We start from the raw sequence: 55,652 nt of genomic DNA, 5'->3' as shown, positions 1-55,652 counted from the left end.
TGTGTATGGCCTGGAACACCTGGCGCACCGTCCGCGCTGCCCGCCAGCTGGAGGCGCAGACTGGCGCCCTGGCAACCGCCCATTGAGAAAACCGGAGCGCATACCATGTTGATCTCTGAAATAGTGGCACTGGCGACGCTGATCGGCTTTTTCATCGCCGTCAGCGCCAGCTTGGCAAATCACCCAGACGACGAACTGGAAGAGGCAGCCCAACTGCCGTTTCTGGAGGAGCCGGATCGGCTGGATGCCTGAGAGCGGCTGAGGTCAGCCACTTGTTCATAAGTGGCCTGCAAAACTGCGGCAAAGGGTTGCAACAGGGCTTTCCGGCGACGGAAAGCCCTTTTTTCTCGCCGAACAACCAGGTTTTCGGTTACGCGCTGCCGGCAGCGAGTTTGGTCCAGTTGCTATACAGCTTCAGCGCCGCAAATACGCACTGAAATCCACATCACTCGCCGACAAAATGGCCTGCACCCGGTTATGCACATTCAACTTGCGCAGAATCGCCGAGACATGCGCTTTCACCGTGGTTTCGGCGATTTCCAGGTGGTAGGCGATCTGTTTGTTGGACTCGCCCTTGGCCATGCGCTCCAGCACCAGCAGTTGCTTGCGGGTGAGGGCGTAGAGCAGTTCCGGGGAGATCGGGTATTCCTCGGGGTTGCGGCGGGTGATGGTGTGGTTGGCGCGGATGATGTCGGAGGGCAGGTAGACGTTGCCGGCGAGGATCTGCTCGATCGCTTCGGTCATCTGCGCGCGCGGTGACGATTTGGTGATAAAGCCGACCGCGCCGTAGGTGATGGCTTGCAGCACCACCTGTTTGTCTTCCTCGGCCGAGACGATGACCACCGGAATCGACGGCGACTCGTTACGCAGCGTGATCAGGCCATTGAGGCCGTGCATGCCGGGCATATTGAGGTCCAGCAGAATCAGATCCAGGTCGTCCTGTTCCCGGGCTATGGCCAGAGCACTATCCAGGTCGCAGGTTTCCAGCAGCTCGCTGCCGGGAAATCCGCTACTGATGACGTTGCAGATGGCCTCGCGAAACAACGGATGATCATCAGCTATCAGTATCTTGTACATGGCTTGGGCAACCTGTTTTTGTTGTATTCGGTTATGCCGGGCAACGCTGGCCCGGTGGTATCAGGTAGGTATTACACCCCCGGTGGGGCGTCTTGCAAATGATACATTCGCACAACGAAGCGGTACTAAAGTAGTAGTTTCGTGCTGGCTACGCCGGCCGTGTGCCGTTTAACCACGAATTGCCGCGCGCTGCGGGTTGAAGGTCAGCACCGCCGCCAGACTGAACAGCAGCCACAGGCCCAGGCAGACCAGCAGCGCGGTCAGGTTGAACTGCTGATACAGCGCAAAGCGCACCAGTTCCACCGCGTGGGTGAAGGGGTTGAGTGCGCACAGCCAATACAGCCACTCACTGGATTCGCGCATCTTCCACAGCGGATACAACGCCGACGACAGGAAGAACAGCGGGAAGATGACGAAGTTCATCACCCCGGCGAAGTTCTCCAGCTGACGAATCCCGTTGGACAGCAGCAGCCCCAGTGAACTCAGCAGCAGCGCCGCCAGAAGCAGGGCGGGCGCGGCGGCGAGCAGGCCCCAGAGTGGCGGGCGAATGTCAAAGCACCAGGCAATCGCGAGAAAGGCATAAACCTGAATCAGTGACACCAGCGCGGTGGCCAGCAACTTGCACAGCAGCAGAAACGGCCGCGGCAGCGGACTCATCAGCAGCACGCGCATGCTGCCCATTTCCCGGTCGTAGACCATCGACAGCGAGCCCTGCATGCCGTTGAACAGCAGGATCATGCAGCACAGTCCAGGCAGGATGTAGGTCTCGTAGGTGATGTAGGTGCTGTACGGCGGGATGATCGACACCCCGAGCGCGGCGCGAAAGCCGGCGGCAAATACCAAGAGCCACAGCAGCGGCCGCACCAGCGCACTGAGAAAGCGTGAGCGCTGCTGGAAGAAGCGCAGCCACTCGCGCTGCATCACGCCCTGCAGGCAGTTGAGGTATTGGGCTGCGGTCATAGCGCGGGCTCCTCGCTGGCGCGGCTGAGCCGCTCGAAGGCGTCGCTGAGACTCTCCTGAGTCGCGCCGTTGCTCAGGGCGTCGGCTTGCCCCTGGGCGACTACGCGGCCGCGGTTGAGCATCACCACCGGGTCGCTTGGCAGAATCTCGTCGAGCAGGTGGGTGGTCCAGATCACCGTCAGCTGCTGTTCATCGCACAGCGCGCGCACGTGCTGATTGAGTGCCCGGCGGCTGGCCTGATCCAGCCCCACGCTGGCCTCATCCAGCAGCAGAATGCGCGGCTGATGCAGCAGGGCGCGGGCGATCTCAACTCTCCGGCGGTGGCCGCCGTTGAGCGCGCGTACCCGTTCGTGCTGACGCTCGCCGAGCTGCTGGCGGGCCAGTTCGGCATCGATCCGCAGCCCGGCCTCGCGCCGCGACAAGCCGTGCAGCGCGGCGTGGTAGGCCAGGTTCTGGCGCACGCTGAGGTCCAGATCCAGCGTGCTTTGCTGAAACACCACGCCGAGCTGGCGCAGCGCCGCGCGTGGATGCTGGCGGATCGACAGACCGTCGAGCAGGATGTCGCCCTGCTGCAGGTCGTACAGACGGCTGAGCAGCGCCACCAGTGTGGACTTGCCCGCGCCGTTGGGGCCGAGCAGGGCGTTCAGGCAACCCGGCTGGCAGCTGAAATCAACCTGCTTGAGCGCCTGACGCTCGCCATAGGCGAAGCTGACCTGCTGCACGGCGATGGTCATCAGGGCGTGACCACCACACCCCAGGGGAAGCGGCCGACTCTGATCGACTTCACTACCTCCAGGTCGTGGACGTTGACCACAGACACGTCGCCGCTGATGCCGTTGGTGGTCAGCAGCAGGCTTTCATCGCCGTTGAACGCCATGTGCCAGACGCGGCGGCCAACCAGCAGGTAATCGAGTACTTCAAAGGTGTTGGCGTCGACCACTGCTACATGGTTGGCCGGGCCAAGGGCGATAAAGGCGTATTTGCCGTCGCGGGTCAGGCGCACGCCAACCGGCTGGATGCGGTCCGGGTGAATGCCCTTGATCTCGAAGGTCAGCACTTTTTTCACTTCGCGCGAGTCCACGTCCAATACCGTCACGGTGCCGCCGATCTCGGCCGAGGCCCACAGCGTCTTGCTGTCGTGGGTGAATTCGACGTGACGCGGGCGCTGGTCAACCAGGGTGTTGTCGACCAGTTCGTTCGTGGTGGTGTCGATCCAGTGCAGCATGTTGGTGGTTTCACTGGTATTCACCGCCCACTTGCCGTCCGGGCTGACCGCCATGCCTTCGGGCTCGACGCCCACGTCGATCTGCGCCAGTACCTCGGCGGTCGGCACGTCGACCACGGTTACCAGCGCGTCGTCTTCGTTGGAGATGTACAGGGTGCGGTCGTTCGGATGCAGGGCAAACTGCTCCGGGTCAGCGCCGGAGGGCAGCTCCTGAATGATGCGGCGGGTCGCCAGATCCATGATCTGTACGGTGTCTGAGTCGCTGGCGCAGATGAACAGCTTGCTGTTGTCGCTCGACAGCAGAATGCCGCGCGGGCGCATGCCGACCTCCAGCGTGTCGGTGACCTCCAGGGTGTTCATGTCGATCACCGAGATGGTGTTGTCCTTCTCGTTCGAGACGTAGGCAGTCTCGGCCAGAGCAGGGGCGCTCGCAGCGGTAATCAGCGCAGCCAGCAGGGCGTTGCGAAAGGGCAGGGTAGTCATGGGCAGCTCCATCAGCTCTTGTTCAGGTGTTCGGCGATGCGGCACTGGCTTTCGGGCTCGTCGTAGCCGAGGGTGTCCAGGTCGGTGCCGGGGTGCAGGAAGCCGTCCTGCGGTGAGGTAGTAACCAGTGCGCGTGGCTGCACCAGCGCAATTGGCTGGCGCAACTGGCCGCTCCAGGTGCGGTAGCTCAGCTTGCGGCCCTTGAAGCCGTCCATCGGCAGGCGGTCGCTGACGCTGAGCGCGCCAATCGCCTCGGCGTCGGTGCTGTTGAGGGTGGTGACCGCCGCGCCAATCGAGCGCACGGCCAGCCAGGAAGCAAAGTCCAGACTGTTCATCCAGCGCCCGGCGTGTTCCTCAAAGCGCTTCTGCAATTGCGCCGCGCCGTAGGTTTCGATGGTCTTGTGCCAGCCGACCGGGGTCAGGCCCTGGGTGCCGGCCACCGGGCGCGGATACCAGGTGTTGTAGGGAATGTATTCGCCAAAGTCGCCGCGCTCGTCGGCCACCAGTACCACGTCGTACTCATCGGTCTGGGTGAATAGCGGCACCTCGGCCTGGGCGGCGCGGCGCAGGTCGGTATCAAAGCTCCATTCCTTCTCTGCGACGATGCGCATGCCGTAGCGCTGGGCGGCGCGCTTGAGTGCGTTGGCGTAGGCCTGATCCTCGGCGGTCGGGCCGCTGATCAGCAGCCAGCGCTTGAGTTTGCGGCTGAGCAGAAACTGGCCCATTGCATCGGCCAGCATGGCGCGGCTGGGCAGGGTGTGCAGCACGTTGGGCAGGCACTGGGTGGTGCGCAGGGCGTCGTCGTAGCTGCCGGCGTTGAACAGCAGGCTGTCGCCAAACTCGGCCGACAGGGTGCTCAGCGCGCTGGCCGGCAGGTTGCCGATGAACAGCCGCACGCCGTCGGCATGCAGGGCGCGGGCGGCGTCGAGGGTAGCGTCCAGCTCGGCCTCGCTGGCGGTCAGCAGCTGGTAGTCGTGCTTGAGGAAGCGGCCGGTGGTGTTGTTGTCGACGATGGCGAGTTCCGCCCCGCGCAGGCCAGCGTCGGTCGGTTCGAGAATCACGTTCGACAGCACCGGGCCGGGGTCGGGCGTCCAGGTCACGTAGCCAATGCGCACCGCCAGCGGCTCGGCATGGCTGCGTTCGGCGACCAATGTGGCCGCGCACAGGGCGAGCATGAAGAATGCGGTTTGGGTGAGCAGCGGGCGCATCGGGGCCTCCTTTTTGTTGTGGCCCCAGCATAGGAACCGCCCGCCGGCGGGGAAATATGCAGAAAGTACCAATAGCCCGGTACCAAGGTAGTATTTCGGCTCGCGGCAGGGTCTTTAGCATTGCGGCAAGACAATAAGAAAAGGATTGCCCCCATGTCGCACACCCGCACCCTGCTGCACGTCAGCCTCATGCTGATCTGTCTGATTGGCACCGACCGCCTGTTCGCCGCCGGTGACCTGACCCGCCGTACCACGCCCTTGCCCGACCTGATTCTTGGTAACGAAGAAAGCGACTTCGCCATGAGCCAGAGCGAATACGAGCTGGAAACCGGCAAGGCCTATCAGCTGATGATCGTTTCCTCCGGCCAGAAGGAATACGCCTTCCAGGCGCCCGACTTCTTCAAGACCGTGCACCTGCGCAAGGTCGAGGCCGGTGATGTGGAAATCAAACCCGCCGTGCTGCACGAACTGGAATTCGAAGAGGCCGGTGAGGCCGAAATTTTCTTTACCCCGCTGATCCCCGGCCGCTACGCCTTCTATCTCAAGGGCTACGAAAGCAAGGGTATGCAGGGCACCTTCGTCGTTCGCTGATCAGCCCGATGAAAACCCTGCCGCTGGCGGCGCGCCTTTATACGGGTGTGCTGCTGGCTTTCGCTGCGATGTTGCTCAGCCTGCTGCTGGTGCTGCTGCAGCAGGCCGAGAAAGATCTGGTGCGCGAGCTGCACGCCAGCCGCGCGCTGGCCTTGCAGCTGTTTGACGGCCTGTCGCGCAGCGCCGGTTCACCCGACCCGCAGCAGTTCGACGGCCTGCGTCACCTGCGCATCAGCCGCGTGGGCGAGGCGCTGCCCGCAACCACGGCTGAAGACGTGCCGCGTTGGCTGGTCAACTGGCTGCAACCTGCGGTGGATGAACGCTTCCCGCCGCTGACGCTGTCGTTCAACGACGGCTCCCAGTGGCACATCACCCCCGACCCCCACGACGAACTCGGCGAAATCTGGGAATCGGTGCAGCTCCTGCTGCTGGTATTTGCCGCCGCGCTGGCGGTGTCACTGCTTGCCATTCACTGGGCGCTTGGCCGTGGTCAGCGCGCCTATCAGCAACTGCTCGGCGGCCTGCATGAGGTTGCTGCAGGGCGCTTCAATACGCGGCTGGCCGCCAGCCAGCAACCGGAACTGAACCAGCTGGCCGAGCGCTTCAACAGCATGGCCGGCGCGCTGCAGCAGGCCGAACAGCGTAACCAGAACCTGACCGAGCGGCTGCTCAGCGTGCAGGAAGATGAGCGCACGCAGCTGGCCCACGCGCTGCACGACGATCTGGGCCAGTACCTCACCGGCATCCGCGCCCAGACCTTCATGCTGCAGCACAGCCGCAGCGCCTCGCCCGAGCAGATCGAGCAGCTCAGCCAGCAGTTGATCGGTAGCTGCGACGGCCTGCAGCAGGGCTTTCGCGCCCTGGTGCGCGACCTGCACCCGGTGGTGCTGCAGCGCCTTGGGCTGGAGCAGGCACTGGCCCAGCTGAGCGAACAATGGCAGGTGCAGCACGGCATCGACTGCCGCCTGCTGCTGACCACCGACCTGCCCGAACTCACGCCCGACGCCCGCGCGCATCTCTATCGGCTGGTGCAGGAAGCCCTGAACAACGTCGCCCGCCACGCCCGCGCCACGCTGGTGCAGCTCTGGCTGGGCTGCGTTGGCGATCAACTGGTGGTGCGCATCGAAGACAACGGCCGCGGCCTGGCGCAGAACAGCAACTGGGGCATCGGCATGCACTCGATGCACGAACGGGCCCGCTGCCTGGGCGCCGCGCTGCAGCTGCGCGGCGCCGAGCAGGGCGGGCTGATACTGGAACTGAGCATTCCCTGGAGGCAGGCAGCATGAACATCTTGCTGGTGGACGATCACGCGGTAGTGCGCCAGGGCTATACCAGCCTGCTGGCGATGATGCTCGGGCAGGCCGAAGTGCGCGGTGTGGAAAGCGGCGAAGACGCCATCGCCGCCGCCCAGCAGCGAGTGCCCGATCTGGTGGTAATGGACATCGGCCTGCCCGGCATCAGCGGCATCGAAACCGCGCGCCGGCTGATCCAGCGCTGGCCGCTGCTGCGTGTGCTGTTCTTCAGCATGCACGACGAACTGCCGCTGGTGCGTCAGGCGCTGGCGACCGGCGCGCTCGGCTATATCACCAAGAACGCCCCGCCCGAGGTGCTGCTCGACGCGGTTGGCCGCTGCCTCAAGGGCCAGCGCTACATCGAACAGGAGCTGGCCACCCAGCTGGCCTGCGCCGGCAGCGATGAACGGCTCGACCCGCGCCTGCGCGACGTGACCCAGCGCGAGTTTGAAATCTTCGTCATGCTCGCCCGCGGCGTGCCGCCAAGGCAGATCGCCGAGAACCTGTGCATCAGCAGCAAAACCGTTTCCAACAACCTCACCGTGCTCAAGCAAAAGCTCAACGTCAGCTCACTGACCGAACTGGTGCATCTGGCGATTGATACCGGCGTGCTGCGGGTGCAGCGCGCCTGACCGCTGGTCGGCTGCAACACGGCTGAGCCGCCCGGCAGCTAGCCTGAGAGGGCGCCATGGGTCGGGCAATCTACTACTAAATAACGACGTCAACCCTGCCAACGGCGCATACCAGACACCCCGGCGCCGTTACTAAGATCGAACCATGACTTGACCCGTGCGGGGTCAGGCTTCGCTCAGAGGAAAACAACAATGATCTATGCACAACCTGGAGCCGAAGGCTCAGTCGTTTCCTTCAAGTCTCGCTATGGCAACTACATCAACGGCGAGTTTGTCGCACCGGTCAAAGGCCAGTACTTCACCAACCTGACCCCTGTCACCGGCAACGCCGTGTGTGAAATCCCGCGCTCTACCGCAGAAGATATCGAGAAGGCGCTGGACGCCGCTCACGCTGCCAAGGATGCCTGGGGCAAGACCTCCGTGCAGGCGCGCAGCAACATCCTGCTGAAAATCGCCGACCGCATCGAGCAGAACCTCGAACTGCTGGCCGTCACCGAAACCTGGGACAACGGCAAAGCCGTGCGTGAAACACTGAACGCCGACATCCCGCTGGCCGCTGACCACTTCCGCTACTTCGCCGGCTGCCTGCGCTCGCAGGAAGGCACCGCTGCCGAGCTGGACGAGCACACCGCCGCGTACCACTTCCACGAGCCGCTGGGCGTCGTTGGTCAGATCATTCCGTGGAACTTCCCGCTGCTGATGGCTGCGTGGAAACTGGCCCCGGCGCTGGCTGCCGGTAACTGCATCGTGCTCAAGCCGGCCGAGCAGACCCCGCTGAGCATTCTGGTGCTGATGGAAGTCATCGGCGACCTGCTGCCGCCGGGCGTGCTGAACGTGGTTAACGGCTACGGCCGCGAAGCCGGTGAAGCACTGGCCACCAGCACCCGCATCGCCAAGCTGGCGTTCACCGGTTCCACCCCGGTTGGCCGTCACATCCTCAAGTGCGCTGCGGAAAACATCATCCCGTCTACCGTCGAGCTGGGCGGCAAGTCGCCGAACATCTACTTCTCCGACATCATGCAGGCGGAAGAGTCCTTCATCAGCAAGGCCGTCGAAGGCATGGTGCTGGCGTTCTTCAACCAGGGCGAAGTGTGCACCTGCCCGTCCCGCGCGCTGATCCAGGAAGACATGTACGACGACTTCATCGGCATGGTGCTGGAGCGTACCCGCAGCATCAAGCGCGGCAACCCGCTGGATACCGAAACCCAAGTCGGCGCACAGGCTTCCGAGCAGCAGTTCGACAAGATCCTGTCCTACATGGAAATCGCCCGCGAAGAGGGTGCCGAGTTCCTCATCGGTGGCGGCGCAGAGCGCCTGAACGCCGAGTTCGGCAACGGCTACTACATCCAGCCGACCCTGCTCAAAGGCCACAACAAGATGCGCATCTTCCAGGAAGAAATCTTCGGCCCGGTGGTCAGCGTCACCACCTTCAAGACCGAAGCCGAAGCCCTGGCAATCGCCAACGACACCGAGTTCGGCCTGGGCGCCGGCCTCTGGACCCGCGACATCAACCGTGCCTACCGCATGGGTCGTGGCATCCAGGCTGGCCGCGTCTGGACCAACTGCTACCACATGTACCCGGCCCACGCCGCGTTCGGTGGTTACAAGAAGTCCGGTGTCGGTCGCGAGACCCACAAGATGATGCTCGACCATTACCAGCAGACCAAGAACCTGCTGATCAGCTACGACGTCAATCCGCTGGGCTTTTTCTAAGCCCAGCCAGAGCAACCCTTGGGCAGGTAGCTCCACCTGCCGGGGAGAGCGTAGTACCCCGAGGGAACATGCCCCTCGTTCTGCAAGTCTGTTCGTGAAACTTTGGCGTGACTTCGGTCACGCCCTTTTTTTGTCTGGGATTTGGTGGGGCGTTCTCTATAGCACCGCTGCTGACCCGATCTCCCGTAGGGGCACGGCATGCCGTGCCCGTGGTGACGCCTGCACGAACGTGAATGGTTTGGTTCGACGAAGTGTGCGTTGCTCACCTCTGCTTTTCGCCTTCACGGCGAGCAGGGGGAAATGCATGGCCATTTCCCCCTGCACCCCCTAGGCCACCCCGACTACGCGGCCCTTCGGGTTCGCTGCGTTGCTCGTTCTGACGGGGGCCGGCAGAACTCGGCTCTGCGAGCCTCAGACATGCTGCCGTCCTATTTCCCGCCAGCCCTGCGCTACTCGCCCGCGTAAACGGGGACCCGGGGTCCGTGCAAGCAATACGGTTTTCGCCCTAACCAAAAAATCAGCTTGCCGTGTGTTCTTCTTTCGCTAAAGTAGGATGTAGTTCACAAAGCTTCGCCGCAGCGCGAGTACGTCAGAATCACCAAGGAGGGTGGAAGCCGCATGATTTTATTAAGAAATTTTCTTTATGTTCTTTCCGTGTTATACCGAGCGCAATAATTATGTATTAGTGCTGCGCTATCTAATCACTGTTATGGCTAAATTGATGAGGAGATCGGATTGAGCCTGAAGGACAGCTTCCAGAATCTTTACAAAAAAATGGATGCCACCGCAAAAACGAGATTCTATGCGTCTCGCAGGCTGAGGTCACATACAAAATTCTCGACTTATACCGTCGTGATCATCTCCATGGCGATAATTCTCATCGCCTTGATGCAGACTTATGGCATTGGTGAAAATATCCATACTAAGTATGCGAGCGTAATTCAGATTTTCTCCGCCATAGCTGTCTTGGTGTACTCACTTCTGATTGATAAAAATGAATATGCGGCAACGGCTGAAAAAATGTTTGCGTGCGCTTCAAAGGTTTCAGAACTCAAGCAGAGGATGCATCCACTCAAAGAAATGGAAAATCCGCCAGAGGACCGCTACTCGGCATTTCAAAAGGAATATTGGCAGATTTTGGATTTATATGAGACACACGCGAATAACGATTTCGCCGGTGACAATATTCGCGCACGCCTGGATATGACAGAGTTCTACAGTTTTTCGAAACCAGAGCGAGTAATGAAACGCATAAAAGTATTTCGACTTTATGTCTTTGATTTCGCCTCCTATGCTTTGGTATTGGGAGCTCTGTTCTGGGTTATAAAATGGCTTTGGCTGGGGTGATAAGTCTTAAAAATTTGGTCAACAGGACGCCAGCTAAGTGCGCTCCGTTGTCGCCCATTACCACTGGCGTTATGTATCTTGGAGGTAGTCATACATGGACCCTAAAGACCTTATGTCAGGTTTCGCAATTCCACCTGAAGTACGTCTTTCTGCGATTCCTACAGATCCAAACCTAGCAAGCGAATTTCACCATCGACTCATAAACTGGATTAATGATTTCCATAAATCATTAGACGATGAGCATGAGGTAGGAGCTAGGCTCGTAAGCTTTGGCCAATCGATTACATTTCATGTTGAAGATATAAGTTGGTGGAATCCATCATTAATTTCTTTCATTGGTAAAACGGAAAATGGAGAGCCTGTTGAGCTAATTCAGCACGTTTCTCAAATCAGTATCTTGCTTGTCAAAATGAAGCGCTCGGAACCCCAAGTACCCAAAAGGCCAATCGGCTTTGCAAGTTGGGAAGAGTACGAGAGCCAAAAAAAATAGCTAGTGGTTAAAATCGCTCGCTCCGTTCTCTGGTACGGGCTAGAGCCCACCCCTTAACCAAATATTTTGGGTCTAAGCCCCGCGGGCTTGTGTAAATGGAAAATTTAATAGACTCTTTTATCAACTATCAAAGTCGATCAGAGCTTGAACTTTCTGTGCGCGCTGAGCGAATGAAACCTACGAAGGAATATTTAAAACTGGATCCTAAAGAAAAATCGATCCAATTTCTTCGGGGCGTAGACTCTAGGGCTGGGTTTGCGCTGGCTGGTTATTATATTTTCATTGCTTCTGGCTCGGAGGAAATGAATACAACGTCTATTGAAGGATATCCAGGCGCTGTGCTCCAGTCCTACTTAAATCGTAGCTCGCTAAATAATATATCTTTGGCCTGCAGAAAGGTCTTCGATCATGGAATCAAGGGCTCATTAACAGGAGCTTTCTTCGCAAAAACGAAAGATATTGTTCTGGAACAGCATGCGGATTACTGGTCAAAATCCTCGGGGAAATCGTTTGACGAGGCTCTTCAGGCGCTGAGATTTCTGCGATCATTCTTTGGCGTATGTTCTAAAAGTAGCTCGAATTTATTGCTGGAAGAAAGTCCTTTGTGTAAGCGCATTGGCTTCCTTAAACAATATGCGGATAGGGCTGCATCTCATTTGTCGTTAGATAGTTATGAAGTGGATGTAGTTGATGTGTTCCATGTGGTCGCATCGCTAACACTGGTTGCAGAAATAATTCGAAGCTTTGATAGGTCGTGTGTGGAATCATCTTTCTATAATGATTTGGATGAAGCTTCTCATAGTTCCGCTAAGGCGATTTTTCCAAATATTATTGAGCATAGACTGTTCGAAAATATAAGTGTCGAGCGTCAGGCGAGGCTTTGCTGGTCGAGAGGTGAAGAGTACGGGCTACATGTTTTGTTAAGGCAGGTCCCATATGCAACAGGTTTTGTATGATGGCCATTGCATCTAATAAAGCCAGTCCGTACGCATTGCTCCTCGATCGGTAGCTGCACTCCGTCGCATCGCGCCCGCCTAGAGCTGCCTGTTTGCAGTATTAGTCTCGCGAATTAGAGATCGAATGTCGAGGAAACTTGGCGTATTAGGATTGTTAGAGTATGTGATCGTCACCATTAGGCGGGAACTTTAAGGTGGTCTCTAGGGTGTTCAGTGGTCTAAGAGTTGAGTGTGCTTTAAGGTAAAGCAAGAGTGAAATCATAGCAGAGTTTTCAAGTGATTTGTTTTGCTCGCTCAGGGCTCGCTAAAGCTAGATGTTAACCAGGTGTTAGGTGCCTTATGAGATTGATGGAAGAGTTTATAAATGAAATGAAGCGTAATGATTCGCGCGGGCGATGCCTGCATTTTGAGAGTGGAGAGCGTTGCAATGAAATAATTAGTGCTCACTCAATTCAGAAAAGTAATCAATTAGGTGCGATAGTAGAATTTGGTCATGTGTACCGTATGGTCGCTGATGTTTCCAGCTTTGGGAGTGGTGATTGGCGACCCGTGCCAAAAAAGATTGGATGGAAAAAAGCGTCTACGTTTTCCGGGTTTTGTAAGTATCACGATAACGGGCTTTTTGCGCCTATTGATAATTTTCCTTTAGAACCAACTTCTGAGCAAGTCGCGCTTTATGCCTATCGCTGTGTGTGTCGAGAGTATTTTGTAAAAGAAAATGCTGTGGATACATTAAAAAAATTTATAAGTAATCCTGCGCTGCATAGTGGGCAGAGAAGAATGATTGAGAACTCTTTTGCCGGGCATTTGCTTGGGTTTCAGCGCTTGCAGTATCACAAGAAATATTTCGATGCAGCGTTGTTTTCCAAGGAGTATGACGAGTTTGAATTTCTAACGCTGACGTCAAGTTCGCCGTGGCATCTGCAATTGTCAGGCGTGCTATATCCTGACTACGATTTTCTCGGAGAGAACCTTCAAGATCTTAGTGACTTTAAGTTCCCCCTGAATTTGATTACATTTTTTACTGCTCCTTTAGCTAAAGGGTGGTCATTTACCTTGTGCTGGCACGCAAGTAGTAATAATTCATGTGTTGCACTCGCAAGGTCTTTGGCCAGAGTAATAAGTCGTGGAACACGCCCGCAAGACGTGTTACTCAGGTTTTCATTTTCTTGCTGTGAAAATCACGCTTTCCGTATCACTTGGTGGGATGCTTTGCCTGCTTTGGCGAAAGAAGCTATTTTGAATCGAGTAGCCTTAATGGCAGACCCAGAGACTCCTGTGCCGTCAGATTACCTAGCAAAAGGTTTGGAAGGCATAGCGGATTGGGAAATGGAAAATGTATTCACTACGCTTAATGTTGCCCCATAAATCGTAGCTAGGAAGCGTTTTACAATGCACGCTCCGCTCACTGCCGCTGGTTGACTCCTGCCTCTCGGTTGAGGCTTTCCGTGCCTGCGTTGCGAGGTGTATTGGTTTTGTTGGTTTCACCTACTGCGTTCTTGGCATCAAAAATAGCCTTAGCGCTGCGCAAAGCAACCACCCCCACACCAACCAAATCACGACCAAATCTACTCCCAAAGTATCATTCGTACCCCCCGATCCCGGTGTTTAACTGAGTCCGTCGGTTCCTGCCGACGCTGTAAACCCACGCAATAACAAGAGGATCGACCCATGTGGACTAAACCCAGCTACACCGACCTGCGCATTGGCTTTGAAGTCACCATGTACTTTGCCAACCGCTGAGTACCGGGCGCCCCGGTTTCCGGGGCGTTTAGGCACGCTGGCCGAGGACAGATCCCATGCATGTACAGATACTTGGTTCAGCTGCTGGCGGCGGTTTTCCGCAGTGGAACTGTAACTGCCGCAATTGCGACGGCTTGCGCCGTGGCACGCTGAACGCGAAAGCGCGTACCCAATCTTCCATTGCCTTGTCGGATGACGGGGTGAACTGGATTCTCTGCAACGCTTCCCCTGACATTCGCACCCAGCTGGAGCAGACGCCTGTGCTGCAACCGGCGCGGGCGGTGCGTGATACGGCGATTCGGGCGATTGTGCTGATGGACAGCCAGATTGATCACGTGACCGGGCTGCTGACCCTGCGTGAGGGCTGCCCGCATGAGGTCTGGTGTACCGATATGGTCCATGAGGACCTGCAGACCGGCTTCCCGCTGTTCCCGATGCTGAGCCATTGGAACGGTGGCCTGCAGCGCCGCCGGATCGGGTTGGGCGAGCCGTTCCGTATTCCGGCTTGCCCGGCGCTGGAGTTTTTGCCGATTCCGCTGCGCAGCGCGGCGCCGCCGTATTCGCCGCACCGCAACGACCCGCACCCCGGCGACAACATCGGCCTGCTGGTGCGCGACACCAATACCGGCGGGGTGCTGTTTTACGCACCGGGCCTGGGCCAGCCGGATGACGGGTTGCTGGCGACCATGCGCGATGCCGATTGCCTGCTGGTGGACGGCACCCTGTGGCGCGACGACGAGATGGCCTTTGCTGGCGTGGGCGACAAGCTCGGCAGCGAGATGGGCCACCTGCAGCAGAGTGGGCCGGGCGGGATGATCGAGCTGCTGGATGCGCAGCCGGCCAGCCGCAAGGTGCTCATTCATATCAACAACACCAATCCGATCCTGGACGAGGACTCTGCCGAGCGCGCCGAACTGGTGGCGCATGGCATCGAGGTCGCCCATGACGGTATGCAGATCGTTCTGTAAGGAGGCCGCCATGCAGCGCGAGCCGATGAGTATTGCCGAATTCGAGCAGGCCCTGCGCGACAAGGGCCGCTACTACCACATTCATCACCCGTTCCACGTTGCCATGTACGACGGCAGCGCCACCCGCGAGCAGATTCAGGGTTGGGTGGCGAACCGTTTTTACTATCAGGTCTGCATTCCGGTGAAGGACGCGGCGATTCTGGCCAACTGCCCGGACCGTGACACCCGCCGCGAGTGGATTCAGCGCATCATCGACCACGACGGCGAGCCGGGCAGCGAGGGCGGTATCGAGGCCTGGCTGCGCTTGGGCGAGGCTGTGGGGCTGGACCGCGAGGTGCTGCTGTCGCAGGAGCTGGTGCTGCCGGGCGTGCGCTTTGCGGTGGATGCTTACGTCAACTTCGCCCGCCGGGCCAGCTGGCAGGAGGCGGCCAGTTCGTCGCTGACCGAGCTGTTTGCCCCGCACATTCATCAGTCGCGGCTGGACAGCTGGCCGCAGCATTACCCGTGGATTGATCCGGCCGGGTACGACTATTTCCGCAAGCGCCTGAAAGAGGCCCGCCGCGACGTCGAGCACGGCCTGCGCATTACCCTGCATCACTACACCACCTGGGAGGCGCAACAGCGCATGCTGGAGATTCTGCAGTTCAAGCTGGACGTGCTCTGGAGCATGCTCGACGCCATGACCATGGCCTACGAGCTGGAGCGCCCGCCGTATCACACGGTCACGGCCGACAAGGCCTGGCACCGGGGGATTGCGCTATGAATCCGGTGGTGCGCGATAACACGCCGGTGCTGCGCCCCGGCTTTCGTCTGCAATGGGAACCGGTGCAGAACAGCCACGTGCTGCTCTACCCGGAGGGCATGGTCAAGCTGAACGAGAGCGCCGCCGAGGTGCTGTTGCTGGTGGATGGCAAGCGGCCGGTCGCTGACATCATCGACACGCTGACAGACAAGTTTCCCAATGTGCCGGGACTGGACGAAGACGTTCTGGCCTTTATCGAGGTGGCTCATGCTCAACACTGGCTCCACATCCGCTGAACAGGGGCCACCGCTGTGGCTGCTGGCCGAGCTGACCTACCGCTGCCCGCTGCAGTGCCCGTACTGCTCGAACCCGCTGGAGTTTGCCAACCACAAGGGTGAGTTGAGCACCGCCCAGTGGATCGACGTGTTCACCCAGGCGCGGGCGCTGGGCGCTGCGCAGCTGGGCTTTTCCGGTGGCGAGCCGCTGGTGCGCGAAGACCTCGCCGAGCTGATCGGCGCGGCGCGTGAGCTGGGTTTTTACACCAACCTGATTACCTCCGGCATGGGGCTGACCGAGGCCAAGATCGAGGCCTTCCGCGAGGCTGGGCTGGATCATATCCAGATCAGCTTTCAGGCTTCCGACGCCGAGATCAACAATATGCTGGCCGGCTCGCGCAAGGCGTTCGAGCAGAAGCTGGCGATGGCGCGTGCGGTCAAGGCGGCGGGTTACCCGATGGTGCTCAACTTCGTGACCCACCGGCACAACATCGACCAGATCGACCGCATCATCGAGCTGTGCGTGGCGCTGGAGGCGGATTTTGTCGAGCTGGCGACCTGTCAGTATTACGGCTGGGCGCACCTGAACCGCGCCGGGCTGTTGCCGACCAAGGCGCAGCTGGATCACGCCGAGCAGGTCACCAATGCGTGGCGCCAGAAGCTGGCCGAGCAGGGCAACCCGTGCAAGCTGATTCTGGTCACCCCCGATTACTACGAGGAGCGCCCCAAGGGCTGCATGAACGGTTGGGGCAATATCTTCCTGACCATCACCCCGGACGGCACCGCGCTGCCGTGCCACAGCGCGCGGCAGCTGCCGGTCAGCTTCCCCAGCGTGACCGAGCACAGCCTGTCACACATCTGGTATGACTCCTTCGGTTTCAACCGCTTTCGCGGCTATGATTGGATGAGCGAGCCGTGCCGGTCCTGCGACGAAAAGGAGAAGGACTTTGGCGGCTGTCGTTGTCAGGCGTACCTGTTGACCGGCGATGCCACCCAGGCAGACCCGGTGTGCAGCAAATCGCCCCACCATCACAAGATTCTGCAGGCCAGAGCCGAAGCAGAGCAGCCCCAGCCGGGGATAGAGGAGTTGACCTTCCGTAATGAACGTACCTCGAGGATCATCTGCAAGGTCTGATAGCCACCAACCCGGGCGCTGGGCCAGCGAGTTCAGCGCCGCCGATGCGGTCGCCGCCACTGCCGATTACAGCGACCTGTGCTGCGCCGATGGCGCGCTCTGGTGGCTTGAGTTCAGGCCCAGCCAGGGCCGTAGTCTGGTCATGCGCTGGCGTGACGGGCAGACCGAAACCATCACGCCGCAAGGCTATGCTGCGCGTAGCCGCGTCTATGAATACGGCGGCGGCAGTTTTTGCGTAATACCGGGCGAGTACGAACCCGATTGCCAGGTGGCCTTCGTCAACGAGGCTGACCAGCAGATTTATCTGCAGTCCGTGGTAGCACGGCAGTTGCACAAAATTACCCGCCATCCGGAGTATCGTTACGGAGGCCTCTGCGCCGACCTGCCGCGGCGCCGTGTGCTTGCAGTGGAAGAGGCGCATTTGCCGGGACGCGTAGAGCACCGCTTGGTGGCCATTGGCGTGGACGCCAGCCGCCAAGTTCTGGCCGAGGGCGCTGATTTTTACCACTCGCCGGTCTTGAGTGATGACGGCAGTCTACTCGCCTGGATTGAATGGGATCGGCCACACCTGAGCTGGACCCGCACCCGCCTGATGCGCGCCGAGCTGGATGCACAGGGCAGGATCAGCCGCGTTATCGCAGTGCCCGGTGGTGAGGAGGCTTTTCAGCAGCCGCAGTTCAGTGCCAGCAATACCCTGTGCTGCCTGACCGACCGCAGCGGCTACTGGGTGCCCTGGGCGTTTTCCGCCAATGGCGACGCCGTGCGTTTACCCGGTCACGCCGCCGATCACGCGCCAGCACCCTGGCAACAGGGCACCAACACCTGGCTAATGCTGGGTAATGACTGGTTGGCGCTGAGTTGGACCGACGGCGGTTATGGGCATTTGGCCCTGCGTCACGCACGCACCAGTGAGGAGCGCTTGCTGGCGCACGACTACAGCCGCTTTCGCAGCCTGTGCAGCGATGGCAGAGCGCTCTACTGCATTGCGGCCTCGGCCAGTTGCAGCGCTGCGATCCTGCGCATTGATCTGACTAGCGGTGCGCTCAGCCGGCTGCGGGGTGACGACAGCAGTTTGCCCGCCAGCGAGCTGGCCAGGCCGGAACGGCTGTTGTACCTGAGCGCCGGTGGTGAAACCGCCCATGGCTTTTTCTACGCACCGCGCAACAGCCAGCAAACCTCGACTCAGCCGCCGCCGCTGCTGATATTTACCCACGGCGGGCCAACCTCGGCCTGCTACCCGGTATTGGACAACCGCATCCAGTTCTGGACCCAGCGCGGCTTCGCCGTGGTTGATCTCAATTACCGTGGCAGTACCGGTTATGGCCGCGCCTACCGCCAACGGCTGCAGGGTGGCTGGGGCGTAGTGGACGTGGAAGATGTACTGGCAGCGGTTGAGCACCTTGCCGGCAAGCAACGTATTGACCCCCGCCAGGTGTTCATCCGTGGCTCCAGCGCTGGCGGCTACACCACGCTCTGCGCGCTGGTGGCGGGTGGCAATCGCTTCCGCGCTGCGGCCAGTCTGTATGGCGTGAGCGATCCGCTGCAGCTGCGTGCCGTCACCCACAAGTTCGAGGCCGACTACATCGACTGGCTGATCGGCGACCCCGATACCCAGCCAGAGCGCTACGTCGAGCGCTCCCCCCTGGCCCAGGCCGAACGCATCCGTACCCCGGTGATCTTCTTCCAGGGCCTGCGCGACGCAGTCGTACTGCCCAGCCAGACCGAGCAGATGGTCGCCGCGCTGGACGACAATGGCGTACCGGTGCACAGCGTCACCTTCGCCGACGAACGCCACGGCTTCCGCAAGGCCGCGCATCTGGCGCAGGTGCTGGAAGAGGAGTTGGCGTTTTATCGGTCGTGGTTGTAGCGGCCAAGGGCTCTACCGGGAGGACCGCGTTCGTGCCGTCCTGCACTTCGGTGATTCAGGCTCAACGCTGCCCAGGGAAGGCTGTGTGCCACCTCGGCCACCGGCCACGGGTGCAACGCCCGAGGCGGAGTTGAAACTCGCTCTTCCGGTTGTCGGCGCTGCAGAGTCTCTCTATTAACCAGAGGCCGTCTGCTGGCGCTGGTTGGCCTCGTGCAAGGCGGCAAACTCGGTCATGCCCAACGCCGCGATCACGTTGTGCTGATCATCCAGAATCTCGTACATCACGCCGTTGGTGCCGCGAATGCTGAACAGCACTACAGTGCCGCCATCGCCGCCGCATTCGCGGTGGGGCGTGGTGTCGGCGGCGCTCACGGTGTAGCTGCCGGTGGGCCGTATTTCCTTGAGGTCGCCGTTGGCGTGATAGAGATGGTGCTCGCCGCTGACCACGAAGGTGTGGTTCAAGGCGCAGTGGCGGTGCAGGACGATCGGGTCGTGCGCGCGGAAATGAAAGATTACATCTACCAACTGATGGGCTTGGTCGATGTTCAGAATGCTGTAAGAGAAATTGTCGAAGCCGGGCAACTGGTTCCAGTGGATCTGGCTGTCGTCAAAGCTGTGCATGGTGTTGCTCCTGTTGTGGTTTCCCAGCTGGCTGGTGGCTCAACGGCTGGGTGCCCAGTCGCTGACAATAATCTGGCCAGCGGCTGCCTTTTGCGCTTTGGCCGCCTGTTTGCTGGCACTGATGCTGGCGACGCACTGGTCTTCGTTGTTCAGGATCACGATGCACTCCAGGCACTGAATGCATTCGTCGTAGTCGATCTCGCCGCTGCGCTTGATGGCTCTGATCTCGCACTGGTTGTGGCAGTGCTGGCAGGGCTTGCCGCAGGCATCGACGCGGGTCAGCCAGGAGAACAGCCGCAGTCGGCCGAGCACCGCCAGGCCGGCGCCCAGCGGGCACAGGTAGCGGCAATAGAACTTGTGCACGAACAGGCCGATACCCAGCAGCAATACGGCATAGAGTACAAAGGGCCAACTGCGCACGAAGACCAGGGTGATCGAGGTCTTGAATGGCTCTATCTCGGCCAGGCGCTCGGCCAGCGTCAACGAGTAGAAGGCGCTCGGCACTAGGGTTATCAGGATCAGATACTTGAGCCATTGCAGGCGTTGATGCGCGCGTTCGCTGATTTTCCATTGCCGCAACTTGAGCCGCTTGGCCAGCCAGCCGACCATTTCCTGCAGGGCGCCGAACGGGCAAAGCCAGCCGCAGAACAACCCACGGCCCCAGATGAACAGGCTGGCAAAGGTAAACACCCACAGACAGAAGATCACCGGATCCATCAGAAATACCGTCAGATCGAAGCCATGCCACAGTGCGAGCAGCAGGGTGAAGATATTCACCACCGACAGCTGGCCCTGGGCGTAGAAGCCGATAAAAAACAGGGTGAACAGCAAAAAGCCGCCGCGAAACAGGTGAAAGGCGCGGCTGTGCTCGCTGACTTGACGCTGTTTGACGAACACCACGCAAAGCATGATCAGGCTGACCACCAGCAAGACGACTTGCCAGGCCCGATCCTGCCACATGCGCAGCCACACCGGAGTGGGTTTGGCTGCAGCAACCGGTGTCTGCAGCGCAAACAGCTTGGCATCCAGGGTCAATGGGGTAGTGAACGCTGTTTGCTGCTCAATCAGCGGATTGCGTCGCAGGCTGACATTCAACTGCAGTTCGGCTGGCTCCAGCGGGTTAAAGGCGGCGTGGGTCTTGATGCGGAAGATGGTCGCCTGCAAGTCGGCTTCGGGGGTGTTGATCTGCTCTAGTACGGCACCGTTATTGAAGTTCATGTCATGCAGCTCAATCGCTTTGTTGTGCTGCAGCAGATTGATGCGGCTGGCGGTGGTGGCGGGGATGAAGTCTGCGGGTATGTGCGTATAGCTGCCGCGTGACATCACCAGCAGCGCCTGCTCGTTGCTCGCCAGTTCCTCTTGCAGTTGCGCAAAACCGGCATCTCCCAGCAGGTTGCGGCCGATGCTGGGGGCGTTCAGGTAGGCAAAGTACAACTCGCTGAAGGTATCTGCGTCAGGGTCCTGCAGGCCGGGGTAGAGTGCCAGCGAATGCCCCAGCTGTTGTTCTACGGCGGCGGCTGACAGGGTCCAGTGCTGTACGTAGCCACGGTCCAGCAGTTGTTGCCAGTCCAGCGGTTGATAAAGATCCGGCTTGGCGACGGCTTGCGGGCCCTGGGCAAAGTCGGCCAGCAGCGCCCGGGCGACGGTCATTGCCGACTGCAGGACGCTTTCATTGAGGATGACCACCGACACCGTAGCCTTGCTGACGCCATCGATGTAGCTGAGGGTATCGCCGTCCACCGGGTTGCCATGGGTGCTGCCCACCACGATGGGGGTGGCCAGGTTCAGGCCGGCGTACTGGTCGGTGAAATCGAACAGCGATTGCTCGCCCAAACCGTGCAGGAAAACCGGCTCGTGGTGTTCCAGCACTTTTACACCGGTCAGCTTGCCGGCGGGTGTCATGCCGATCAGCAGGCGTATCGGCTTGCCGGAGAAACCCTGCAGACTGGAATAATCGGTTGAAAGAAAGGCGTAGCCCAGCAACTGGTCGAGCTGGAATGCTTGATACACCGGAGGCTCGCCCTGCTTGGGCAGAATGCGGGTAGCACTGGGGAAGAGTTGTTGCACCCTCTGTTCCACGGACTGGTCCATGGATTGCTCGGGCGCTGCGCTGTTGGCCATGCCGACGCTGGGTAGCAGCCAGAGCGTCAGCATCAGCAGCGCGGACAGCGCCGGAGAAAGGCAAGCAGGCATGGGGTGGGTCCCGGATTATTGTGATTTTCCCCATGCTAGTGCGCCACTCTGGCTGAGCCATGCCACTTAGGGCCTGTTGTGCCGCTACTTCAGTCGTAGGACTGGCTGTTTCAGCTTAAAAAGGTGCAGGCTTTAGGTTAGGCTGCAAACACGCTCACGCACTGCCCAGAGCCCCCATTACAAAAACAACGCGGTACCACTCCATGTCTTACGATATCAGCCAGCTGCGCAAATTCGTCACGCCGGAAATTATCTTCGGTGCTGGCGCGCGCAAGACCGTTGCCAACTACGCCACCACCTTTGGCGCCAAGAAAGTCCTGCTGGTGTCCGATCCGGGCGTGCAGGCGGTCGGTTGGGTAGTGGATGTGGAAGAAAGCCTGCAGGAGCAGGGGATCGACTACGTATTGTTTACCCAGGTGTCGGCCAATCCGCGTACCGAAGAGGTGATGCACGGTGCTGAGGTATACCGTGCGGCGGGCTGCAACGTGATAGTGGCGATTGGCGGCGGCAGCCCGATTGACTGCGCCAAGGCCATTGGCATTGCAGTGGCGCATGATCGTCACATTCTGGAGTTCGAGGGCGTGGACACCATTCGCGCACCAATTCCGCCGCTGATCTGCATTCCCACTACCGCCGGCACCTCGGCTGACGTGTCGCAATTCGTGATCATTTCCGATCAGCAGGAGAAGGTGAAGTTCTCCATCATCAGCAAGGCGGTAGTGCCGGATGTATCGCTGATCGACCCGGAAACCACCTCGACCATGGACCCCTTCCTGTCGGCCTGTACCGGGGTGGATGCCATGGTGCACGCCATTGAAGCCTTCGTCTCCACTGGTAGCGGTCCCATGACCGATGCCCACGCGCTGGAAGCCATGCGTCTGCTCAACGGCAACCTGGTAAAGATGATTCAAAGCCCGCAGGACATCGCCCTGCGCGAGCAGGTGATGCTCGGCAGCCTGCAGGCTGGTCTGGCGTTTTCCAACGCGATTCTTGGCGCGGTGCATGCCATGTCGCACAGCCTGGGCGGCTTTCTCGACCTGCCGCACGGCCTGTGCAATGCGATTCTGGTGGAGCATGTGGTGGCTTTCAATTTCGACTCGGCACCGGATCGCTTCAAGGTGATTGCGCAAACGCTGGGTATCGATATTCGCGGGTTGAGCACGCCGCAGGTGAAGCAGCGCCTGGTTCAGCACCTGATCGACCTCAAGCAGGCGGTGGGCTTCAATCAATCGTTGGCAATGCATGGCGTGAGTAATAGCGACCTGCGCATGCTGTCGCTGCACGCCATGGATGATCCGTGCATCCTAACCAACCCGCGTGAATCCAGCCTGGCCGACGTTGAGGTGGTCTATGCCGAAGCCCTCTGATCCGCGCCGTGAGGTGCTGACAGGGCTACTGGGGCTGGGCTCGCAGTCGTCGCGCAAGAGTTACTACCCTGAACTGCTGGCGCGGCTGGAGGAGCTGGAAGCTGAACGCAACCGCTACAAGTGGCTGTTTGAAAACGCGGTGCACGGTATCTTTCAGGCCAGCCTGGGCAAGGGGCTGCTGACCGCCAACCAGTCGCTGGCGCGCATGCTCGGTTATGGCTCGGTGACGGCACTGGTCGCCGCCCGGCAATCGCTGGAACAGGGCTTTTTCATCAGCGCTGACGAGTTTCAGCGTATCCGCCGGCACCTGCTGTTGCAGGGTGAGTTGACGGGGTATGAAACCCGCCTGGCCCGCGCCGACGGCAGCCTGCTGGATGTGCGTATGAACATTCTGCTGCGCCCGGATGCGGGCGATCATGTGATTGAGGCCTTCGTGGCCGATGTGACCGAACGCAAGCAGGCGCAGCTGGCCATGCAGCAGCTCAACGACGAACTGGAGCAGCGCGTTCAGGAACGCACCCGCGAGCTGGAAACCCTGAATGAAAGCCTGCGCTTCGAGATCATCGAACGCGAGCGCACCCAGTGCGAGTTGCGTGAAGCGCGTGACGTGGCCGAGCAGGCCAATCGCAGCAAGGATCGCTATCTGGCTGCCGCCAGTCATGACCTGTTGCAGCCACTGAATGCCGCCCGCCTGCTGATGGCGACGCTGCGCGACAGCGCACTGCCGGCCAGCGCTGCGCAGATGGTCGAGCGCTCGCACACGGCGATGGAAAGCGCCGAGGACATGCTCAGCGATCTGCTGGATATCTCCCGTCTGGATCAGCCAAATCTGCAGGCTGAATTCAATGATTACGCCATCGCCGATGTGATCGAACCGCTGCTCAGCGAGTTTTATAGCGTGGCGCAGGCTGGCGGCGTGACGCTGCGCGGGCGCCTGCCAAATCGTACGGTGCATACCGATTACCGTTTGCTGAGTCGCATCTTGCGCAATTTCATCAGTAACGCCATCCGCTACACCGAGCGTGGTGGAGTGCTGGTGGGATGCCGGGTGCGCGGCGAGCAGCTGTGCATTCAGGTTTGGGACACCGGTCGCGGCATCGAGCGGCAGGACTTTCGCCGCATCTTTCAGGAATTCAATCAGCTGGAGGTGGGCAAGGCGGGGCAACGCAAGGGCGTGGGCCTGGGGCTGGCGATTGTGGAGCGCATCGCGCGGCTGCTGCGGGTGCGCATTGAGGTGCAGTCGCAGGTGGGCCGGGGTTCGGTATTTTCCGTCAGTGTGCCGCTGGCGCCGGATTTGCCTGTGCGCGCCGCCAGCAACAGCCTGCTGGATAGCCTCGCCGTGCCATTGCAGGGACGCCGCCTGCTGGTGATTGATAACGAGGAAATCATTCTGCAGAGCATGCAGAGTCTGCTGCAGCAGTGGGGCGCAGAGGTGGTGCTCGCACTGGATGCCGATGCCGCGCTTGATGCACTGAGCGGCGTACCGCCGGATGCCATTCTGGTTGACTACCATCTGGATAACGGGCTGACCGGCTGCGACGCGGTAAGTCGGCTGCGCACGCACTTTGCCCAGTCATTGCCCGCCATCATGATTACCGCCGACCGCACTGAGCATTGCCAACGGGTATTGCGTGACATGGGCATGCCGATACTCAACAAGCCGTTGAAGGCCGGCAAGCTGCGCGCGATGCTGGGCAAATTGCTGCAGCCCTGACGCCGGTCGGGCAAACCGCTTTGCGCTGCATTGGGGCAAGCGCGCCCACGCGGTGCACGGCGGCTGCGGTGATGGCCTGCTCGCGCCGCGCAGGCTGCTCTGGACCAGCCTGCAGCGCCCGGTTATCGGAGTCTGCCGCCAGGGGGCGGACCAGAGTCGACCACCTGCGCTGAACGGTACGCACCTTGCTTCCCCTTGCTCACCCGTAATCCTCTGCCTTGAGCGGTCGAGGGCCGTTTGCGGGTGTTCTGCCGGTGTCTGCCGGCAAGGACTCATTCAAGCCAAGGAGCAGCATGTCATGAGCAAGCCACTTATCCGATGGGATCTCAAACCAGCCCGCACGGCCATTATTGTGGTGGATATGCAGAAGGTCTTCTGCGAACCCAGCGGTGCGCTGTACGTGAAGAACACGGCGAAGATCATTGCGCCCATCCTGCAACTGACCACGGCTGCGCGCGCGGCGAAGGTGCCGGTGGTCTATCTGCGGCATATCGTTCGGGGTGATGGTTCGGATACTGGCCGCATGCGTGATCTGTACCCTAACGTCGATCAGATACTGGCGCGCAGTGAGCCGGATGTAGAGGTGATTGATGAATTGGCGCCGCAACCTGGCGACATCGTGATCGACAAGCTGTTTTACAGCGGCTTTCATAATACCGATCTGGACACAGTGCTACGCGCGCGGGATGTCGACACCATTATCGTCTGCGGTACGGTAACCAATGTCTGCTGCGAGACCACCATCCGCGATGGCGTGCACCGTGAGTACAAGGTGGTGGCGCTGAGTGACGCCAACGCGGCCATGGACTATCCCGATCTGGGCTTTGGGCCGACGGCCGCCGAGGAAATTCAGCGCGTGTCGCTGAGCACCATTGCCTATGAGTTTGGCGAGGTGACCACCACGGCGGATGTCATCGAGCGATTGGGCATGGCTTAGCGCTGCCGCCAGACGGTGAATGCCTGGGCATCGGCACCGTCTGGCAGCCGTTACCGGTGTCAGGAGGCGAAGGCGTCCAGCAGGGTTTTGATCGTGCTTTCCAGCCCGGAGACCGGGTCTGTGTCTGCATCTTCCAGCACCACTAGGGTGCTGTTGCTGGCGGCGATGGCGGCGAGTATGTCGTCACTCGGCTGATTGGGGGAGAGTACCAGCGCGACCTCGTAGTCGTTCAGGGTCTGGGTCAGCTGCGCCAGTTGCTCCGCACTCCAGCGGCGCGTGGCGGGCAGCTCGAACGGCACCGGCTCCAGATTGAGGCCGCTGATCAGGTAGTCAAAGTGCGTGCTGAGGCTGACCACACTGAGGTTGTCGATGTCCGCCAGTTTGGTTTCACTGCTGGCGCTCAGTTGCAGCAGGCGATGTTTCAGGCTGGCGAGATTCTCTTCGACCTGTGGCTTGGCCTCAGGCGCCAGGCGCACCAGATCGGCGGCGATGATATCGGCCATACGACCCATATTGGTCGGCTCCAGCCAGGGCTGGGTGTCGAGCCCGTTGCCGCTCAGCGCTGGCTGGGTGGCAATGCCGGGCAGGGCACCGTCCACCGGCCGTGCGGCGTCTATCTCGATCACTCTGATATTGCTGCGCCTTGCCAGCGGGTAAAGGCTGTCTTCCGGCCAGCTGGAACGCAGGCTGATGACCGCGTCGGCGTCCTTGGCCAGCGCTTCCAGTTTGGCGGCGCCGCGGCCGGCAAAGTAGGACGGCTGGCGGCTGCCGGGCAGGTTGGCCGGAGCGGCGCGCACCAGTTGCACATCGCTGCCATCAATCAGCATGGCGGTCAGCCCATAGGTGATGGGCAGCGCCGCCAGCAGCTGTACCGGGCCCGGCTGCGGGCGCTTGTTTGTCGCCTGTTGGGCCAGGGCGGTGGTGCTGCTGCCGACCAGCAGTGCTGTCAACAGTGCTGTCAGCAGGCAAGGGCGAAGGGAGTAGCTCATCCGATATTTCCTTTCAACTGCGGGAGTGTGCCGCGCGCGATAGCGGCGAGTGCGAAGAACATACCAGCGACCAGAATGATCGCTGCGCCGGAGGGAATGGGCAGATCAATCATGATCGGCAGCAGAATACCGGTCAGGGTGCTTAGCGTGGTAATGATTACCGAATACCAGAAAAAGCCGCGCAGCGTTTGGCCCACCAGCCGCGCCGCCGCGGCCGGAATGACCAGCAGCGCGCCAACCAGAATGGCGCCAATGACCTTCACCGCAGCGACGGTGATCAGGGTTACCAGCACCACAAACAGGTAGTCCATGGTTTTTACCGCCACGCCGCGCACCGCCGCCAGCTGTGGGTTGAAACTGGCCAGCATGATGCGGTTGTAGAGCGGAATGGCGAGGCAGACGACCAGCGATCCCACCCCGGCCAGTACGGCCAGGTCAGTGCCATTGACGGTGAGTACCGAGCCAAAGAGCACGTTCTCCAGAATGTGAATATTGATCCGCCCGGCCAAGATCAGCAGCAGACTGGCGCCCAGCGCCAGGGAGACCGAGAGGAATACCCCGATCAATGTATCCGGCGCAAGACCCGTGCGGTTGCGCAGATAATTGAGCAGCAGACCAAACAGCAGGCAGTAGGCAAACAGGCTGCCGTAGGGGCTGGTGTAGGGCTCGCCCAGCAGAATGCCGATGGCGACGCCGGTCAACGCGGCGTGACCTACCGCCTCGGAGAAGAAGGCGAAGCGCTTGACCACCACCAGCGTGCCGAGACCGCCGAGCACTGGGCCGATCATCAGACCGGCCAGCAGGGCATTGACGACAAAACCGTAGGTCAGCATTTCCGGCAGGTAACCAGCGCTGGCCCAGGCTTGAATACCCAGGCGCAGATGTTCGTAATCCAGGCTCATGCGGGCTGTCCCTGCGGCGTGTGGTTTTTGCTGCGCGGATGGGTAGAGAACAATTCGAGCAGGCGTTCGGGCGTCAGGGCCTCGTGCGGAGTCGAACTGAACAGGATCTCCCGATTGAGGCCACTGACCTGATCGGCCATGCGCCCCACTGCGGCCAGGTCGTGTTCGATCCAGAGTACGGTCACGCCGGCGGCGCGCCAGTGCTGCAGCAGCCGTTCGAAAACCTGGATGCCAGCTTCGTCCAGTGCCGACATGGGCTCATCCAGCACCAGCAGCTGCGGGGCAGGGATCAAGCCCTGGGCGAGCAGCACACGCTGGCGCTCGCCACCGGACAGCGCGCCCATGCGGCGTTTGCGTTTGCCCTGCATGCCGACCAACTCGAGCGCCTCATCGATCGCCGCGCGAAAGCGCTTGGAAATGCCGAAAAAGGCCGGACGGCGCTGGCACATGGCGGCCATGAAATCTTCGACGCTGAGCGGCAAGCCGCGATCAAACTCCAGCGCCTGGGGTACATAACCGATGACGCCGGGGGCGCCTGGCCAATTCAGACGCAGCTCGCCCTGATGCGGCATTTGCCCCAGCAGGGTCTTGATCAGCGAGCTTTTGCCGCCGCCGTTGGGGCCCACCAACGCGTGTATGTCGCCAGCCGCCACCTGCAAGTCGATACGGCGCAGAATCTCGGTTCTACCCAGCGTCAGGGCTACGCCGACAAACTCGATCGCCGGGCCGCTTATTTGTCGTTGCAGCGCGCCCAGTGGCACGGCACCGGCACTGTTCATTGAGCTGACTCCTGAATAGCGCGCACGACGGTATCCAGGTTCTGCTGCATGCCCTGTTGATAGAGTTCGGGGCTGTATTCGCCGTAGGAGATATGCGTCAGGGCATACAGCTTCACACCCGATTCACGCTGGATGGTATCGACATACGCCGAGGGAAAGTCGATCTCGGAGAAGATCACTTGCACATCCAGCTCCTTGAGCTGATCAATGGTCTTCTTCAACTGGCTGGGGCTGGGCTCGATACCGTGCGCCGGCTCGACCACGGCAGTGACTTCCAGCCCAAACTCGCGCAGGAGATAGTCGTAGGCGCCGTGGATGGTGGCCACACGTAGCTCGGCGCTCGGCGCGTCAGCCAGCTTGGCCAGCGCATCGGCGCGCATCTTGCGTAGCGTGCGGCCGTAGCTGCGCGCGTTGCGGATGTAGGTGCTGGCGTTGTCGGGATCAAGCTTGCCGAGTTCACGGGCGATGTTGTTGACCTGCGCGATACTGGCGCTGATCGACAGGAAGGTATGCGGGTTGACCACCTTGCCAGCGCCCCGCGCGGCGTTACCGGTGGCAGCCAGCAGTGGCACGTTCTCGTTGGCTTCGATGGTCGCGATATTGGGTTTTTCGCTGGCGGCGATCATGCGGTCGGCAAAGTCGTCATGACCGATGCCGTTGAGCACGATGACGTCCAGAGTGCCGATGCGCTTGATGTCTTCGGAATGCGGCTCGTAGGCGTGGGGGTTGAAGCCGGCGGGGATCAGGGGCACGACTTCGGCCTTGTCGCCGACGATGTTGCTCACATAGCTGTAGTAAGGATGCAGAGTAATGCCGATGCGCAATGGCTTGGCGCTGTCGGCGTAAGTGGCCTGGCAGGTGAAGAGGGCGATCAGGCTGAGCAGGGCCAGGCGCAGGAAGGTGCGTCGAGAGGTGGCGGCGTTGCGTGTCATGGTCATCCAGAAACAGGTTTTCAGGTAAGTAGGTCGAACCTTTGAGGGCAGGTTGCGTTCTTCAATGTTCGCGATGGCGGGTAACCCCAGCGTTAAACTGGATCGCCAGTTGCTTCCAGCCGGCGGCAATCAGCGCCTGGTCGCTCAGGCCATCGGGGGTTGCGACCGGGGCATCTGCGTGTAGCCACACCGCCTCATTGATCTGCTCGGGAGAACTCAGGCGCATGAGAAAGCTGCCGGCCACGCTGGCGTTGCTCGTTTGGCCCAGGTAGGCGCTGTCGGCACCCCGTTGAATCAATGCCCATTGATGCGCGCCGCGCTGTTCCGCGCTCATGTCTTGCATGAATGGCGGAAAGCCTTCCTCGCTCATTTGTTGCGGGCTGGGCAGCGCACCCAGTTCTTCGCTGATGAAGGGGATTTCTTCTGCCACCACACGCAGATCGGCGTAAATGCCTTGTTCTGCGGCGCTCAGGTCTCGGCGGGCATCCAGTTGGTAGTCGGCGATACTTTGCTCGATTGGCGCCTCGTGGTGCCAGAAAATGACGCCTGCCGCCAGCGCGAGAATCAGTGCGCAAACCAGAGCTACATACAGTGACTCATGGCCGGCACCGGCCGGGCGCACAACTTGTACCGTCACGGCGCGGGTACTTCGGTGTGGTCGACTTCAACCACGTGGCCGGGGCCGGCGTCGAACAGAATATAGAACTCGTCGTCCGGCCGCGCGAAGGTCATGCTGGAGTCGTCACCTAGCTTGCCGGGCACCAGAATCTCTTCGTTGTAGCTGATCACATCCAGGGTAACGCCGGGCGCGCCGCTACCGTCGGAAAAGCCGCCGGTGCAGCGGATTTCTTCCTCGCCGAGGGGCTCGCAGGTACACAAGGGGTTGTGGGCAAAGGCTTGGCCCGCGGCCATAAGCAGGCCAGCGGTCAGGGCGCTCAAGCCGAAACGCGATAGTGTGTTCATTCGGTGTCTCCTCGTTGTTGCAGCCAGGCAACGGTCGCTGGTGAGGCCTGGGCCAAGGGTATGGAGCCTTGGTGCATGCTGCCGTCCCAGCCCTCCATGGTGACCCACAGATGGTCATCGGGCTTGGCTCGGCCGGGTACCGGCAGGCTGACGCCCATGCGGTACGGGCTGCCAAAGAATAGGGCACCGGCAGCGCGCAGGCTGCGCGGCTTGCCGATACGCAGATAGGTTGCCTTGACCTCGTCAATGCAGCTGTCGCATAGCGCGGCGTTGAAGGCCTTGAAGTAGCCCGCTGGACCGGAAGATACCGGACCATCCTCACGCAGCTCAGCCAGGGTCAAGCTCCAGGGGCCGACCTCGATGACACCTGCTTCGCGCTGCCCCAGCCCGACGTCACCGCGAAACAGTGCGGCATCCTGAAAGTAGCGCGGCATGAAGCCCAGGGGAATCAGCACCAGCAGAATGTTCAAATGAAAGCGCCAGCGCTGCCACAGGCGGCCCAGGGCGCGTTGCGTGGGCGGGTTGGTTGCGGTCTTCATGCGCGACCCTCTGCGGATTGGCCCAGGGCGTGCTGTGGCGCTGGTTGTTCTTTATTGACCTGATTGCTTTTTTTAAGGGCCTTTGCGGTGGCAATGGCGGTGCGCTTGCTCCAGATCAGCAGGCCGCTGAGCACCATCATGCTGAGTACCAAGCCAAAGAAAAACCAGATCAGCTTGATCCACAGGCCGCCGAAGTCACCAGTGTGCAGCGGGCGCATGGATTCGGTAACGAACTCAAGCCCGCTGCGGTCGCTCAGCAGACGGGTGTATTCCACGTCGCCGTCGTAGGGGTTGATGCCGGCCGTCTGGTTCATCAAGGGATACCAGCCACGACCGCTGACAAACAACAAACTGTAAGCGTTGCCGGGCAGAAATACCGAGCTGGCCTCCAGTGTGGGGATTTCATCAATGGCGCGGGCAATGGCTTCGTCGGTACTCAATTGGGGCGGTGCGAAAAGGTCATCGCTCTGCGGCACATCCTCACGCGCGATGACTGGCGGCACGCCCTCGGTCGAGATGGAGATGTGGTTGTCAAACAGCAGTGCCTGAATCAGAAACCAGGTACCGGTAATGGAAATAACAGCAATGAACCAGATCGACCAGATACCGCTGAGACGGTGAAAGTCACCCCAGAAGATGCGTGCGCCCTGGCGTACGCGCAGGCGTGGCGAGAAAAACCCTTTCCAGAATTTCTTGTAGACCACTAGTCCGGTGATCAGCGAGACCAGCATTGGCAATCCCAGAAAGGACACCAGGTACCAGCCCCAGCTGAAGCCATTGGTGAAGGGCACCAGCCACCAGCCGTGCAGGGCGCGGGTGAATTGGCGGAAGTCGAACGTTGGGCTCACGCCCTGAATGTCGCCGGTGTAGGGATTGACGTAGAGCGTTGGTGAGCTGCCATCTGGGTAACTGACTCGCGCGCGAATGGCAAAGTGCGATTCGTGTGGCTGGCTCAGGGACTGCACCTTGATGTCCGGTTCTGCTTCGTTGATCTTCTGCAGCACGGCGCCAAAGCTCAAACGCTCGGCGTCCTCTGCGGGCTTGGGTGCCCGGACTGACGGATCTGCCAGCCAGATGATTTCTTGGCTGACGGTAGCCAGAGTGCCGGTGACACAGACAATGAGTACAAAAAACCAGACCGGCAATGCCAGCCAGCTGTGCACCAGAAACCAGATTTTCGAGCGGGACTTCTTGGACATGAGCTCAACTTCTTCAATGATTCGCTAGCGTCAGCTGTCTCGATGGGCACTTGGCAGCGGAATAGCAGTTCCTGTGCCACAGCAGCGTGCCAATAAGCGGAAGATGACGGCCAGATGTAGAACGTGATGTTAATGCGAACTGTTAGCATTTTCGTATTTTCTCGGGTCGCTTGTCCATCGGAAAATCGCCCAATTTCGCAGCTTGCGCTGCGTGGTGCGCATATCCGTAGTGCGGCAGCAGGCGATATCGCGGTGTTCTGGCTGTCTTTCAGGGCGAATCTGTTTAACACTGGCAGGCGAATCGCGAGGGGGCTTGGCCTTCTGCGTTAAATCATGAATGCAGGATCAGCTGTATGAAGTTTGCCTTGTTGGAATGGTGTTTACAGGCGCCGCTGGCCACGTCGGCGATGGAGACGGGCGATGCGTGGTTGCAGTGCTGGCAGCAGCTACCGTTTGCTGAAGCCTGTGCTCTGCAACTGGCAATACAGGGTGGTTTTCAAGCGGATCGCGCCGCCTGGGCTTTCGCCAGTGGTTATCAGGCGGCATTGCGTGACCAGTTCCCCGCAGCTGATGGCGCAGGCCTCTACGCGTTCTGCCTGAGCGAGCCGGGCGTTCGCGGGTCGCGCAACCTGCAGACCCGCTGGCGAGAAACTGAGAGCGGCATACAGCTGCAGGGCAGCAAGAGCTGGACGCCATTGTTTGAGCAATGCAGCAGTTTTTTCGTTGCCTGCCGGAGCGAAACCGAAGACAGCTCGGAAGGGACAGTTACAGGCGGCTTTCGTGTTCTTTGCGTGCCGGCCAAGGCAACTGGCGTCACCTTCAGCCCGCGTGAGCCCGGCAGCTTCATGCCGGAGCTGCCAACCGCCTGTATGCAGCTTGATGCGGTGGCGCTCAATGCAGACGCGTTGCTGCCTGGCGATGGGTGGCAAGCGTACGCTAATCCCTTTGCAATCAAGGAGGAGCTCTACGTCAGCGCGGCGTTGCTGGCCTACCTGTTGCGTGAAGGACGCAGCAACGCTTGGCCTGTGAGCTATCTGCAACAGTTGCTGGCGGCACTGGCGCTGCTCGCCGAGTTGGCAAGCAGTGCTGGCAAGTCCCCGGTTTCGCAGGTGGCGTTGAGTGGTGTTACCGCCTGGGCACGTCGCTTGTTTGCCGAAGCCGACACGCTGTGGGCCGCCTCGCCAGCCGATTCGCGCGCCCAGCGCTGGCTGCGCGACAGGCCAATTCAGACGCTTTGGGCTCCCACCAGCGAGCAGCGTGGTGTCAAAGCCTGGCAGGCGGTCTGTGCGCAGGCCGTCTTGTGAGTGCTACAGGCAGAGAGGCCGCGGTGACGGCACGTGAGGTCTATCAAGCCTTGAAGGATGTTGCGCTTGAGCAGCGCCGGGTGCTCAGCAAAACGCCTCATTCCTGGCAGGCAGTTGTCTCTGGCGAGGTTCTGGTGGCGATCGATGGTTACCAGTTGCGTTTGCGCAAGGAGGCAGGGAGCCTGGATTACTGCATTGGCTGTGAGGCGGCGGACGGGCGCCGTGCAGATATGCATTGCTGGTCAGGGGCGGGTACCGATCCGCTTGAGTTGCTCAGTGTCTGGGAGCGGGTGCGGCTCCTCGCCTTGTTGGGCGCGCAATAGCTATTCTCGCAAGCGCTTTTCTGGCGGGTTGTCTGCGCAGTGTAACCCGGTCGCGTTAGACTGCGGCTAACCAGCAGGCTGTGCTGGGCAAGGAACTTGTGCATAGGCCTCCGGTCAACCGGGCAACTTGTCGCCCGCCGGCTTTTTTCTGTGCCGACTAGCACGCCGTGAACGTCATGCTTAGTGCTGTTGGCAGCCCCAACCGGGCGATAGCTGCTATATGTATCATTCAAGGGTTATTCGACTCTTTAATCCGCAGGAGTATTGATGTCTCAGGCACTGATGGCTTTTTCCTCATTGTATTTTGCGACGCTGCTGATGCTACTCGGCAGCGGCTTGCTGGGTACCTATCTGGGCTTGTATCTGGCCGCGAAGGAGGTGAGCGAAATCTGGATCGGTGTGCTGATGACGGGCTACTACGTAGGCCTGGTAATGGGCGCGTCGACAGGCCACAGGATGATTGCGCGCGTGGGCCACATCCGCGCCTTTGTTGCGAGCGCGGGTGTAGTGACGGCGTCGGTGCTGGGGCACGCGTTGACCGACAACGTCTCTGTCTGGCTGGCGCTGCGGGTACTGACCGGCATGGCCATGATGTGTCAGTACATGGTGCTGGAAAGCTGGCTGAATGAGCGCGCCGAGTCGCATCAGCGCGGTATGGTGTTTGCCAGTTACATGGTGGTGACCTTCCTTGGGTTGGTGCTCGGCCAGGTGGTCTTTACCGTGATGCCAACCTTGCAGATAGAACACCTGCTGTTTGTTGCCATGTGCTTTTCACTGTGCCTTGTTCCGGTTGCTGTAACCAAGCAGATCCACCCGGCACCGCTGCATCCGGCACCGCTGAAGGTCAAGTTGTTTGTAGAGCGCATTCCCCAGGCGTTGACCACCATTGCGGTGGCCGGCCTGATGCTGGGCGCTTTCTACGGTATGGCACCGGTCTTCGGCAAGACGGCCGGCCTGACTACGTCGCAGATCGGTGTTTTCATGGCGGTGACCATCTGCGCTGGGCTGATGGCCCAGTGGCCTGCGGGCTGGCTGTCGGATCGGGTTGATCGCAGTCATCTGATTCAGCTCAATGCGATTGTCCTGACCGGGGTGTCGGTACTGATTGCGCTGGACCTGCTGCCCGGTATGGCGCTGATGGTACTGACTTCACTTTTCGGTCTGCTGGTATTCACCCTTTACCCGCTGGCGGTAGCGCTGGCCAACGACCACGTCGAGCCCGATGACCGGGTGCCTCTGTCGGCCATGCTGCTGGTCACCTTTGGTCTGGGCGCCAGTGTTGGGCCCTTGGCCAGTTCGGCGATGATGAAGCTCTGGGGCGCCGACATGCTCTATATCTTCATGGCCTGCTGCTCGCTGGTACTGGTGTTCCGCGTACGTGCGGACGCGGTGACCGGCGAGCATTTGGTGGAGGAGGCGCCGCTGCACTTCATGCCGGCAGCCGGTAACCTGGCCAGTTCACCGCTGGCTGCTGCGATTGACCCGCGGGTGGACGAGCAGGCGGTGGCTGACCAGATGCAGGATGATGTGATAGAGGAGGTTGAGTCGCTGTCGGAGGCTGAGGTGGCCGCTGCAGATGCTGACCAGGATGATCATCGTCCGGGGTAGCGGCCGAACAGTCGGCGGCAAGGCCGACGGGGCATTAGACCTGGGAATGAAGGCATAAATGCGACGCTGGCGGCTCCATGCTGCCGCCAGTAGCCACAGTCAAAACAGGTCTTCTTTCTCCAGGCGACGCGCCTCGCGCTGAAGATAGTTGACGAAGCGGTCGATCTGCCGCTGCGCCAAGGGCGAGGGCTGCCGGAAATGCGCGCCAACGTGGGTCTCGTTGGCGGTTTCCACGAAGTTTGCGTGCCGGATTTCCATGCCCAGTTCAAGGCGACCGGTCTCGGGCAGATGCAGATAGCAGGGCTCGAACAGTTCACCCGGCTGCAGTGATTTGCTTAGATCGCCGTCGAGACGAATCTTGCAGCCAGTGGCGGAAATGTCCATCAGAAAGGCTTTCAGGCTGCGCTGGCGCTCGGGGTGGTTCAATTCCAGTGCCACGTCGGCAGTGCGGCGTACGCTGGCACGGAAGGCGCCGCGCTTCTGATGATAGATGAGCTCGTCCGGCATTTTTGCCGCGTAGGCGGGGGCGTCGTCGAGCATGACCTGGGTCGCGCCCGGGCAAGACCAGCGGATATGTATGCCCTCATGCCAGGCATCGACCTTGTAGGCTTCACCCTGACTGGCGTAGCGGTCGCCTTCCCGCGGGATCATTTCGTCAATCCACACATCGCCGCGGTCGCTATCGAGGTTGACGATAAAGCTCTGAAATTTCTGGGTACGATCTTCAAAGGTGATGATCAAGGGATCACGAGACTGCATCAGTGTCTTGAGGAGCGCGGTAATCTCAATCGGGGAACGAACTTCGCGCGGGGGCTGTGGACCAGCTTCTTGTGAGAATAGGGTAGACACTTAGGGCTCTCGGTATTATTGGTTTTGGCTAGCGGCCTACTATACATCAAGCTGGCTGATTGGCATCACCTCAGACCTTGGTTAGGTCACGTGATACGCCTGAACGGCTTCGGTTACCCAGTTGGTCGTAAATGTTCTGGCTGGATTCGCCCTGGTTGCGCAACAGGTCAAGCAGATTGGAGGTACTGTTCTGGCTGTGACGAACCAGGCGCGCATTGCGGTCGTTGGCCGTCTTGCACGCTTCCAGATGGTCAAGAAATTGCTGGTAGGCGGCGCTGAGTGCCTCATCGTTCAAGTCGCTGACGTGGCTCTGCAGACTTTGTGCACTGATTTGATGTTGGGTGCAATAGTGCTTGATGGTTTGATCGTGGCGGGCGAGCGCTTCCAGCAGCGGGCGTTTTTCCTGCAGCAACAGCTCAAGCTCATCCATGTTTTGCTCGATGATGGCCTGCCGTTCGCGCTCGGTTAAAGCGAGGTAATGTTCACAATCCTGGTCAGCTTGTTGAAAAATTGTTTTCAACGCGTGCATGGGTGCCTCCGCAAGCTAAGGCCAGGATCAGGCAGCTGGTCAGCTTTCGAAGCTGAGCAGCTTGTCTGCGATCCTGCTGCTGTCAGTCTGGTAACTGCCGTCAGCAATGGCCTGTTTGATCTGATTGACACGCTCGCTATCGACTTCCGGCAGCTCGCGCAGACGTTCTTCAATGGCCTGCAGCTGCTGTGCCTGCTGGCTGAGGCTAACCGATGAACGCTCGCTAGCAGCTTCCTGAGCGGCGCCGGCAGGGGCTTTATCGGTGTTGTCGAGCGTAGCTTCACGCTTGCCAGACGTACTGCCGGTCTGGTTGCTGCGGCCGGCCCCGTTAGGACCATTCGGCGAGTTGAAGTCGATGACCATGATGAATTCCTCAAACTGTAAAATCTTCTCTAACCGCTTTAACGGCCGCGAGGCTGAAAACTTTAGGGAAAATAAGTGTGAAAAGCATCACAGTACGGCGTGCTCGGTTTCGTCGGCAGTATATCCCATAATTTACCGCTCATCACATGTCTACCCTGACCTGACCCGGGCCACTGACGCGGGCCTTCAGTTCGCGATTGGAGTGAGTATTGCGCACCCGTATCTGAGCGCCCAAGGCGCCGCTCTCCAGTGCTTCGCCGGGCATTTTGACCGACACGTTGCCGTTGCTGGCGCTGATAACCACCTTGTCACCGCGCTTAACCACCTCGTTTTGTTCAATCACGGCGAAGGTGATGATGGTGTCTGGTGGTACCGGCCGGGTCAAGCGCATGCCAATCGCCTGCTGAGGGTCTATCAGATACTTGTCGCGCAGGAGGCTGGTATCGCGCTCCTTGAGCGTCAGGTCGGCGGCACTGAGCAGGCTATTGCGGGCCAGGGGGCGAGCACTGACCAGAACCTGCTGGTACAGGCTGACTTGGCCTGGCACAAAAAGGCGCCAGGGCGAGCTGCTGTCGCAGGTCAATCTGACGGTGACCCTGCCCACCGGAATGTCGGGGCTTTCCAGTTCTGCGCTGAGCTGATCTGCGGGGCAAACAGGCAGGCGTAGCCTGGCATCAAGCCTGTTCAATTTGATCTCGTAGCGGGCGGGTAGACCGCTGCGCGCGATATGTTCCTCGACTTCTTGCTCAAGAAACGTGTTGGTCGCGCCGATAAGCTGATCAATGAGCGGATTGGCGAGCGCTGACGTGGAAAAAAATATCGCCAATGCCGCGCACCCGGTGATAAAACGCATACAATTACCTTTATAACAAATGGTCGGTGCGTGTCATTTTACTGTCAGTCTAATAGCCTTAAGGCGAATACTGCAGGAAACATGCCGCATTGAGCTCAATACGATAAGGAGCTGCCCATGGCTGGTGTAATGGATTCAGTCAATCAGCGTACCCAGCTGGTTGGCCAGAATCGGTTGGAACTGCTGCTGTTCAGGCTGTCAGGCAATCAGCTATACGGGATCAATGTGTTCAAGGTGAAAGAGGTGCTGCAGTGCCCACGCCTGACCATGATGCCGAAACTGCATCCGGTGGTTCGCGGCGTGGCGCACATTCGTGGCGGCACCCTGCCGATTCTTGATCTCAACCGCGCAACGGGTGGTCCGGGGCTGGATAACCTGGATACCGCGTTCGTTATCATCACCGAGTACAACTACAAGGTGCAGGGCTTTCTGGTCCGTTCGGTTGAGCGCATCGTCAACATGAACTGGTCCGAGATTCATCCACCGCCAAAGGGTACTGGTCGCGATCACTACCTCACCGCCGTAACGCGGGTCGACAATCAGATGGTTGAGATTATCGACGTCGAAAAGGTGCTGGCCGAGGTGGTACCGACCAATGAGAAGATTTCCGAAGGCGTCATCAATCAGGAAACCAACGCCGAGGCGGTGTCTCGCCGGGTGCTGATCGTTGACGACTCGTCCATTGCGCGAAAGCAGGTTTCGCGTTGCCTGCAGGAAGTAGGGGTGGAAATTATCACCCTCAACGATGGTAAGCAGGCGCTGGATTGGCTCAAGTTGCAGGCTGATCAGGGTGAAGATGTCAGCAAGTCGTTGCTGATGATGGTCTCGGATATTGAAATGCCTGAAATGGATGGCTACACGCTGACGGCAGAAATACGCAACGATCCACGTCTGAAAGATCTGCACGTGATGTTGCATACCTCGCTCTCAGGTGTGTTTAACCAGGCGATGGTCAAGAAAGTAGGCGCCGACGACTTTCTTGCCAAGTTCAAGCCGGATGACCTGGCTCAGCGGGTTATCGATCGTCTGCACGCCGTGCGCGATCAGGTCGAGTAGCGGATGGCGAGGAACCCAACACTGAACTCACACAACGCAAGGCGGCCCGAGTGACTTTGGCAAATCAGGACTTTCAGGTATTTCGCGAGTTTTTGGAAAAGGCCTGCGGCATCGTACTGGGTGACAACAAACAGTATCTGGTATCCAGCCGGCTTAACCGGCTGCTGGAGCAGGAAAAGATCGGCAGCCTGGGTGAGTTGGTCAAACGTATCCAGGCGCAGCCGCGCGGTGGTTTGCGTGAATCGGTGATCGATGCGATGACCACCAATGAAACGCTCTGGTTTCGCGACGTTTATCCGTTTGAAGTGCTCAAGAAGAAGTTGATCCCCGAGTTCATCAAGAACAGCCCGGGTCAGCGTCTGCGTATCTGGTCTGCCGCCTGCTCGTCGGGTCAGGAGCCTTATTCGCTGAGTATGTCGATCGATGAGTTCGAGCGCAGCAATTTGGGACAGTTGCGCGGTGGTGCGCAGATTGTGGCGACGGATCTGTCAGGCGGTATTCTGAATGCCGCCAAGAGCGCCGAGTATGACAGTCTGTCGGTGGCGCGCGGCCTGTCACAAGATCGGCTGGCGCGTTACTTTGATCAGTTGGCGCCGGGTCGCTGGGCGGTCAAGCCGCCGCTGCGTAACCGGGTCGAGTTTCGCGCGATGAACTTGCTCGACAGTTATTCGATGCTGGGTAAGTTCGACATCGTATTTTGCCGCAACGTGCTGATCTATTTTTCTGCCGACGTTAAAAAAGACATCCTGCGGCGTATTCACGCGACTCTCAAGCCGGGCGGCTATCTGATGCTGGGCGCCTCCGAGGCATTGAATGGCTTGCCAGAGCTCTATCAGATGGTGCAATGCAACCCGGGTATCGTGTACCAGGCGCGCTGACTTTTCCTTCGTTTCATACCTCTCTTTGCCGCCCCTTAGTGTGCGGCAAAGTCTTTGCCGCTTCCTCTGATGTTCCTGCTGCCGCTTGCCGCTTGCCGGTAACGCCTTGCCGCTTTATCGCCTGGTGTTAGCCTAACTCTATGTATTTATTGGCTTTCTATTCTTGGCATGCCGTTTGCTTTGTTGTTGGCAGAAAGGTCTTTTGGCCCTGGCGCCAGAACGAGGAAGTTTGCCATGAGTTTGAGTTTCGAAAACGCACTGGGTTTGCACGAGCAAGCGCTCAAGTTCCGCTCTCAGCGGGCCGAGGTGCTGGCCAACAATCTCGCCAATGCGGAAACACCCAACTACAAAGCGCGTGATCTGGATTTCAGCGCGGTGCTGGCAGCGCAGCAGAGCGGCGGTAGTCAGGCTGTGAGTGTGACCCAGACCGATGACGGCCATATTGCTGCCGAGAGTCTGATTGATCAGGTTGCCGGTCTGCGCTTTCGCAATCCGCTGCAGCCCTCGCTCGACGGCAATACCGTAGATCCTGAGGCCGAGAAGGCCGCCTACGCGGAAAATGCCATCGACTTTCAGGCCAGTTTCACCTTCCTCAACAGTAAATTCAAAGGGCTGATGACGGCCCTGCGGGGAGAGTAACGCATGTCACTCGATAAGGTTTTTGACATCGCCGGCTCCGGCATGAGCGCACAGTCACTGCGCCTGAATACCGTCGCCAGCAATATTGCCAACGCCGAGACGGTCTCCAGCAGCATTGATCAGACCTATCGGGCACGCAATCCGGTGTTTGCCACCATTTTCAGTGCACAGCAGGGCACGGGCGCGTCACTGTTCAGCGATGAGCAGCAGGCCGGCGAGGGTGTTCAGGTGCTGGGCGTGGTGGAGTCGGATGCCGAGCTGGAGCCGCGCTACGAGCCGGATCACCCGATGGCAAACGAAGAAGGTTATGTGTTTTATCCCAACGTCAATGTGGTGGAAGAGATGGCCAACATGATGTCTGCGTCGCGGTCATACCAGACCAACGTTGAAGTCATGAATACCGCCAAGACCATGTTGCAACGCGTCCTTACCCTGGGCCAGTGATCGGAGATCTATAGACCATGAGTGTCAGCAATAATGTGGCAGTGGGCAACAGTGTACTGGACCAGTACCAGCTCGAATCGGACCGCTTCGCTACTGGCGATGAGCTGGGCAAGGATCAGTTTCTCGAGCTGCTGGTGGCGCAGATGAATAACCAGGACCCGCTGTCGCCGCAGGAGAATGGCGAGTTCATCGCCCAGCTGGCGCAGTTCAGTACCGTTGAGGGCATCGAAAATATGAACACCTCAATGGAAGCATTGCTCAGTGGCTACCAGTCTTCGCAGGCCTTGCAGGCGTCGTCCATGGTGGGACGTACGGTGATAGTGCCATCCGATCAAGCGATGGTGGATACCGCCAACGGTCTGGAAGGACAGTTTGCGTTGCCCAAAAATAGCGGCGCAGTCACCGTCAAGGTGCTGGATAGCTCCGGCAGCCTGGTCGACACCATCAACATGGGCAGCCTGGAAGCAGGCATGCACGACTTTACCTGGGATGGGCAGGACGCCAGCGGCAATGTCTTGCCGCCTGGCGCCTACACCTTCGAAGCCAGTGCGTCCATCGATGGTACCAGCAAGCAACTGGCAACCCTGTTGCCGGCCAATGTAGACAGCGTTTCGCTGGGTGCGGGTACCAACGGTGAGCTGCTGCTCAACGTGGCGGGGCTGGGCAGTATCAGTTTTTCCAACGTATACGCAATTAAATAAGAGTCGTCCGACACTGACTGAGTAAGGAGAAACACCATGGCTTTCAATATCGGTTTGAGTGGTATCCGGGCGGCAGCATCCGATCTGAATATCACCGGTAACAACATTGCCAACGCCGGCACTGTCGGCTTCAAAAGCTCACGTGCTGAGTTCGCCGACGTTTACGCGGCATCGGTTCTGGGTTCAGGCAGCAATGCGCAGGGCAGTGGTGTAGCGCTGGCCGATTCGGCGCAGCTGTTTACCCAGGGCAACATCAGCTTTACAGAAAACAGCCTGGATCTAGCGATCAACGGCAACGGCTTCTTCGTTACCAGCAAGGATGGCGCGATCAGCTACACCCGTGCCGGTTACTTTGGTACAGACAGTGCCGGCAATATCGTGAATAACGCTGGTGAGCGCCTGCAGGGCTTTGGCGTCAATACGGTATCCGGCCTGATCAATCAGGGTATTCAGACTGACCTGCGGGTGGACACTCGCTCGGCAGATCCGAATGCCACCAGCGAGATTACCTCCACGCTGAACCTGAACTCCACGCAGACCCGTCCGACGCTGTTCACCCAGCAATACGACGCCGCCTACGCCACCTCGATTGCCGGCGCGGCTGATCCGACCAACCCGACAGCGGCGGAGATTGCCACTGCGCAGGCAGCTGGTCTGGCAGCAGGGCGCTCTACCTTCGACCCGACCAACTCGGCTTCCTACAACAGCTCCACCTCGGTCAACGTGTATGACAGCCTGGGTAACTCCCACGTGCTGACCAAATACTTCGTCAAGAATGACGCCAACAGCTGGGATATGTACGTGCTGATTGACGGTCGCGACGTGCAGAGCGGTGTGGAAGCATCGGACCCGGCGTTTGACCCCTCTACCACCACGCGCTATGACGTGGATTTCAACAGCGTTGGTGAGCTGACTACCGCGCAACCCTATGCGGTGACCGGCTGGGTACCGCTGGATAGCGAAGGTCAGCCGACTGGCGCCGAGTCACCGGTGGCCAACCTGACCATCAACCTGGCAGGTTCTTCACAGTATGCCTCCAGCTTTGCCGTGACCTCGGTAACCCAGGACGGTTTTACCACCGGTGAGCTGGCCGGCCTTGAGATTGATGAGTCCGGTCTGCTGGTCGCGCGCTATACCAACGGTCAGACTCGCGTGCAGGGCCAGGTAGTATTGGCGACCTTCGCCAACCAGCAGGGGCTGACGCCGCTGGGTAACACCGCTTGGGCGCAGTCCTTTGCCTCTGGGGAACCGGTCATTGGCGCGCCTGCCACCGGCACCTTGGGTGGGATTCAGTCCGGTGCGCTGGAAGAGTCCAACGTGGATATTTCCGAGCAACTGATCAATCTGATTGTGGCACAGCGTAACTACCAGGCTAACGCCAAGACCATTCAGACTGAAGACGCGGTAACGCAGGCGATCATCAATCTGAGATAAGCCAGCGGCTGATCCTTCAGCGGCGAATCTGGCGGCAATACCGGCAAGAAAGCTTGCCGGTATTGCCGCTTTTTTGTGGGTGGCTATTTTTAAATCATTGAAAATAAAGCAATAAAATCTGTTTTTTCAGTGGTGGCATGATCCGTGCTTTATCTTCTGTATCAAGAGCAAAAGCGGCAATTCCTTGTCGCGTAAGTTGATGCGGGAGTAGGGCATGGACAAATCCTTGTACATATCCATGACGGGTGCGAGCCAGAACGCGTTGGCGCAGCGTTCGCACGCCAACAACCTGGCAAACCTGACCACCACGGGGTTCCGCAAGGACTTCGAGCAGGCGCGTTCCATGCCGGTGTTCGGCGATGGCTTTGCCACGCGTGCCTATGCCATGACCGAACGTCCGGGTACCGACTTTTCAGCCGGCAGCATGCAGGAAACCGGACGCGAGCTGGATGTGGCGGTACAGGGTGAAGGCTGGATTGCCGTGCAGGCGCCTGATGGCACCGAAGCTTATACCCGTGCTGGCAATCTCAAGGTGGACGTCTTCGGCATTCTGCGTACCGCTGGCGACCTGCCAGTGCTGGGCAACGGTGGCCCGATTGCCATTCCGCCAGCGGAAAAAATTGAAATCGGCTCTGACGGCACTATCAGTATTCGCGCCCTGGGCGAAGCGCCGACGGTAATGGCGGAAGTAGACCGTATCAAACTGGTCAATCCTGACCCTGCCAGCATGCGCAAGGGTGAAGACGGGCTGATGCGCGCCGATGGGCCAGAGCAGCCCGCCGATGGAGCAGTGCAGGTGGCGACTGGCTTTCTGGAAGGCAGCAACGTCAATGCGGTGGAAGAAATGACCTCCATGTTGGCACTGGCACGGCAGTTTGAGTTGCACGTAAAAATGATGCGCACCGCCGATGAAAACGCACAGGCGTCCGATCGCGTCCTGCAAATCAGTTAACGTTTAACAGCAGTGTCAGTTAACTGACACGCGAGGAGACACAGCATGCTCGCAGCACTTTGGGTCAGCAAAACCGGGTTGTCCGCACAGGACACCATGCTCACCACTATCTCCAACAACCTGGCCAACGTCTCGACCACCGGCTTCAAACGTGATCGTCCGGAGTTTGAAGATCTGCTGTATCAGATCAAGCGCCAGCCCGGCGGCCAGAGCACCCAGGACACCCAGCTCCCCTCCGGCTTGCAGTTGGGTACCGGTGTGCGAGTGGTGGGCACGCAGAAAATTTTCACCGAAGGGACGCTGCAGACCACTGAGCAGCCGCTGGATATGGCGGTCAACGGTCGCGGCTTTTTCCAGATTCTGATGCCCGACGGCAACCTGGGATATACCCGCGACGGTAGCTTTCACCTGGATGCCGATGGTCAGATTGTGACGTCCAATGGCTTTCCGCTGGAACCCGGTATCGTACTGCCCGACGACGTACAGAACCTGACCATTGGTGAAGACGGCACCGTCACTATTTCGGTATTTGGTGATCCCGGCGTACAGCAGATCGGCAATATTCAGACTGCGGATTTCATCAACCCGGCAGGCCTGCAATCCATCGGCAATAACCTGTTTCTGGAAACCGCCGCCAGCGGCGCGCCACAAACCGGCAACCCTGGTGAGAACGGCCTGGGCACGGTACTGCAGAACACCCTTGAGAACTCCAACGTTAGCGTGGTTGAGGAACTGGTGAACATGATCACCACCCAGCGCGCCTACGAGATGAACTCCAAGGTTATTTCTACCGCAGATCAGATGCTGCAGTACATCAGCCAGAACCTCTGAGGGGAGTGACCCGCAATGAACATGTTGCGTAACGCATTGGTGCTTTTCGGTTTGGCGAGTCTGGTTGGCTGCATGCAGATGCCGCCTACCCGCGACGACCCGGCCTATGCTCCGGTGTTGCCGCGCACGCCGTTGCCGCAAGAGTTGAACAACGGCGCGATCTATCAGCCTGGTTTTGAAATGAGCCTGTATAACGACCGCAAGGCGCACCGGGTGGGTGACATCATCACCATCACCTTGAGCGAGCGGATGGCGGCGCAGAAGAAGGCTGAGAACGAGATCGACAAGGATAGTAGCGCTTCAATTGCCAACCCGACCCTGTTGGGTAACGTGGTGGGCGCCAAGGGGCTGGGTTTGGGTGTGAGCCTCTCCGGCCAGCGTGAGTTTGATGGTTCTGCCGATGCTAATCAGAGCAATAGCCTGACAGGCTCGATCACTGTCACTGTGGCGGAAGTATTGCCCAACGGGATTCTGGCAGTGCGCGGCGAGAAGTGGATCACCCTTAACCAGGGCGATGAGTTGATTCGTATCTCCGGCCTGGTACGTACCGACGACATCGGCCCGGATAATACCGTGCTCTCGACTCGGGTTGCCGATGCACGCATTACCTATTCCGGCACCGGCGCTTTTGCCAATGCCAGTCAGCCAGGCTGGTTGAACCAGTTCTTCCTCAGCCCGCTGTGGCCGTTCTGACAGGAGAGACACGATGCGCCTTTTTTCGCTCTGCCTATGTCTGCTATTGGCCAGCCCGCTGGCCCTGGCTGACCGCCTTAAGGATATCGGCAGCATTGCCGGGGTCCGCAGCAACCAGTTGATCGGTTACGGTCTGGTGGTGGGGCTGGACGGTTCGGGTGACCAGACCAGCCAGACACCCTTTACCGTGCAGACCTTCAACAACATGCTGGCGCAGTTCGGCATTACCGTGCCGCCGGGTACGCGCATTCAGATGAAGAACGTGGCTGCGGTGGCGATTCATGCCGACCTGCCGCCCTTTGCGCGGCCGGGCCAGAACATCGACATTACCGTGTCGTCCATCGGTAACGCCAAGAGTCTGCGCGGTGGCAGCCTGCTGATGACCCCGCTGAAAGGGATCGACGGCCAGGTTTATGCCATTGCCCAGGGCAATCTGGTGGTGGGTGGTTTCGGTGCCGAAGGGGCCGACGGCTCGCGCATTACGGTTAACGTCCCGAGTGTTGGTCGTATTCCCAACGGCGCCTCGGTTGAGCGCTCGGTAGCCAGTCCTTTTGCCTCTGGCGATCACCTGACGTTCAATTTGCATCGCCCCGATTTCACCACCGCCAAGCGCGTAGTGGATCAGGTGAACAATACCTTTGGCCCGGGCGTGGCGCAGGCGCTGGATGGCGGCAGTATTCGCATACGCGCCCCGATAGATCCGAACCAGCGTGTCGACTACCTGGCCATGGTCGAAAACCTGCAGATCGAGCAGGGCAATGCGGCGGCCAAGGTGATCATCAACTCGCGTACCGGCACCATCGTGATTGGTCAGGATGTGCGGGTGCAGCCGGCCGCGGTCACCCACGGCAACCTCACAGTCACTATCAGCGAGAATATCGACGTCAGTCAGCCCGATGGTGTGTTGTCCGGTGGGCAGACCGTGGTGGCGCCCAGCTCGCAGATCAATATCGATCAAGGCGACAGCCGCATGTTCGTGTTCAATCCGGGCGTGTCGCTGGATGAAATTGTTCGCGCGGTCAATCAGGTGGGCGCAGCGCCCGGTGACCTGATGGCCATTCTCGAAGCACTCAAACAGTCTGGCGCTCTGAACGCCGATCTGGTCATCATCTGAGTCGGGAGGCCAGCATGAGCATCAGTAACAGCAGTCTCAACTACTCCGACCTTAATAGCGTCAGTCAGCTGAAGTCGGGTGCCAACGCCAACAGTCCGGAGAATATTCGCAAGGTGGCGGAGCAGTTCGAGTCGCTGTTCGTAAACATGATGGTCAAGAGCATGCGCGATGCCAACGCGGTGTTTGCCGAGGGTAATCCGCTGAATACGCCACAGACCAAGCATTACCAGGATATGTACGACAACCAGTTGTCGATCCACTTGGCCGAGAGCAAGGGGCTGGGCCTGACCGACACTCTGATGCGTCAGCTGTCGCCACAGGGCAGCGCGCCGCTGGCCGCTAGCTCTGCTACTCAGGCAGAGGCTGTTAGTGGGGTAGATCAGTCTGCCTTGCTGGCCCGCCGCCGGCTCGCCATCTCGTCCAACTATAGCGCCTGGGCGCAGAAGCACGCCCAGCAGCAGGGCGGTAATGTGCACACCACGGACAGTGGCAGCGTAGCCGACAGCTGGCAGCCGCTGCGGGCGTTGCAGGCTGCCGCGCGGACTACAGCCACGGGCACCACAGCGCAGACCCAGAGCGCTGAAACTACCGGTCGCACCCGTTTTGCCAGCGCTGACGAGTTTGTCGAAACCATGTTGCCGATGGCCGAGAAGGCCGCTGCGCGGCTGGGTGTAGACCCGCATTATCTGGTTGCGCAGGCGGCGCTCGAAACCGGCTGGGGCAAGTCGGTCATCAAGGAATCTGATGGCTCCAGCAGTTATAACCTGTTCGGCATCAAGTCGCATGGCGGCTGGCAGGGCGACTCGGCCAGCGTGATGACTACCGAATATCGCAATGGCGTGCAGGGTAAGGAGCGCGCGTCGTTCCGCAGTTACGAGTCCTGGGAGCAGAGCTTCGAGGATTACGTCAGCTTCCTGGAAACCAACGGTCGCTATCAGCAGGCGCTGAGCAGCACCGCAAACCCCGACTCGTTCTTCCGTGAGCTGCAGCAGGCCGGTTATGCCACTGACCCGCAGTACGCTAACAAGGTATCGCAGATCGCCCGCAAGCTGATCAGCGAAACCGATACCCGGCTGGCCAACAACACAGCGGCGGCTGACAGCGCAGGCAGGGCATAATGGCGGATCTTTTTGGCATTGGTCTGAGTGGGCTCAAATCGGCCCAGACCCAGCTGTCGGTGACCGGTCAGAACATCAGCAACGTCAACACCCCCGGTTACAGTCGGCAAACGGCGATTCAGGCCGCCCAGGTGCCGACGCTGACCGGCGCCGGCTACCTGGGTAACGGCAGCAAGGTGGTGGATGTTGAACGCATCTACAACCAGTTTCTGACCAATCAGGTGCGTACCAGCACTTCGGCGAATGCCGAGGTCAATGCTTTCCAGTCGCAGATGGAGCAGCTCAACACCCTGGTCTCCAGCACCGCCACCGGCATCACGCCCGGTTTGCAGAACTACTTTGATGCTCTGCAGACCGCGATTGAAGATCCGGCAAACCTGCCGGCACGGCAACTGTTTCTCTCCGAAGCGGAGGGCCTGGCCTCGCGTTTCAACACCGTGCAGTCCAGCCTGACCGCGCAGAACCAGTTCATCGGCCAGCAGATGAGCACCTTGGCGGACCAAGCCAGCCGCTTGGCCACTTCTGTGGCGCAATACAACGACAGCATCGCCAAGGCGGCGGCCAATGGTGCGCAGCCTAATGATTTGCTGGATGCGCGTGACGAAGCCGTGCGCCAGCTGTCGGAGTTGGTGGGCATTACCGTGGTCCCGCAGGACGATAACCAGATCAACGTGTTTGTGGGCTCGGGGCAGCCGCTGGTGGTCGGCAATCAGGCCTCGACCCTGGCGGTCGCCACGGGTGCCTCTGATCCGTCGCGCGTTGACATTGTGCTGAAAAGCGGTGGCTCCACGCAGGACATCACCTCGCTGATCAGCGGCGGTGAACTCGGCGGTTTGCTGCGCTACCGCGACGACGTGCTGGACCAGGCTTTGAATGCCGTGGGCCGCTTGTCGCTGGCCATTGCGGATCAGTTTAACCAGCAGCAGGGCCAGGGTCTGGACCTCAACGGCAACGCCGGCTCGCTGTTGTTCAATGACATCAATAGCGAGGCGCTGGTGGATGGCCGCAGCCGCGCGCGGGCCAACAATACTGACCCCAATGCCAAGCTGGACGTGTTGATCAGCGATACCTCTCAGCTCAGCACCTCGGATTACGAAGTGGTGTTTTCCAGTGCTACGCAATTTACCGTGCGCCGCACCTCGGATGACAATGTCACCGGTCCCTACGATCTGAGCAGTGTGCCGCCGCCGGAGCTGGATGGCTTCACCATCGAGCTGGACTCCGGCAGCATCGCCTCCGGCGACCGCTTCCTGCTGTCGCCTACGCGGTATGCAGCGGCCGGTATCGAGGTGGTCATGCAGGAGCCGCAGGAGCTGGCCTTTGCTGCGCCGGCCAGTGCCGACGCGAGTCTGGACAACCGAGGTACCGGCAGCCTGTCGCAACCGACCCTGAGTAACGGCCCCACACCGATAGACCCGGCCACGCTGCAGACCCTGCTGCCGATTGACCTGAGCTACGACGCCGCGACCGGAGAGCTGAGCAGCTCCAGTGGCACCTTGAACCCTTCACCGTTGGTGATCAATGCGGGCCAGAGTAATGCCGTTGAGGTGACCGTCGGGGGCTACACTTTCAGCATGAGCATGACCGGCACATCCAAGGACGGCGACACCTTTACGCTGAACTTCAATGAAGGCGTGGCAGACAACCGCAACGCGTTGGTGATGTCTGAGTTGCAGACGGCCAAGGTGCTGGGCCAGGCCAATGGCGCTGATGGCTTTTCCTTTGTCGATGGCTACGGCGATCTGGTGCAGCGGGTCGCGACTTATACAGCGCAAGCGCGTACCGATGCCCAATCCAGCGCAGCGGTGCTGCAGCAGGCCACTAATAATCGCGACTCGGTCTCGGCGGTCAGTCTGGATGAAGAGGCGGCCAACCTGATCAAGTTCGAGCAGTACTACAATGCGTCGGCACAGGTCATTCAAGTTGCACGCACTTTGTTCGATACATTGATCAGCAGCATTCGCTAACGGGTAAAGAACGATGCGAATTTCCACTATTCAGCAGTTCAACAGCGGCGTGCGGGGCATTCAGGATAACTACGCCAATGCCTCGCGGACCCAGGAACAGATCAGCTCGGGCAAGCGCATCCTGTCGCCGGCCGATGATCCGGTGGCCACCGTGCGTCTGCTGCAGCTGAGTCAGGAGTCGAACAAGCTGGAGCAGTACAGCAACAACATGACTGCCGCGAACAACAGCCTGGCGCAGGAAGAGGCCATTCTCAACTCGGTCAACAACGCGCTGCAGCGCGTGCGAGAGATTGCGCTGGAAGCTGGTGGTGGAGGCCTGACCAACGAAGACCGCGAGGCGCTGGCGACCGAACTGGGGCAACGCGAAGAGGAGTTGCTGGATCTGTTCAATAGCCGCAACGCTCGAGGTGAATATCTGTTTGGTGGCTACCAGAGCAACGACGTACCCTTCGTCAAGAACCCCGATGGCAGTTACAGCTACCAAGGAGATGAAGGACAGCGTTCGGTGCAGATCGCCGGTTCCAAGACAGTGGCGCTGAACGACAACGGCAAAGAGCTGTTCGTCAACGTGGCCAACGTCAACCGCGTGCTCACCAGTGCTGATGCCGCCAATACCGGTAGCGGACGTATCTCCTTGGGTGTGGTGGAAAACAAGAACACCTACGATGACACTTTCTACCCGCAAGGCAGCGTGGGTATTGTGATTGGCGCCAATGCTGCCAGTTACGAGATTGTCGACAGTGGCGGCAATCCGCTGGTGCCGCCGGTGACCGGTGACCTGGAGGAAAATGACGACGGTGGCTACGACATTCGCTACGCAGGGGTAGTGGTAACCCTCGACGGCGAGTTGGCCGCTGGCGACAGCTTCAGTATTGCCACCGGCGACAGCGCCCCAGCGAGCAATAAACGCGAGACGCGCAGTGTGCTGGAGACCATTTCCAATTTGCGCAGCACCCTGGAAACCAGCACCGACAGTACCGAAGACAAGCTGCACCGGCGCGACGTGATCGCCGTCACCCTGGATAACCTGGATAACGCGATGAACAGCGTACTGCAAGTCCAGACCACCATCGGTGCACGGATGAACGTGATCGACTCTACCCAGGTGCAGAACGACGAATTATCGCTGATCAACACCAGCGTAACCTCCGAGCTGGAAGACCTCGATTACGCCGAAGCGCTGAGCCGCCTGTCGTTGCAGACCGTGGTGCTGGAAGCGGCGCAGCAGAGCTTCGTCAAGGTCAGCGGCCTCAGCCTGTTCAATCTGTTGCGTTAACCTGCCGGCGTCTGGGCGGCGGCTTGTAACATCTCGATAAAGGCACTGGCCGCCGGTGACAGTGGCCGGTGCAGGCGTGTAACCAGGCCAAAACTGGTACCTGGCATCAGCGCTGGCCAGTCCAGCAACACCAACTGACCGTTGGCTAGCTCTGTGGTCAGGGTGCTTCGGCTGGCAATGCTCAGGGCGTCGCACTGCATGACCAGTCGCTTGAGTACATCCAGGTTGTCGCACTCCAGGCTGATCATCGGTTCCGGGCGCGGCAGGGTGCGCCGGAGTATCTGTTCGATACTCCCGGGCAGACGGAAACTGGCCAGAGGGTAGTCGGCCAAGCGCTCGCGGGTCAGCTCGGGTTCGCTGCACAGCGGGTGACCGGGCCGGCAAAACAACAGACTGGGCTCTTGCTGCAGCGGTTGCACCTGGAGCAAGGGGTCACCCTCCAATTCTCGAATATCCGCCACAAAAAGCTCCAACTCCTCGGCCAGCAGCTGCCGCCGCAGGGCATTCCAGTGCTGAATGTCCAGGCGTACCCGGACGCCCGGATAGCGCCGGTTGAACTCGCCCAGTACGCGCGGCAGCAGATCAGCGGCGGGGAAGGGGCCGGCACCGATCAACAGCTCTCCATCTTCCAGGTCATTGAACTGGCGCAAGGCGTTCTTCAGCGCCGTACTGCCGGCCAGTAGGCGCTTGGCGTGCGCCAGCACCAATTGGCCCTGCGGTGTCAGCTCCACGCCCTTGCCGCCCCGCACAATCAGCGCGCAGCCCAAGCGGTGTTCCAGGGTCTGGATACTGCGGCTGAGTGCGGGCTGGCTGAGGCCAATGGCCTCGCCCGCGCGAATGAACCCCTGATGCTCGACCAGCGCCGCAAAGTGGCGCAGGGATTTCAGGTCCATCGGGTGCTGTTCGCTCATGGGGTCGCCAGCGAGTTGATGATCGGGCAGTCGGGGCGTTCATTGCCCTGACAACACTCGGCCAAGTTGGCCAGCGTGTCGTGCATAGCCTGCAGCTCGGCAATTTTCTGCTCCAGCGTCTGCAGGTGGTGCTGCGCTAGGGCCTTGACCTCGGCGCTGCTGCGCGAGCGATCATGCCACAGGGTCAGCAACTGCGCGGTATCGTCCATGCTGAACCCCAGTTGTCTGGCGCTATGAATGAAGCGCAGAGTATGCAGCTCGCGTTCATTGTATTGGCGGTAACCGGCATTGCTGCGAGCCGGCGCCTGCAGCAGACCGATATTTTCATAGTGGCGAATCATTCTGGGGCTTAACCCACTGGCCTTGGCGGCCTGGCTGATGTTCATGCGGTCTCCGGTTTCCAGCGCTTGAGCAGCAGGGCGTTGCTGACCACGCAGACGCTGCTGGCCGCCATCATGCCGCCGGCCAGCATGGGATTCAGCAGTCCTATGGCGGCCAGCGGAATGCCAATGCAGTTGTAGACAAAAGCCCAGAACAGGTTCTGCCTTATCTTGTGCCAGCTGGCGCGTGACAACGATAGCGCCGCCGGTACCAGCAACGGGTCGCCGCGCATCAGAGTGATACCGGCGCTGTGCATGGCCACATCGGTACCGGTGGCCATGGCCATGCCGATATCGGCTGCCGCGAGCGCTGGCGCATCGTTGATACCATCGCCGACCATGGCCACCGACTTGCCCTCGGCGCGCAGCCGCTGAATGACCTCGGCCTTGTCCTGCGGCAAGACATTGCCGGTTACCTGGGTGATGCCAAGGGTACGGGCTACTGCTTCGGCAGCGGCCTGGCTGTCGCCGCTCAGTAATTGGGTGCTGATGCCCTGTGCGTGCAAGCGGCTGACAGCCTCAGCAGCATTGGGTTTGATGGTGTCGGCGAAGGCGAGCAGGGCGACCGCGCGGGGCGGGTTGCTAGTGGCCAACCAGGAGACAGTGGCACCCTGGGCGGCCAGTGCATCGGCGTCGGCCTGGCAGGCCGACAGATCAACGCCGTTGTCGGCCATCAGCCGGCGGTTGCCCAGCCAGACGGTGTGACCGTCCACTTGGCCTTGCGCGCCCCGACCGGCCAGCACCCGAAAGTCACTGGCGGCCGCCGTGCGCACGCCTTGCGCAGAGGCATAATCACGGACGGCCCGCGCCAGCGGATGCTCCGCCTGCTGCTGCACTGCCTGCGCCCAGGCAAGCGCCTGCTGCCGTGGCGTGTCATCGAGCACTTGAAACGCGGTCAGTTGCGGCTCGCCCCGGGTCAGAGTGCCGGTCTTGTCGAACACCAGGGTATCGATATCGTGTGCCTGCTCCAGCGCTACCGCGTCGCGGATGAGGATGCCATGGCGGGCAGCCACGCCAGTGCCCACCATGATTGCGGTGGGGGTCGCCAGGCCCAGGGCGCAGGGGCAGGCAATCACCAGCACGGCGATGGCGTTGAGCAGCGCCTGCTCTGAGCCGATAAACAGGCTGCCAATCCCCCAGGTCAGCAGGGCAAGCACAATCACGACGGGCACGAAGATGGCGCTCACGCGGTCGACCAGGCGCTGGATTGGCGCCTTGCTGGTCTGCGCGGTCTCCACCAGACGTACGATCTGCGCCAGGCGGGTTTCGGCACCGGTGGCACGCGTTTCCACCAGCAGCAGACCATCCTGATTCATCGCACCAGCGCTCACCTCGTCGCCGGGTTGCCGGCTCACGGGCAGGCTTTCCCCGGTCAGCATCGACTCGTCCACATGGCTGCCGCCTTCATTGACCACGCCATCCACCGGAATGCGTTCACCGGGCCGAACAATCAGCAAATCGCCGGGGCTGACCTGCTCCAAAGCGATGATCTCCTCTTCGCCATTGGCGTTGCGCCGCCGTGCGGTATCTGGTCGCAGGGCGCTGAGTGCGCGGATCGCTTCCAAGGTTTGGCCCTTGGCGCGATTCTCCAGATACTTGCCCAGCAGAATGAAGCTGACGATGGTGGCCGAGGCTTCGTAGTACAGTGCCGGCATCTCCCCGGGCGCAGCCTGCAACAGATGCCAGGTGCTCAACGCCCAGCCGGCACTGGTGCCGAGGGCAACCAGCAAATCCATATTTCCGGTTTTGTTGCGCAGCGCATGCCAGGCACCACGATAAAAGCGGGCGCCAAAGATGAACTGCACTATCGAGGCCAGCAGTAATTGCAGCCAGGGCGGGAGCATCAGATGGTGGTAGCCAAATAGCGCCGGCACCATGCCTGCCGTCAGAGGCAGCGTGAATGCGATGGCGAGCAGCAGCCAATGCCACTCCTTGCGCAGCGTATCAGCCTGCTCTGGCTCGGCGGGGTGCGCCGCATCCAGCCAGCGTGCTGGATACCCGGCGGCCTGCAGCGCCGCGAACAGTGGCTCGGTATCGGCATCCTTGAGCAGCGTCACCCGCGCCTGCTGGCTGGCCAAGTTGACCTCGGCGTGCTGCACCCCGGCGACAGAGCTTAGTGCGCGTTCCACGCGACCTACGCAGCTGGCGCAGCTCATGTTCTGCAGTTGCAGCAATCGGGATCTTTGCTGTGCGGGGTAGCCCGCCTCGGCCAGTGCTTTGGTTGCAGCCTGCAGCTGCTCGGCGCTGGCGTAGTTGAAGCGGGCGCTGTTGGCGGCCAGATTGACTTGTGGCTCGGTGATCCCGGGGAGATCATCAAGCAACCGTTCGACACGGCTTACGCAGCTGCCGCAGTTCATGCCGTCCAGGGTCAGGGTAACGCTGTGCATTTCGACTCTCCCATGTTGATCAGGAGTTCAGCATGAACCTTGACATCGTGTAAAGGTCAAGCGGTAAACACGCGCTCCGTCAGCTGGCCGGGTCAGAATCCGAGCTTGGGACCGCTGCTGCCTTCGCCCAGTTTGAGCCCGACCTTGAGAATCCAGTCGTTGTCCATGGCTGCGACGACCCAGCTATGGCCCTCCCACTGAATATGATCACCAACCACCGGATGGCCACCAAAGTGGCGGCTGAAGAAGGCCGCCAGCGTCAGGTCTCGCATCTCCTCGGGCACGTCGAAGCCGTAGAACTTGCCGACCTCACCAAGCTGGGCGTCGCCTTCAAGGATGAAGTCGCCGAAGAAGTTGCGACTTTCCAGGTAGCGTTTGGGCTGCGCCTTGCTGAACAGTTTCGACAGCGCCGGCAAGTCGCGGGGACGACCGACCACGCAAAGCACGTCGTGCAGCGCCAGCTGGGTGCTGCCGGTGGGGTGTAGCAGCCGGTTACCGCGAAACAGCGCTGCGATGCGCGTGTCGGCGGGCATGGTCAGGTCGCGCAGTGCGACCCCGACACACCAGTTGGCGTTATCCAGCTGATAGATCAGCAGTTCAAAGTCACCCTGAATGGCGGTATCCAGGCTGGTGCGCTGCAAGGGTTCTGGTTGCGGTGGGATCTCCACCTTGCACAGGCGTGCTGCCAGCGGCAACGATGAGCCCTGCAGCAACAGCGACACCAGCACCACCACAAATGCCAGGTTGAACAGCAGCTGTGCCTGCTCCAGCCCGGCTAACAACGGAAAGATCGCCAGAATGATAGGCACCGCGCCACGTAGCCCGACCCAGGCGATGAATAGCCGTTCGCGCCAGGAAAACACGAAAGGCGCCAGGCAGATGAGCACGGCAATGGGCCGCGCAACGAAAATAAGAAACAGCGCAATCAGCACTGCGGGCATGGCAATGATCAGCATTTCGCTGGGAGTTACCAGTAAGCCAAGCATGAGGAACATGCCGATCTGACTAAGCCAGGCCATGCCATCCTGTACCTGCAGAATGTTCTGCAAATTGCGCACGCGCTTGTTGCCGAGGATTAGCCCGGTCAGGTAAATCGCCAGAAAGCCGCTACCGCCAATCTTGTTGGTGACCGCAAACACCAGGATGGCGCCGCTGGTAATCAGCAGCGGATAGAGCCCCACTGGCAGGTGCACGCGATTGACC

58 protein-coding genes (2 of these 58 cut by a window edge) are annotated in these 55,652 nt (G+C 59.9%); 35 read left to right on the top strand and 23 right to left on the bottom strand.

Annotation, left to right across the window (positions count from 1 at the left end; translation table 11 throughout):
- Both ccoN and V7747_RS13300 read left to right on the top strand, forming a co-directional pair.
- On the top strand, positions 1-86 hold the 3' end of the coding sequence (gene ccoN / locus V7747_RS13305) for a cytochrome-c oxidase, cbb3-type subunit I (RefSeq protein ID WP_335616505.1). 1,348 nt of this gene lie to the left of the window's left edge; 86 of the gene's 1,434 nt are visible here — the last part of the coding sequence; its start codon lies beyond the left edge, outside the window; it ends in the stop codon at positions 84-86.
- 19 nt (positions 87-105) lie between these two features.
- Positions 106-252, top strand: a complete 147-nt coding sequence (locus V7747_RS13300) for a hypothetical protein (RefSeq protein WP_335616504.1) — start codon at positions 106-108, stop codon at positions 250-252.
- A gap of 162 nt (positions 253-414) precedes the next feature.
- Here the strand turns inward: V7747_RS13300 and V7747_RS13295 are convergent, their stop codons facing one another.
- The 5 genes from V7747_RS13295 to V7747_RS13275 all read right to left on the bottom strand — a co-directional run bounded on the left by V7747_RS13295 (position 415) and on the right by V7747_RS13275 (position 4,953).
- Positions 415-1,077 (bottom strand): response regulator transcription factor, encoded by a 663-nt coding sequence (locus tag V7747_RS13295; protein WP_335616503.1) that lies wholly within the window; start codon positions 1,075-1,077, stop codon positions 415-417.
- Between the two features lie 168 nt (positions 1,078-1,245).
- Positions 1,246-2,037 (bottom strand): ABC transporter permease, encoded by a 792-nt coding sequence (locus V7747_RS13290; protein WP_269687764.1) that lies wholly within the window; start codon positions 2,035-2,037, stop codon positions 1,246-1,248.
- Entirely contained in the window at positions 2,034-2,771 is a 738-nt protein-coding gene (locus V7747_RS13285; RefSeq protein WP_335616502.1) for an ABC transporter ATP-binding protein, read from the bottom strand. The genes V7747_RS13290 and V7747_RS13285 overlap by 4 nt, the downstream gene beginning before the upstream one ends.
- The gene (locus V7747_RS13280) at positions 2,771-3,745 is read right to left on the bottom strand and encodes a YVTN family beta-propeller repeat protein (RefSeq protein ID WP_335616501.1); all 975 of its coding nucleotides are present in this window, start codon (positions 3,743-3,745) and stop codon (positions 2,771-2,773) included. The genes V7747_RS13285 and V7747_RS13280 overlap by 1 nt, the downstream gene beginning before the upstream one ends.
- Positions 3,746-3,756: 11 nt before the next feature.
- Positions 3,757-4,953: an ABC transporter substrate-binding protein gene (locus V7747_RS13275; protein ID WP_335616500.1), complete on the bottom strand. Its 1,197-nt coding sequence runs from the start codon at positions 4,951-4,953 to the stop codon at positions 3,757-3,759.
- 153 nt (positions 4,954-5,106) lie between these two features.
- Here V7747_RS13275 and V7747_RS13270 point away from each other — a divergent pair, with 153 nt between their 5' ends.
- From V7747_RS13270 to V7747_RS13205, 14 genes are all read left to right on the top strand, one after another.
- Positions 5,107-5,544, top strand: a complete 438-nt coding sequence (locus V7747_RS13270) for a copper-binding protein (protein WP_335616499.1) — start codon at positions 5,107-5,109, stop codon at positions 5,542-5,544.
- Positions 5,545-5,552: 8 nt separating this feature from the next.
- Positions 5,553-6,830: a sensor histidine kinase gene (locus V7747_RS13265; RefSeq protein WP_335616498.1), complete on the top strand. Its 1,278-nt coding sequence runs from the start codon at positions 5,553-5,555 to the stop codon at positions 6,828-6,830.
- Positions 6,827-7,468 carry a response regulator transcription factor gene (locus V7747_RS13260; RefSeq protein WP_335616497.1) on the top strand — a complete coding sequence of 214 codons (642 nt, stop codon included), beginning with the start codon at positions 6,827-6,829 and terminating at the stop codon, positions 7,466-7,468. Before V7747_RS13265 ends, V7747_RS13260 begins: the two co-directional genes overlap by 4 nt.
- Before the next feature lie 192 nt (positions 7,469-7,660).
- Entirely contained in the window at positions 7,661-9,181 is a 1,521-nt protein-coding gene (exaC, locus tag V7747_RS13255; protein WP_335616496.1) for an acetaldehyde dehydrogenase ExaC, read from the top strand.
- A 735-nt stretch (positions 9,182-9,916) separates the two neighbouring features.
- Complete coding sequence (locus V7747_RS13250) at positions 9,917-10,528, top strand: SLATT domain-containing protein (RefSeq protein WP_335616495.1); 612 nt, start codon at positions 9,917-9,919, stop codon at positions 10,526-10,528.
- Positions 10,529-10,622: 94 nt separating this feature from the next.
- A complete protein-coding gene (locus tag V7747_RS13245) occupies positions 10,623-11,018 on the top strand; it encodes a DUF6173 family protein (RefSeq protein ID WP_335616494.1) in 396 nt (131 codons plus the stop codon).
- A 95-nt stretch (positions 11,019-11,113) separates the two neighbouring features.
- Positions 11,114-11,974, top strand: coding sequence for a hypothetical protein (locus V7747_RS13240; RefSeq protein WP_335616493.1), 861 nt, complete (start codon positions 11,114-11,116; stop codon positions 11,972-11,974).
- 339 nt (positions 11,975-12,313) lie between these two features.
- A complete protein-coding gene (locus V7747_RS13235) occupies positions 12,314-13,342 on the top strand; it encodes a hypothetical protein (RefSeq protein WP_335616492.1) in 1,029 nt (342 codons plus the stop codon).
- Between the two features lie 303 nt (positions 13,343-13,645).
- Entirely contained in the window at positions 13,646-13,717 is a 72-nt protein-coding gene (pqqA, locus tag V7747_RS13230) for a pyrroloquinoline quinone precursor peptide PqqA (RefSeq protein WP_063607997.1), read from the top strand.
- Positions 13,718-13,773: 56 nt separating this feature from the next.
- Positions 13,774-14,685, top strand: a complete 912-nt coding sequence (gene pqqB, locus V7747_RS13225; protein WP_088277984.1) for a pyrroloquinoline quinone biosynthesis protein PqqB — start codon at positions 13,774-13,776, stop codon at positions 14,683-14,685.
- Between the two features lie 10 nt (positions 14,686-14,695).
- Positions 14,696-15,448, top strand: a complete 753-nt coding sequence (gene pqqC, locus V7747_RS13220) for a pyrroloquinoline-quinone synthase PqqC (RefSeq protein ID WP_335616491.1) — start codon at positions 14,696-14,698, stop codon at positions 15,446-15,448.
- Positions 15,445-15,723 carry a pyrroloquinoline quinone biosynthesis peptide chaperone PqqD gene (gene pqqD, locus V7747_RS13215; RefSeq protein ID WP_096006507.1) on the top strand — a complete coding sequence of 93 codons (279 nt, stop codon included), beginning with the start codon at positions 15,445-15,447 and terminating at the stop codon, positions 15,721-15,723. The genes pqqC and pqqD overlap by 4 nt, the downstream gene beginning before the upstream one ends.
- Positions 15,695-16,837: a pyrroloquinoline quinone biosynthesis protein PqqE gene (gene pqqE, locus V7747_RS13210; protein WP_335616490.1), complete on the top strand. Its 1,143-nt coding sequence runs from the start codon at positions 15,695-15,697 to the stop codon at positions 16,835-16,837. Before pqqD ends, pqqE begins: the two co-directional genes overlap by 29 nt.
- Complete coding sequence (locus V7747_RS13205; protein ID WP_335616489.1) at positions 16,803-18,704, top strand: alpha/beta hydrolase family protein; 1,902 nt, start codon at positions 16,803-16,805, stop codon at positions 18,702-18,704. The genes pqqE and V7747_RS13205 overlap by 35 nt, the downstream gene beginning before the upstream one ends.
- A 174-nt stretch (positions 18,705-18,878) precedes the next feature.
- Here the strand turns inward: V7747_RS13205 and V7747_RS13200 are convergent, their stop codons facing one another.
- Positions 18,879-19,325, bottom strand: a complete 447-nt coding sequence (locus tag V7747_RS13200; protein ID WP_335616488.1) for a hypothetical protein — start codon at positions 19,323-19,325, stop codon at positions 18,879-18,881.
- 39 nt (positions 19,326-19,364) lie between these two features.
- Positions 19,365-21,518: a 4Fe-4S binding protein gene (locus tag V7747_RS13195; RefSeq protein WP_335616487.1), complete on the bottom strand. Its 2,154-nt coding sequence runs from the start codon at positions 21,516-21,518 to the stop codon at positions 19,365-19,367.
- A 203-nt stretch (positions 21,519-21,721) separates the two neighbouring features.
- On the opposite strand from V7747_RS13195, the gene ercA reads away from it, so the two are divergent.
- The 3 genes from ercA to V7747_RS13180 all read left to right on the top strand — a co-directional run bounded on the left by ercA (position 21,722) and on the right by V7747_RS13180 (position 25,536).
- Entirely contained in the window at positions 21,722-22,885 is a 1,164-nt protein-coding gene (ercA, locus tag V7747_RS13190) for an alcohol dehydrogenase-like regulatory protein ErcA (protein ID WP_335616486.1), read from the top strand.
- Positions 22,869-24,599 (top strand): hybrid sensor histidine kinase/response regulator, encoded by a 1,731-nt coding sequence (locus V7747_RS13185; RefSeq protein WP_335616485.1) that lies wholly within the window; start codon positions 22,869-22,871, stop codon positions 24,597-24,599. The genes ercA and V7747_RS13185 overlap by 17 nt, the downstream gene beginning before the upstream one ends.
- A gap of 298 nt (positions 24,600-24,897) precedes the next feature.
- Positions 24,898-25,536 (top strand): cysteine hydrolase family protein, encoded by a 639-nt coding sequence (locus V7747_RS13180; RefSeq protein ID WP_335616484.1) that lies wholly within the window; start codon positions 24,898-24,900, stop codon positions 25,534-25,536.
- 59 nt (positions 25,537-25,595) lie between these two features.
- Here the strand turns inward: V7747_RS13180 and V7747_RS13175 are convergent, their stop codons facing one another.
- The 8 genes from V7747_RS13175 to V7747_RS13140 form a co-directional block, all read right to left on the bottom strand.
- The gene (locus V7747_RS13175) at positions 25,596-26,525 is read right to left on the bottom strand and encodes a metal ABC transporter solute-binding protein, Zn/Mn family (protein WP_335616483.1); all 930 of its coding nucleotides are present in this window, start codon (positions 26,523-26,525) and stop codon (positions 25,596-25,598) included.
- Positions 26,522-27,427, bottom strand: coding sequence for a metal ABC transporter permease (locus V7747_RS13170; RefSeq protein WP_335616482.1), 906 nt, complete (start codon positions 27,425-27,427; stop codon positions 26,522-26,524). Before V7747_RS13170 ends, V7747_RS13175 begins: the two co-directional genes overlap by 4 nt.
- Complete coding sequence (locus V7747_RS13165) at positions 27,424-28,206, bottom strand: metal ABC transporter ATP-binding protein (RefSeq protein ID WP_335616481.1); 783 nt, start codon at positions 28,204-28,206, stop codon at positions 27,424-27,426. Before V7747_RS13165 ends, V7747_RS13170 begins: the two co-directional genes overlap by 4 nt.
- Positions 28,203-29,138 carry a metal ABC transporter solute-binding protein, Zn/Mn family gene (locus V7747_RS13160; protein ID WP_335616480.1) on the bottom strand — a complete coding sequence of 312 codons (936 nt, stop codon included), beginning with the start codon at positions 29,136-29,138 and terminating at the stop codon, positions 28,203-28,205. The genes V7747_RS13165 and V7747_RS13160 overlap by 4 nt, the downstream gene beginning before the upstream one ends.
- A 61-nt stretch (positions 29,139-29,199) precedes the next feature.
- A complete protein-coding gene (locus tag V7747_RS13155) occupies positions 29,200-29,775 on the bottom strand; it encodes a DUF6162 family protein (RefSeq protein ID WP_335616479.1) in 576 nt (191 codons plus the stop codon).
- Positions 29,772-30,101 carry a hypothetical protein gene (locus tag V7747_RS13150; RefSeq protein ID WP_335616478.1) on the bottom strand — a complete coding sequence of 110 codons (330 nt, stop codon included), beginning with the start codon at positions 30,099-30,101 and terminating at the stop codon, positions 29,772-29,774. Before V7747_RS13150 ends, V7747_RS13155 begins: the two co-directional genes overlap by 4 nt.
- The gene (locus tag V7747_RS13145; RefSeq protein ID WP_335616477.1) at positions 30,098-30,640 is read right to left on the bottom strand and encodes a thiamine pyrophosphate-binding protein; all 543 of its coding nucleotides are present in this window, start codon (positions 30,638-30,640) and stop codon (positions 30,098-30,100) included. Before V7747_RS13145 ends, V7747_RS13150 begins: the two co-directional genes overlap by 4 nt.
- Positions 30,637-31,839: a PepSY-associated TM helix domain-containing protein gene (locus tag V7747_RS13140; protein WP_335616476.1), complete on the bottom strand. Its 1,203-nt coding sequence runs from the start codon at positions 31,837-31,839 to the stop codon at positions 30,637-30,639. The genes V7747_RS13145 and V7747_RS13140 overlap by 4 nt, the downstream gene beginning before the upstream one ends.
- Before the next feature lie 353 nt (positions 31,840-32,192).
- Between V7747_RS13140 and V7747_RS13135 the strand changes: the two genes are divergently transcribed.
- The 3 genes from V7747_RS13135 (at position 32,193) to V7747_RS13125 (ending at position 35,074) form a co-directional block, all read left to right on the top strand.
- Positions 32,193-33,143: an acyl-CoA dehydrogenase family protein gene (locus V7747_RS13135; RefSeq protein WP_335616475.1), complete on the top strand. Its 951-nt coding sequence runs from the start codon at positions 32,193-32,195 to the stop codon at positions 33,141-33,143.
- A 23-nt stretch (positions 33,144-33,166) separates the two neighbouring features.
- Positions 33,167-33,466, top strand: a complete 300-nt coding sequence (locus V7747_RS13130; RefSeq protein WP_335616474.1) for a DUF7693 family protein — start codon at positions 33,167-33,169, stop codon at positions 33,464-33,466.
- A 267-nt stretch (positions 33,467-33,733) separates the two neighbouring features.
- On the top strand, positions 33,734-35,074 hold the full coding sequence (locus tag V7747_RS13125) for an MFS transporter (RefSeq protein ID WP_335616473.1): 1,341 nt from the start codon (positions 33,734-33,736) through the stop codon (positions 35,072-35,074).
- Between the two features lie 99 nt (positions 35,075-35,173).
- Here V7747_RS13125 and V7747_RS13120 read toward each other — a convergent pair whose 3' ends face one another.
- From V7747_RS13120 to flgA, 4 genes are all read right to left on the bottom strand, one after another.
- Positions 35,174-35,923, bottom strand: coding sequence for a flagellar brake protein (locus tag V7747_RS13120; RefSeq protein WP_335616472.1), 750 nt, complete (start codon positions 35,921-35,923; stop codon positions 35,174-35,176).
- Between the two features lie 70 nt (positions 35,924-35,993).
- Positions 35,994-36,452, bottom strand: a complete 459-nt coding sequence (locus V7747_RS13115; protein ID WP_335616471.1) for a flagella synthesis protein FlgN — start codon at positions 36,450-36,452, stop codon at positions 35,994-35,996.
- Positions 36,453-36,491: 39 nt separating this feature from the next.
- The gene (gene flgM, locus V7747_RS13110; RefSeq protein ID WP_335616470.1) at positions 36,492-36,815 is read right to left on the bottom strand and encodes a flagellar biosynthesis anti-sigma factor FlgM; all 324 of its coding nucleotides are present in this window, start codon (positions 36,813-36,815) and stop codon (positions 36,492-36,494) included.
- Positions 36,816-36,957: 142 nt separating this feature from the next.
- Complete coding sequence (gene flgA / locus V7747_RS13105; RefSeq protein WP_335616469.1) at positions 36,958-37,668, bottom strand: flagellar basal body P-ring formation chaperone FlgA; 711 nt, start codon at positions 37,666-37,668, stop codon at positions 36,958-36,960.
- Positions 37,669-37,785: 117 nt separating this feature from the next.
- Between flgA and V7747_RS13100 the strand changes: the two genes are divergently transcribed.
- The 13 genes from V7747_RS13100 (at position 37,786) to flgL (ending at position 50,771) form a co-directional block, all read left to right on the top strand.
- Positions 37,786-38,724 carry a chemotaxis protein CheV gene (locus tag V7747_RS13100; RefSeq protein ID WP_335616468.1) on the top strand — a complete coding sequence of 313 codons (939 nt, stop codon included), beginning with the start codon at positions 37,786-37,788 and terminating at the stop codon, positions 38,722-38,724.
- 50 nt (positions 38,725-38,774) lie between these two features.
- Entirely contained in the window at positions 38,775-39,602 is an 828-nt protein-coding gene (locus V7747_RS13095) for a CheR family methyltransferase (RefSeq protein ID WP_335616467.1), read from the top strand.
- A 234-nt stretch (positions 39,603-39,836) separates the two neighbouring features.
- The gene (flgB, locus tag V7747_RS13090; protein ID WP_335616466.1) at positions 39,837-40,241 is read left to right on the top strand and encodes a flagellar basal body rod protein FlgB; all 405 of its coding nucleotides are present in this window, start codon (positions 39,837-39,839) and stop codon (positions 40,239-40,241) included.
- Between the two features lie 3 nt (positions 40,242-40,244).
- A complete protein-coding gene (flgC, locus tag V7747_RS13085; RefSeq protein ID WP_335616465.1) occupies positions 40,245-40,685 on the top strand; it encodes a flagellar basal body rod protein FlgC in 441 nt (146 codons plus the stop codon).
- Between the two features lie 17 nt (positions 40,686-40,702).
- The gene (gene flgD, locus V7747_RS13080) at positions 40,703-41,386 is read left to right on the top strand and encodes a flagellar hook assembly protein FlgD (RefSeq protein WP_335616464.1); all 684 of its coding nucleotides are present in this window, start codon (positions 40,703-40,705) and stop codon (positions 41,384-41,386) included.
- A gap of 36 nt (positions 41,387-41,422) precedes the next feature.
- Entirely contained in the window at positions 41,423-42,820 is a 1,398-nt protein-coding gene (locus V7747_RS13075; protein ID WP_335616463.1) for a flagellar hook protein FlgE, read from the top strand.
- A 214-nt stretch (positions 42,821-43,034) separates the two neighbouring features.
- Positions 43,035-43,772: a flagellar basal-body rod protein FlgF gene (flgF, locus tag V7747_RS13070; RefSeq protein ID WP_335616462.1), complete on the top strand. Its 738-nt coding sequence runs from the start codon at positions 43,035-43,037 to the stop codon at positions 43,770-43,772.
- A 45-nt stretch (positions 43,773-43,817) separates the two neighbouring features.
- On the top strand, positions 43,818-44,603 hold the full coding sequence (flgG, locus tag V7747_RS13065; protein ID WP_335616461.1) for a flagellar basal-body rod protein FlgG: 786 nt from the start codon (positions 43,818-43,820) through the stop codon (positions 44,601-44,603).
- Between the two features lie 72 nt (positions 44,604-44,675).
- Positions 44,676-45,296, top strand: coding sequence for a flagellar basal body L-ring protein FlgH (gene flgH, locus V7747_RS13060; protein WP_442909256.1), 621 nt, complete (start codon positions 44,676-44,678; stop codon positions 45,294-45,296).
- A gap of 13 nt (positions 45,297-45,309) precedes the next feature.
- A complete protein-coding gene (locus V7747_RS13055; RefSeq protein ID WP_335616459.1) occupies positions 45,310-46,410 on the top strand; it encodes a flagellar basal body P-ring protein FlgI in 1,101 nt (366 codons plus the stop codon).
- Between the two features lie 14 nt (positions 46,411-46,424).
- Entirely contained in the window at positions 46,425-47,528 is a 1,104-nt protein-coding gene (gene flgJ, locus V7747_RS13050) for a flagellar assembly peptidoglycan hydrolase FlgJ (RefSeq protein WP_335616458.1), read from the top strand.
- The gene (gene flgK / locus V7747_RS13045) at positions 47,528-49,495 is read left to right on the top strand and encodes a flagellar hook-associated protein FlgK (protein ID WP_335616457.1); all 1,968 of its coding nucleotides are present in this window, start codon (positions 47,528-47,530) and stop codon (positions 49,493-49,495) included. The genes flgJ and flgK overlap by 1 nt, the downstream gene beginning before the upstream one ends.
- A 13-nt stretch (positions 49,496-49,508) precedes the next feature.
- The gene (gene flgL / locus V7747_RS13040; protein WP_335616456.1) at positions 49,509-50,771 is read left to right on the top strand and encodes a flagellar hook-associated protein FlgL; all 1,263 of its coding nucleotides are present in this window, start codon (positions 49,509-49,511) and stop codon (positions 50,769-50,771) included.
- Here flgL and V7747_RS13035 read toward each other — a convergent pair.
- The 4 genes from V7747_RS13035 to V7747_RS13020 form a co-directional block, all read right to left on the bottom strand.
- Entirely contained in the window at positions 50,768-51,682 is a 915-nt protein-coding gene (locus V7747_RS13035; protein WP_335616455.1) for a LysR family transcriptional regulator, read from the bottom strand. The genes flgL and V7747_RS13035 overlap by 4 nt on opposite strands.
- Positions 51,679-52,068, bottom strand: a complete 390-nt coding sequence (gene cueR, locus V7747_RS13030) for a Cu(I)-responsive transcriptional regulator (RefSeq protein WP_335616454.1) — start codon at positions 52,066-52,068, stop codon at positions 51,679-51,681. The genes V7747_RS13035 and cueR overlap by 4 nt, the downstream gene beginning before the upstream one ends.
- Positions 52,065-54,449 carry a heavy metal translocating P-type ATPase gene (locus tag V7747_RS13025; RefSeq protein ID WP_335616453.1) on the bottom strand — a complete coding sequence of 795 codons (2,385 nt, stop codon included), beginning with the start codon at positions 54,447-54,449 and terminating at the stop codon, positions 52,065-52,067. Before V7747_RS13025 ends, cueR begins: the two co-directional genes overlap by 4 nt.
- Positions 54,450-54,541: 92 nt before the next feature.
- Positions 54,542-55,652 carry the 3' portion of a potassium/proton antiporter gene (locus V7747_RS13020; RefSeq protein ID WP_335616452.1) on the bottom strand. The gene runs 635 nt beyond the window's last position, so only the last 1,111 of its 1,746 coding nucleotides appear in the window; the start codon falls outside the window, past its right edge; its stop codon occupies positions 54,542-54,544.

Origin of the sequence: Halopseudomonas sp. (assembly GCF_036960865.1) — a bacterium.
In the GTDB taxonomy this organism is placed as follows: Bacteria; Pseudomonadota; Gammaproteobacteria; order Pseudomonadales; family Pseudomonadaceae; genus Halopseudomonas.
This window is presented reverse-complemented; position numbering and strand designations above follow the sequence as displayed.

What these genes read in the sequence shown, in the direction of transcription:
- V7747_RS13075 (WP_335616463.1), top strand. Translation starts at nt 41,423, where the DNA reads ATGGCTTTCAATATCGGTTTGAGTGGTATCCGGGCGGCAGCATCCGAT.
- V7747_RS13100 (WP_335616468.1), top strand. Translation starts at nt 37,786, where the DNA reads ATGGCTGGTGTAATGGATTCAGTCAATCAGCGTACCCAGCTGGTTGGC.
- flgG (WP_335616461.1), top strand. Translation starts at nt 43,818, where the DNA reads ATGCTCGCAGCACTTTGGGTCAGCAAAACCGGGTTGTCCGCACAGGAC.
- flgF (WP_335616462.1), top strand. Translation starts at nt 43,035, where the DNA reads ATGGACAAATCCTTGTACATATCCATGACGGGTGCGAGCCAGAACGCG.
- flgA (WP_335616469.1), bottom strand. Translation starts at nt 37,668, where the DNA reads ATGCGTTTTATCACCGGGTGCGCGGCATTGGCGATATTTTTTTCCACG.
- V7747_RS13115 (WP_335616471.1), bottom strand. Translation starts at nt 36,452, where the DNA reads ATGCACGCGTTGAAAACAATTTTTCAACAAGCTGACCAGGATTGTGAA.
- flgL (WP_335616456.1), top strand. Translation starts at nt 49,509, where the DNA reads ATGCGAATTTCCACTATTCAGCAGTTCAACAGCGGCGTGCGGGGCATT.
- V7747_RS13195 (WP_335616487.1), bottom strand. Translation starts at nt 21,518, where the DNA reads ATGCCTGCTTGCCTTTCTCCGGCGCTGTCCGCGCTGCTGATGCTGACG.
- flgC (WP_335616465.1), top strand. Translation starts at nt 40,245, where the DNA reads ATGTCACTCGATAAGGTTTTTGACATCGCCGGCTCCGGCATGAGCGCA.
- V7747_RS13290 (WP_269687764.1), bottom strand. Translation starts at nt 2,037, where the DNA reads ATGACCGCAGCCCAATACCTCAACTGCCTGCAGGGCGTGATGCAGCGC.
- flgM (WP_335616470.1), bottom strand. Translation starts at nt 36,815, where the DNA reads ATGGTCATCGACTTCAACTCGCCGAATGGTCCTAACGGGGCCGGCCGC.
- flgK (WP_335616457.1), top strand. Translation starts at nt 47,528, where the DNA reads ATGGCGGATCTTTTTGGCATTGGTCTGAGTGGGCTCAAATCGGCCCAG.
- V7747_RS13280 (WP_335616501.1), bottom strand. Translation starts at nt 3,745, where the DNA reads ATGACTACCCTGCCCTTTCGCAACGCCCTGCTGGCTGCGCTGATTACC.
- flgD (WP_335616464.1), top strand. Translation starts at nt 40,703, where the DNA reads ATGAGTGTCAGCAATAATGTGGCAGTGGGCAACAGTGTACTGGACCAG.
- V7747_RS13055 (WP_335616459.1), top strand. Translation starts at nt 45,310, where the DNA reads ATGCGCCTTTTTTCGCTCTGCCTATGTCTGCTATTGGCCAGCCCGCTG.
- pqqD (WP_096006507.1), top strand. Translation starts at nt 15,445, where the DNA reads ATGAATCCGGTGGTGCGCGATAACACGCCGGTGCTGCGCCCCGGCTTT.
- flgB (WP_335616466.1), top strand. Translation starts at nt 39,837, where the DNA reads ATGAGTTTGAGTTTCGAAAACGCACTGGGTTTGCACGAGCAAGCGCTC.
- V7747_RS13240 (WP_335616493.1), top strand. Translation starts at nt 11,114, where the DNA reads ATGGAAAATTTAATAGACTCTTTTATCAACTATCAAAGTCGATCAGAG.
- V7747_RS13175 (WP_335616483.1), bottom strand. Translation starts at nt 26,525, where the DNA reads ATGAGCTACTCCCTTCGCCCTTGCCTGCTGACAGCACTGTTGACAGCA.
- V7747_RS13260 (WP_335616497.1), top strand. Translation starts at nt 6,827, where the DNA reads ATGAACATCTTGCTGGTGGACGATCACGCGGTAGTGCGCCAGGGCTAT.
- V7747_RS13295 (WP_335616503.1), bottom strand. Translation starts at nt 1,077, where the DNA reads ATGTACAAGATACTGATAGCTGATGATCATCCGTTGTTTCGCGAGGCC.
- V7747_RS13275 (WP_335616500.1), bottom strand. Translation starts at nt 4,953, where the DNA reads ATGCGCCCGCTGCTCACCCAAACCGCATTCTTCATGCTCGCCCTGTGC.
- V7747_RS13235 (WP_335616492.1), top strand. Translation starts at nt 12,314, where the DNA reads ATGAGATTGATGGAAGAGTTTATAAATGAAATGAAGCGTAATGATTCG.
- exaC (WP_335616496.1), top strand. Translation starts at nt 7,661, where the DNA reads ATGATCTATGCACAACCTGGAGCCGAAGGCTCAGTCGTTTCCTTCAAG.
- V7747_RS13025 (WP_335616453.1), bottom strand. Translation starts at nt 54,449, where the DNA reads ATGCACAGCGTTACCCTGACCCTGGACGGCATGAACTGCGGCAGCTGC.
- pqqC (WP_335616491.1), top strand. Translation starts at nt 14,696, where the DNA reads ATGCAGCGCGAGCCGATGAGTATTGCCGAATTCGAGCAGGCCCTGCGC.
- V7747_RS13245 (WP_335616494.1), top strand. Translation starts at nt 10,623, where the DNA reads ATGGACCCTAAAGACCTTATGTCAGGTTTCGCAATTCCACCTGAAGTA.
- V7747_RS13145 (WP_335616477.1), bottom strand. Translation starts at nt 30,640, where the DNA reads ATGAAGACCGCAACCAACCCGCCCACGCAACGCGCCCTGGGCCGCCTG.
- flgH (WP_442909256.1), top strand. Translation starts at nt 44,676, where the DNA reads ATGCAGATGCCGCCTACCCGCGACGACCCGGCCTATGCTCCGGTGTTG.
- V7747_RS13265 (WP_335616498.1), top strand. Translation starts at nt 5,553, where the DNA reads ATGAAAACCCTGCCGCTGGCGGCGCGCCTTTATACGGGTGTGCTGCTG.
- V7747_RS13160 (WP_335616480.1), bottom strand. Translation starts at nt 29,138, where the DNA reads ATGACACGCAACGCCGCCACCTCTCGACGCACCTTCCTGCGCCTGGCC.
- pqqB (WP_088277984.1), top strand. Translation starts at nt 13,774, where the DNA reads ATGCATGTACAGATACTTGGTTCAGCTGCTGGCGGCGGTTTTCCGCAG.
- V7747_RS13165 (WP_335616481.1), bottom strand. Translation starts at nt 28,206, where the DNA reads ATGAACAGTGCCGGTGCCGTGCCACTGGGCGCGCTGCAACGACAAATA.
- V7747_RS13285 (WP_335616502.1), bottom strand. Translation starts at nt 2,771, where the DNA reads ATGACCATCGCCGTGCAGCAGGTCAGCTTCGCCTATGGCGAGCGTCAG.
- flgJ (WP_335616458.1), top strand. Translation starts at nt 46,425, where the DNA reads ATGAGCATCAGTAACAGCAGTCTCAACTACTCCGACCTTAATAGCGTC.
- cueR (WP_335616454.1), bottom strand. Translation starts at nt 52,068, where the DNA reads ATGAACATCAGCCAGGCCGCCAAGGCCAGTGGGTTAAGCCCCAGAATG.
- V7747_RS13270 (WP_335616499.1), top strand. Translation starts at nt 5,107, where the DNA reads ATGTCGCACACCCGCACCCTGCTGCACGTCAGCCTCATGCTGATCTGT.
- V7747_RS13035 (WP_335616455.1), bottom strand. Translation starts at nt 51,682, where the DNA reads ATGAGCGAACAGCACCCGATGGACCTGAAATCCCTGCGCCACTTTGCG.
- V7747_RS13180 (WP_335616484.1), top strand. Translation starts at nt 24,898, where the DNA reads ATGAGCAAGCCACTTATCCGATGGGATCTCAAACCAGCCCGCACGGCC.
- V7747_RS13135 (WP_335616475.1), top strand. Translation starts at nt 32,193, where the DNA reads ATGAAGTTTGCCTTGTTGGAATGGTGTTTACAGGCGCCGCTGGCCACG.
- V7747_RS13125 (WP_335616473.1), top strand. Translation starts at nt 33,734, where the DNA reads ATGTCTCAGGCACTGATGGCTTTTTCCTCATTGTATTTTGCGACGCTG.
- V7747_RS13300 (WP_335616504.1), top strand. Translation starts at nt 106, where the DNA reads ATGTTGATCTCTGAAATAGTGGCACTGGCGACGCTGATCGGCTTTTTC.
- V7747_RS13205 (WP_335616489.1), top strand. Translation starts at nt 16,803, where the DNA reads ATGAACGTACCTCGAGGATCATCTGCAAGGTCTGATAGCCACCAACCC.
- ercA (WP_335616486.1), top strand. Translation starts at nt 21,722, where the DNA reads ATGTCTTACGATATCAGCCAGCTGCGCAAATTCGTCACGCCGGAAATT.
- V7747_RS13200 (WP_335616488.1), bottom strand. Translation starts at nt 19,325, where the DNA reads ATGCACAGCTTTGACGACAGCCAGATCCACTGGAACCAGTTGCCCGGC.
- pqqE (WP_335616490.1), top strand. Translation starts at nt 15,695, where the DNA reads ATGCTCAACACTGGCTCCACATCCGCTGAACAGGGGCCACCGCTGTGG.
- V7747_RS13170 (WP_335616482.1), bottom strand. Translation starts at nt 27,427, where the DNA reads ATGAGCCTGGATTACGAACATCTGCGCCTGGGTATTCAAGCCTGGGCC.
- V7747_RS13140 (WP_335616476.1), bottom strand. Translation starts at nt 31,839, where the DNA reads ATGTCCAAGAAGTCCCGCTCGAAAATCTGGTTTCTGGTGCACAGCTGG.
- V7747_RS13150 (WP_335616478.1), bottom strand. Translation starts at nt 30,101, where the DNA reads ATGAACACACTATCGCGTTTCGGCTTGAGCGCCCTGACCGCTGGCCTG.
- V7747_RS13185 (WP_335616485.1), top strand. Translation starts at nt 22,869, where the DNA reads ATGCCGAAGCCCTCTGATCCGCGCCGTGAGGTGCTGACAGGGCTACTG.